Below are 44,896 nucleotides of genomic sequence, written 5' to 3'. Positions count from 1 at the left end.
AATAGAAAATGAACCATAACTGCTGTTTACCGTCTTTTTCTTGTAACCATTGCGGCTGTCATCATTTGATGAGCGTTCGGATTTCTCATAGCCCAAATGTTCATCCATTTCAGCTTCCATCATCTCTTTGATGGTGCCGCCGAGAAGATCCTTCAGAGCTTCCTGAATGTCTTCAGCAGAATTGATGTCATATTCGGTCAATAATTGCTGAATAATTTGGCGCTTACCGTCTGTCATTTGTACATGGTGTACTGGTTTTGAAGATTTTCTTGCCATAACAAAAGGCCTCCTATGATTTTATTTTACCATAGAAGACCTTGCAGATTACTAATTATGTTATTTACAGAAAAACTTTCACACTCTCGGGAGATACTGGGTGCATCTTTTTGATAGGTGCATCCTTTAAAATGTCTGTTATTCATATTTTTTTTCATTATCTTCGATGACTTTGAGAATGGCCTCCTTGTGGCCTTTTACAGCTTCAAAGGGCTTGAACTGGGCGGCTCTCTGCCTCATGGTAAGTGGCGGATGCTTCCTTGATACATGGTGGGGTAGGTCGATAATATCAGCATACGGATGTTTTTCCTTGTCCATGGTTCTTTCTCTGCTCCTTCATCAGCTGTATTGCATCTTGGCGTTTCTTCCGGGCCTCCAGCTTTTTGATGGCCTGGCTGGCAATGAAATAATTGAGGGCATAAATAAAATCCTGCCGGGTTACCGGAACATTGTCCTTTCTGCAGAGGGGCTGTGCCATATCATTTCTTTTGAAGCCCACCATTTTGCTTTGGCCATACCACTGGTCATTCCCAAGGAAAAAGATATAGCCCTCGTCTATCAGGTCAAATTGACATTTCAGCCCGCTCTGGGGATCTGTTTCGATTTCCAGATGGGGCTTTTTTATTAGATCCAGCGTTTTGCTGTCATAAATACCCAGAGGGATATTCCCCAAACAGATATAGCGGGAGTGAAACCACCCGCTTTTGCTGTCCCTGAGTTCGTCACTGTGGGAGAAGGTTGTATATACTTGTTCTTGCCTTGTGATGATGTTGTGGAGGTTGTGGTAGTCGATAAGATAATCATCCATTTCGTTAAAGCTATCGAAAAGCTGTATCTGGCGCATGGCGGTCTGAAAATCAGCAGCCCGGGGGCGGAACAAAATCATGGGAAAGCTCCTTTCTGGTGTATTTAAATAGAATATTTGTTTGCTGTATGGGTATTATAACAGAATTTATGTTTGGGATTCAAGAGAGATTTTTGATTTAGATTTTTTTAAACAAAAAATAAACGCCATCTAAAAAGAATATAAAAATGGGTACGAAGGAGGCCGCCACCACGGCATACGATCCACCCATAAAAAGACCGTCCTTTATGCAGGATTATAACGAGCTTTAAGATGTCCCCCACCTCTTTAGGTGGGGGAAAATAAACTACAACAGCTGGTGAGCATATCTCCCAGCTCGTTGCGACGCGAAGCTAGTCCTGAAAGGGAAACGCTAATTGGAAGATTTTTCTTCTAAAGAAGAAAAATTTGAACAATGGCGTTATAATAGTATATTGTCGAAGAAATGGGCAATGTAATAGACAATATAATAATCACGGGGCTGTTCTCAACTCAGAGAATAGCCCTTTAGTTTTGGGCAAAAGAAAAGCCCTGCTAATTTCCCCATAAATTGAAACAAGCGGAGGCTTCCGTTCCCTCCGCTGTTAGTAATGACACTGGAAGAAATTATACAATCCCTGATGAAAAGCATAACCGCTTCTACGTGCCTTTATTTACTTAATATATACGTTTTATTTGGGTGTGTATTTCTTTTTCTGTTATTTATATCCATGAGCAGGGGAAAGTGTTATCATCTTATATACTTTTCAAATATGAACATACCATCTATCGTCGATAAACATAATATCTCGTAAAACTGCTTGACTTAAAGTAGGCTCTAAATGGTATAGTCAGTATAAAGTGTGAAATATGTTTTTTTTAGGAGGTTAACATGAAGGTATTAATTATTAATGGCAGTCCTCGGGTGGGAGGTAATACAACTGTAGCGGTAAATGAGCTGGTAAAAACATTTGATACCGAAGGCGTGGAGACTGAGGTGGTACAGATAGGCAATAAGGCTATTCGAGGCTGTATTGGCTGTTATTCATGTGCTGAAAAAAAGAAATGTGTATTTGATGATGAAGTAAATGAATTGGCACCTAAATTTGAAGCGGCAGATGGCCTTATTGTAGCTTCACCGGTTTATTATGCCTCACCAAATGGTACGGTGCTGTCATTTCTGGACCGTTTGTTTATGAGCTGCAAGTTTGACAAGTCCATGAAGGTAGGAGCAGGTGTTGCTGTGGCACGTCGGGGCGGTTTATCAGCTACCTATGATGCTCTTAACAAGTATTTTGGCATTTCTGGTATGCCAATAGCCTCCAGCCAATATTGGAACAGCGTTCACGGAACCGCTCTAGGGGAGGCACAGCAGGATGGCGAGGGACTTCAGACCATGCGTACTCTGGCCAGAAATATGACCTTCCTCATGAAGAGTATTGCCTTGGGTAAGGAAAAATTTGGCCTACCAGAAAAGGAACCATGGCAGCCAACTAACTTTATACGTTGATAACCAGGTTACTTCTTGTCCATGGTTCTTATTTTTCTGTATAGTAGGCATATTGGGCGTGGATATCCTGCAACAGTCTTTTAAAGTCACTGTAACGGTACAACCCATCTTCATTCGCCTCAATACCAGTCAGTTTTATAGGATAGCGCAGCGGAGGATTATTCAAATCAAGTACCTCACAATTGCGTATTTGGCGGTCACTTTGGTAAATAATATATGGATTGATATACAGCTCCCCATCCTTGTCCCGCCGTTTCTCAAGGACAATCTTGCAACCAATAGGGGCCTTGTCTGTAATAGCACCCGGAACATGGTAATCTCCGGCTCCCAGCACTGTCATGAGCATAATAATATTGGTATCATGACCGCAAAAAAATGAAAACCGTTTATGTTCGTTACTGAGATCAGAATCCATTTTCCCCAGTAATGAATGAATATATCTCAATGATAGGGCGGGATTTTCGCAAATCATGGATATACCCCTTGTAGAGATATCTCCTATATTTTTCCAGTCCTGTTCCGTAAGGCCCGTACCCCAATCGGCCTTGTCGTTATCCGGTTCTTCATAATATTGCATTATTAATGCGTCTGTGGCCTTGTAGGCATCCCGCCAGGAGCCCTTAAATCCAGGAACGTTTTTATTTTTGCCACCTAACACAAAATGAACATCCCTTGGGTCTAAATGTTCAATACCCTTTTCCCGGGCGTATTCAGAATGGGAGAAATCCATTACCTTTTCAAAGCTGGCCAACATGGCTTCTCCATTGGTCAAATAACGGGGCATATTCTGTTCCGTATAGGATACCCCCAACTCGTACAGACGTGGAGTATCAAGCTCTAGGGGAAAGTAAAATACAGGGTCCGGCTCATCAATCCCCTTGGTGTGTACCACCTGAATATTGGCTACTGGCAACATCCCGCTGGAAAAATACTTGGCCGTGGCAATGGTCCGCTGAAATGAATTGGCATAAAAGGACACTTCCCCCTCCTGTGGCACCCAGTCCACAGGCATAAAGCCCTCATCCTCCAGGTAACAGCGATAATACTGTCCAAAGGCAGTTTCATTTATGGCCCCTTTTAGGGTCAGATGCCCCGGCTGAATGGACCACTGCTGCCACTGATGGCTAGTCATCTTGTCCGCAATAGAGCCCTTTCCCGCCAACGGAGTTCTCAGATTGTGGCGACTCATCATCACCACCTGTTCCAGCTGATACCCCTTGTCAGTAAGAACCGAGCTGGCACTGGCTGGAATAAAGCCCACCAAAACCAGCACCCACGAAAACGTCAATGCTACAACTGATTTTATATAGTTTTTCATACGGCTTTCCAATGATAACATACTACCCCCTCCTTCTAAATCACAATGTCGGTACAGCCTAATAATAATATTTATCCAAATAAAAATCAAAAAGCTCTCACACTGATATATACCCTTCTTCCTGGTTGTTCAGGATTGATTGAAGAGAGTAGCTGGCGCATGGGGAAGATTTAAAGCATGGTGCTGGTGCTACTACAGATTGATTGGCCCAGCCCATCATGCAGAATAAAATATTAAAATACATGGGGTTCACACTAAGAAGCTAGTGTGAACCTTTTTGCAGAAAAATAAAAAAAGAGAAACATTTTTATTGATATGCCTTTTATTCATATTGTTATAATTAAATTGAGGGTATAAAATGTGATGTAGTAGTGAATATATTCGTAACTGGAGGAGCAGTTATGCATGGTAGGGTTTTTACAATAGAAAAGAAATGTACAGCCTGTAACAAGTGTATTGAAGTCTGCCCTGTAGATATGGCCAATCGGGTGTACAGATCCCTGGACAGAAAACGGCGTATTGCTGTCAACAGTAAATATTGCATTTCCTGTGGTGCATGTATTAAGGTTTGTGATCATGGAGCCCGTGATTATACCGATGACACAGAGCGCTTTTTTATGGATTTGGCAATGGGTGATCCCATTCATCTCCTTGTAGCTCCGGCGGCTAAGGTTAATTTTTCAGATTTGCCCCGCCTGCTGGGGTGGCTGAAATCCATGGGAGTCGCTAATATATATGATGTCTCCTTTGGTGCTGATATCTCTACCTGGGCATATTTAAAGGCGAGACAGGAGCTATCCCTTTCTTCCGTTATTGCTCAGCCATGTTCGTCTGTGGTAAATTTCTGTGAACGTTATATGCCAGAGTTGTTACCTTCATTGGCACCTATTCAAAGCCCTCTTATCTGTATGGCTATTTATTTACGTCTGGAAAAGCAGCTGGAGGGAAAAATTGCCTTTTTATCACCTTGCATCGCTAAAACAGATGAAATAGGCGATCAAAATACAGGGAAATTGGTATCATACAACATAACCTTTGACAAGCTGAAGCGTAAATTAGCTGAAATGCACGTCCAGCTTGACCAATATCCGGAGACTGGCTTCGATGGAATGCAGCCTGGAATAGGTCATGTATACAGTCGTCCAGGGGGATTGGGTGAAACTATCCGTGTTACAAATAAAGACCTTTGGATACGTCAGATAGATTCAGTCCGACGCGTATACCCATACCTTAAGGAATATTACCAACGGCAAACTAAACAGCTTCCGGTTCCCGATATAGTAGATATCCTGAATTGCACAGGTGGCTGTAATTGCGGTACAGGAACTGAGCAAAAAATTTCCATGGACGATATTGATTATAAGACCAATATTTATAAAAAGGAACAGCTCGCCAATCAGGTTACAGAAAAGGACCATGGTACTATTTACAAAATAGAGCAATATTTTGACAGCTGCCTGGATTGGCATGACTATATCAGGGAATACTCAAGCAAAAAAATAGAAAATGGCCGATTTACCGATGAGGATTTGGATGATGTGTTCTACCAACTTCGAAAGAATACTGTTGAATCCCGGAACCGCAATTGTCACGCCTGTGGCTATGGAAGCTGTAAACGCTTAGCCCAAGCGGTCAAGCTGGGGATTAATATGGCGGAGAGCTGTATAGAATATGAACGAAGTGGCCTTTTACATGACACCCTTACCCCACTTCTTAACCATGCAGGCCTGGAATCTGCACTAGAGCAGGCTATGTGGATGTACCACACAAACCAACTTACCAATTTGGCAATTCTTATGCTTGACGTAGATGACTTTAAGCTGGTAAATGACTCCTTTGGACATGATGTGGGCGATGAAGCACTAAAGGCTGTTGCAGGGAGTATAAGTAAAAACATCAGCAGCAACGATTCGGCTGGCCGGTGGGGCGGTGACGAATTTATGGTTATTCTGCCAAACACTGCCCTAGAGGGTGCCCAGAAAATAGCCGAGGCTATAAAGCATAGTGTAAAAACCTCCAATGTTTTGCCGCGGGGCGAGCATTTTACCACCAGCATAGGTATAGCTATAGCCCAACATGTGGATAATGCCCTTACAATATTTCAGCGGGTGGACAGTGCCTTGTATGAAGCCAAGAAACATAAGAAAAGTAAGTCCAGGTCCAATAAATAAAAAGCATGTCATCTTCCTTCACTTGAAATAATAATGCAAGTTTATCTGGGCAAATGATACTGTCCTTCTGGTAGTGTGAACGTACCCTTGCCGGTGCATATACCACCTTGGTAGGTGCGGCCCACCTTCGTACCCATTATTTTTAAAAAAATTCTATAACACTTTTATCCTCTCATGGATATAAAGGACAAGAAGAATTTAAATCACAAAAACTAACATAGGGGGGATAAAAATGGATGATGAGAAGTTGACAAAAAGGCTGGAAGATTTTGATTTTTCTCTCCTGCATCCAGTGAGGGAGACTTTAAGGAATCAGTTATTGTTCATGCACCGTCGGGATAATGCCATGCGAGGTATTATGACGGGGAGGATGACAGATGATGAGCTGGATATGGTGGTTGCAGCTGGTAATCCTGCACTGGAAAAAAATAAAAATATAGAAAACAAGAACAAATAAAAAAGACCGTAAATAGAAATTGCCCTGGCTTTTTAGCGAGGGCACATATTTTAATCTCCTGCCTGTTTTTGGAGGATAACACTTTTGCTATCTCATGTATATAAAGAATGAGAATAAACAACAAAATTCAAATACGAGGAGGACGACATCATGGCAAAGGATAACGTAGGAAAGTTTTATGAAAAACTAACCATGGATATATCTATAGCAGAAAAACTCAATGCACTTGATAAAACTTTCGCTGAAGATAATGAATTACCAGCAGATGATGATGAAAAGATTATTTGTGCATTTTTGGAAAAAGCGGCAGCAAGTATTGTTCTGCCTATAGCTAGTGAAGTGGGGCTCCCATTCACTATTGAAGAATTAAAGGCCTTTGAAATCGACCAGCTGACGGATATGACTATTTCTGAAGATGAATTGGACCAGGTTTGTGGCGGAACGGCAGTACAGCGTTGGGGAACGCGTCATAATAATATCACCAATAACAACTCGGGTTGTAGCGTTATTGGTGTAAGCATTAATAATTTAAATGCCAATAAACAAACTGTTTTTTGTGCGATAATGGGTGGCCAGATAAGGGGCATAGCTAAATAGTAGATTTAAAATTTGGGGTAATTCACCATGGATAAGGAAAACAGTATGGTGCAATGTGGGCTTTGCCCGCATAAATGCAATTTAAATCAAAATAAGACAGGGCTTTGTGGTACCAGAAAAAATATTGATGGTAACATAAAATCGATTTCCTATGGGCAGGTCACATCTTTGGCCGTTGATCCCATCGAAAAGAAGCCTTTGTATCATTTCTATCCCGGAACGGCAATATTATCTGTGGGGGGCTTTGGATGCAATATGAAATGTCCCTTCTGTCAAAATTATTCCATATCACAGCAGGGAATAGAGGTATCTCAGGGCTATGTTTCCCCGGAAGAAATGGTGGAATTTGCCCGTAAAGCCACTTTGAAAGCTGGAAGCATAGGGGTGGCCTTTACCTATAACGAGCCATTCCTCAGCTATGAGTATTTATTGGATGTGGCACCATTGTTGAAAGCGGAGGGGCAGAAGGTGGTGCTGGTGACCAATGGGCAAGTATGTCAGGAGCCATTGAAGGCAATTCTTCCTTATATAGATGCTATGAATATTGATTTAAAGGCGTTCTCTGAAGATGGATACAAATGGATGGGGGGAGATTTTAAAACGACCAAGGATACCATACGGCTGTCGTTGGAGGCCGGTGTTCATGTGGAAGTGACAACCCTTGTTATTCCTGGCATCAATGATGATTCTGATATGATGCGTTCAGAGGCTACGTGGATTTCCAAGTTGCGGAAGGATATACCACTTCACTTGTCCCGCTATTTTCCGCGTTACAAGCTACAAACAGAGGCCACCCCGGTGGCAACATTATATAGGCTGCAGGAAATAAGCCAGGAATGTCTGGATTATGTTTACTTGGGAAATGTGTAAAAAAAAAGAGCCCTGCCTGTTTTTTGGAGGGTAACAAGCAGGGGAGAATGAGATGAATTGTGTAATTTTATATGACATCCTTACATACGACCCACAGAAGAATGTATTACATTTTTTTCAATATTTTTTTATTATTAGAAATGCTGTTGAACCAAAGTATACAACAGCATATTTTTATGCAAAAAAAGAAGCCGTGTGTAGTCGGCTTCTTTGAGAGGGACGGGTTGGAGAGGACCCGTCAAAAAGGAAAAAAGTAAGCACGGACTAAATCTATCATCCACGATAAAAGGTAGTCCGAATCGTTTTACATCTATACATACGGATGAAAATCAAATCCATTACAAAAACTTTTTATTTTTTTCAAAAATTTTTTTGTAATACTTATCTATACGGTTCGTATGTATGGGCAGAAGACAAAAACATGGGTACAGCCCATACAAGGAAGGGAGTAGATCTTATGAGCAAGAAACTTGAACTTAAAGAAATGGAATTGGAGCAAGTAGCAGGCGGTCGTCCAAGAATTCGTCTTCATGGCCCACGCCGTAAGCCATTCCAGTTTATCAGAGATATTATTGATTTGATTAGGGACATCTCTCAGCCTAAGAAGGATAACCCACAGCAGCCACCGCAGCAGCAACCACATAATGCTGCATAAAAAATAAAATCGCACATTCATCTCTATCGTTATTATTGACTACCCGTAACAAAAGGGGGATTTTACATGATGGCAAATTTGGAGCTCGGCTTAATCTCATTGTTGTTTATCGGCCTGACTGGTGCGTTGGGGATTATGGCAGGAAAAATGTTATTCCGCCTTTTGGTAGGGTTATATGAGGAAATTCATCAATATTAAAATATCAGAATCGGATGGTTTGGAGCTGCTTCGGCAGCTCCTTTTGTTTTATTTAATAAATTGCCTCATGCCTTGTGCCCGCCAATTTGCTGGTTTCTTTCAATAGTCATGGCTCCCTCCTGAAGGTTAGCTCCTTTCAAAATGGCGTTTTTGCCAAATTTGTTTTTGATATTCAAAAGGACGTGTTGGAGGTCTTTTTCTTTGGTATCGGCCTTTTTTTCCAGCTCCAGCTTCTTGGCTTCAGCCTCGTAGTCAGTAAAGAGGTCAAGCTGCTGGGGCTTATCTTTTTCCCGTTTTAGTACACTTTCGCTGAGTACGTGGTTGGCGGTAACATTTACCCGTCGGATAAAAAGGTTGGGGTCTGTAATTTTATCAAACAGTTCCAGTGCTGCATCCAGTATCAGGCGGGTTGATGATGTGTGCTTTTCAAGGCTCATGGAACCATGGGCCGGAGTGGGAACCCTGCGACCATAGTGGTCAATATGGGTGCTACCCTTGTAATTATGTTCTGTAACATTGGAAATGTCATAACCAATATCCAGCACTATTTGGTCAGTAAGCAGTCCCTTTTCCACCAGCTCCAGCACAAGAAGATCAGTCATTTCCCACACTATGAGCCGTCCCTTTTCATGAGAGTAGGCACTTTGAAGCACCTGACCGCTGCTTATGCTGTTGAATGCCGGCTGGTATTCCCTTATGGCCTCTATTGTACAGGGCTCATAGCCCCAGGCATGGTCAATAAGGAGCTGGGCACTTATGCCAAAAAGGCGGTATAACAAATCCTCGTTGTAATATTCGTTTTCCTTTCCCAGGGAGCAGCGGGCAATATCCCCCATGGTGTAAAGACCATGTTCTTTGAGTTTTTTTGCATAGCCGTGGCCAACACGCCAAAAATCAGTTATAGGGGTGTGGGTCCATAGCTGGTGGCGGTAACTCATTTCATCCAGCTCTGCAATTCTGACTCCATCCTCGTCCTCTGGAATTTTCTTGGCCACAATGTCCATGGCCACCTTGGCCAGATAGAGATTTGTGCCGATACCGGCCGTGGCGGTTATACCAGTGATGTCCTTGATATCCTTGATAATGCGCAGTGCCAGCTCATGGCCTGTCATTTTGTAGGTGGCAAGGTAAGGCGTTGCATCAATAAATACCTCGTCTACGCTGTAGCTGTGAATATCATCTGCTGATACGTATTTAATATAAATGCCAAAAATAATTGCACTGTATTCCACATAACGGGCCATGCGAGGCATGGCTACAATGTAATCAAGAGCAAGGGAGGGATCCTTTTCCAGCTCTTGTGAATCAACGGAGCTGCCGGTGAATTTATGTCCCGGGGCGGCTGCCTTGCGAAGGTAATTTATCTCCTTAACCTTCTGCTGAACCTCAAAAAGCCGGGGCCTCCCCGATATTCCGTGGGCTTTAAGGGAAGGGGTTACGGCCAGACAGATGGTTTTGCCGCTGCGGCTTTCATCTGCCACAACCAGGTTGGTGGTGAGAGGATCAAGCTCCCGATCCTTACACTCTACAGAGGCGTAGAAGGATTTCAGATCTATGGCTATATAGCATTTGTCAGTCATGGCTCTCACATCCTGACGTGGAATAAAATTAGAACATGAAGGGATTTATTTTTTTGCATAAAAATGGTCGGGATGACAGGATTCGAACCTGCGACACCTTCGTCCCGAACGAAGTGCGCTACCAAACTGCGCTACATCCCGACAATGATATGCTAACTGCTTATTATGATACTCCTTATTGGCAGTTTTTTTCAATAAAAAAGAAAAATTCACTATTTCCATGCTAAATTGATAAAAATATTCTATAACGAGGTGAAACTATCTACCACCTCGTTGAAACGCTAAGTGGAAGATTTTTCTTCTGGGGAAGAAAAATTTGAACAACTGCGTTATAATATTTATATATTGTAAATATTTATTTAATTATATTGTATGCCGATGACGTGCTTTTAGCAAGTTAAGGGGCCTAGAATACAGGGGATTGATTTTTTACATTATAGGGGGCGCGGAGTATATGAAAACAATAGGCATCATGGGTGGCATGGGGCCAATGGCCACTGTGGACTTAATGAAGAAAATTATTTTGGCTACGCCGGCTAAGGTGGATCAGGAGCATATTCCTATGCTGGTGGATAATAATTGCAGGATTCCGGATCGTACCAGGGCCATTAAGGGCTTGGGAGCATCCCCGGTCCCGGAAATGCTGAAAAGTGCCAAGCGGCTTATGATGGGCGGAGCGGATTTTATCATTATGGCCTGCAACACAGCCCATTATTTTTTGCCGGAGCTGTTACCTCATATTACAATTCCTGTGTTGTCTATTATTGATGTAGCAGTTGCAGCAATTACGGAAAAGGGGTATAAAAGTGTGGGGTTGCTGGCCACCAGTGGTACCATCAGTACCGGATTATACCAGAAGGCATTGGAGGTCAATGGCCTTAAGTGTATTGCCCCTTCAGCAGAAAGACAGCATATTGTGGATGATATTATTTATGATGGCGTAAAAGCCAATAATCAAAACTATGATACAGGTGATATTAAGAGCTTGCTGGCGGAAATGAAGGAGCAGGGAGCAGAGGCCTTTATCCTCGGCTGCACCGAGGTGCCGGTGGCTGTGACCATGTACAATCTGGAAGGCGTATTCGTTGATTCCACCGACGAACTGGCCAAGGCAGCAGTGAAGTTTGCCCGGGAAGATTGAAGTCACGATAGCATTATTGCTCAAGAGTTCACCATTTTAGGATAATTAAAAGCAGAGTCGGTTCGGCTCTGCTTTTTAGTACCAGCTATTAAAAGCTACTTGCAATAATATGCATAATGGGTGTATTATTAAGAGGTCTTAGGTTACATTTCTTTAAAATTTTTCAGTTATTGTACATAAGAAATAATTCATTATACAAATTAATTCAAAACAATAGAAATTCCCTATGTACAAATTATTGATTATATGATAAAGTTAGGGTAATTTAAGAAATCGTCAAACAAATATTTTCGGTTAGAGGAGGTAATGTTGTGGATACAACAACCATTGCAGTGGTGATATTTGTAGCTGCATACGCACTGATTATTTCAGAAAAAGTCCATCGTACCATCGTTGGTATCGTTGGCGCTATGTTGATGATCCTCTGTGGAATTTTGTCCCAGGAGGTGGCAATTCATCACATAGATTTTAATACCTTGGGTTTACTCATTGGTATGATGACTATCGTAAATATTACGGCGGAAACGGGCTTGTTTAACTTCCTGGCCATTTGGGCGGCCCAGAGGGTTAAGGCTAACCCTATGAAGCTGCTTCTGGCACTAGCCCTTTTGACAGCTGTATGCTCCGCACTTTTGGATAATGTAACGACAGTTTTGTTGACAGTTCCGGTAACCTTCAGCATTACTTCCCAGCTGAAGGTTGATGTAAAGCCTTTCCTGATTGCCCAGATTTTGGCATCCAACATTGGTGGTACTGCGACTTTGGTAGGTGACCCGCCAAATATTATGATTGGTTCTGCTGTTGGCTTGAGCTTCATGGATTTCATTATTCATCTGACTCTTCCGGCTATTATTATTTTCCTTGTAACTGTATTCCTGCTGGAGATGATTTATGGCAAGTCCCTCCATACTACGCCTGAGCTTCAGGAGCAGGTAATGAAGCTGAATGCTTCCAAGCAGATCAGCAACAAGCCTCTCATGAAGAAGTGTCTGGTGGTATTGGCACTGACCATGAGCTTGTTTGTGGCACATAGTGCCCTCGGTCTTGAGTCTGCAACCGCAGCTCTTTCTGGTGCCGGTCTTCTCTTACTGATTACCTTTACAAGAGATGAGGAAATGATTGCAAAGGTTCTCAGCAAGGTTGAGTGGACTGCAATTTTCTTCTTCGCAGGCCTGTTCATTTTGGTTGGTGGCTTGGTTGAAACTGGCGTTATCAAGTGGTTGGCTGAGGAAGGTATTAAGATTACCCACGGTTCTGTAGAGGGAACTGCCATCCTGATTCTCTGGATGTCTGCTATTGCCTCTGCCTTCGTTGATAATATCCCATTTGTAGCAACCATGATTCCGCTTATTAAGGACATGGGTGCCATGGGCCTCAGCAATCTGGAGCCTATGTGGTGGTCCTTGGCTTTGGGTGCATGCCTTGGTGGTAACGGTACCCTCATCGGTGCCAGCGCCAACGTAGTAGTTGCTTCCATGGCAGCTCAGCACGGCAGACAGATTTCCTTTATCGGCTTCATGAAGATAGCCTTCCCGTTGATGATTCTTTCCATCATCATCAGTACAGCTTATGTATATCTCCGTTACCTCATGTAATGGAACACAATTAAATTAGGTAAATGCGCTTAATATAAAAAGAGGACTGCGGCTAGAGTGGTTTCGAGACACCATGCCGCAGTCTTCTTTTTTTATGAAATCTTAGTGAATCAAATTAATTATTTCTTTTCGTAGATTTGGAAGCCGTCACGGCCGGCATCCTTTACTTTATAGAGGGCACGATCTGCCTCGCGGAAAAGGTAATCGTAGCTGGTGCCCCTTTCCTTGGTAATGGCGATGCCGATGCTGCCGGTTACATTAGCAGCGTGTCCGCCAACCATCATGTCCTTTATTCTGGTTAGAAGCCATTGGGTCTGTTTTCTGATGTCCATAACCGTTGCCTCTGGAGGGAGAGTTACCATAATCATGAATTCGTCACCACCAAAACGGCCTACTGCCGTAAGATCAGTACAGGTGGTTTTCAAAATTTTGGCGAAGTCTATAAGCAACTCGTCTCCCATTTGATGCCCGTAGGTATCGTTAAATCTCTTAAAGTGGTCCAAATCAATAATGAGAAGGGCAATGGACTCACCCTCTTGCTGCCTGTCCAGCAGCTCTTGGCAACGCAGGGCAATGCCCCTTTTGTTGAGCAGTCCCGTCAGGGGATCCGTTTCTGCTTCCTGCTTGTAGGCATCCCTGTCCTTGGTCAGGACCTTTACTTCATGGAGGGCCCGCTCCAGCTCATCGTTCTTTTCGGAAAGGATAATATTACGCTTTCTGGTTTGACGGTTATTATGGAGAATAAAGCCAATTATCAGCAGAATCACCAACGTGAACAGTATAATTGCTGCCAGCTGTATTGGGTATTCCTGCAGTAAAAAACCAAGATTAATCACCGGCGTACTGTTTTTCTTGATGATTCGGTTCACTTCATCAGGGGACAGGCGCTGGATGGCTGTATTCAGCACATGAGTCAGCATTTCCGGGGTGGACTCTGCGGCCATCAGACTGATACCGATATGGCAGCTATATTTATCGTTGATTTTTAGATTAGGCCTGGTAATGAGATTGTTGTGCTGTTGGAGATAAAGAGTTGGTATCATGGCAATGGTGTATTGGTGATTTTCCACTGCCTCAAGACATTCCTCCACCGTTTCCAATATGACGATATCCCAATCCGGGAATTGCTTCTTCAAATAGTCCCTCAGACCGGGAGACTTGGCGGCGGCCACCATGGTCTTTGGACTGTCAACAAAGCTGGTATCCTTGTGAACTATGGCAGAATATTCCACTGTAAGAAAATTGTTGGTATAGTTTAGAGGATTTTCGTAATTGGCGCCTGAATATATGCATGGCATGATATCTGCCTTGCCATTTTGCAGCATTTCCCTGGCTTCGAGGGAGTTATTGGCGATTATTATATCGAATTTAAGACCACTGTCAGTGCCTATATTTTCAATAATATCTCCGAATATTCCTCCGCCACTGCTTACAAAAGGAGAATAGTTTCCCGGCAATACAATTTTGATTGGGGGAGCCGATTCTATAAATTTGCGTTCTATTTCGGCATAGGCAGCAATGCTGTGAATGGCCGGGTTAATATAAGCTTGCTCCAGCATGGTGCTAAAGGAAGGATTCTTTAGCTCTGTGTCGAGAATGGCCTCGTTCAGCTCCCATATCAGTTCCTGATTGGCAGGCAGGGCCATAAATTGGCACTCGGTTATGGCAATAATACCCAGCTCAATCTCATTTCCAAGCAGATCGGAGCCGTCATCCATGGCAGCCTGTATTTCCCCGCGCTGCAGGGCCTCCATCATATTTTGCCCGTTGGAGTAGGTGACATAATTTACGTTTTGCCAGCCTTGGGCGAGTACATAATGCCGGATGTAGCTGGTATTGTCTTCTGCGGCTACATAGCCAATAGTTGCACCGTTCATGGTGGAGCTGTCCAAGACATTAAGTCCACTGCCCGGGACGGTAAAAAGACTCAGCATACCATATACAGAATAGCCCTCACTATACAAGTTCATTGGCTGAAGGGAGTCGTTTCGCTGCACTGGGGCCAGTAAATCCAAAGACCCTTCCTCTAGCATTCTTTTTCCCTCCAGAGGCTGTACCGGGATATATTCATATCCCAAATGAGTGCGTTTGGAAAGCTCCCGTAGATATGCCTTTATATGATGCTCCAGTAGCTCTCTGCTTTGGGGATTGGTGTCCTGCTTTATATCCAGTACACCTACCCGCACTGGTCCCTTGCGCCCGGCGGAATCCTCTGCATTAAGTGGCTGGTTGGCTAAAAGAAGTATAAAAGACAGACAGAGAGACAGAATTAATTTTAATTGAAATCGTCTAAGCATATTTCTATCCTCAATAAAAAAGATTTGAAATGAGTATTAATTAGTAAATATTGTCTGAATATTTATCTACATGATATATTAATAAAACGGATAATGTCTATTGTTTTTACAACATTTTTATCCTCGAAAATAAATCTTTAAAATAGGACTTTTAGGATAGATAATGTTAATAATCATTAAAAAGTATACACAATTTATCAACAAACTGTTGATAAGTGTACAGATGTTATTGTATAATATGTACTCAGTGGACAATGTTATTATATTTGTCCGTGGGACATGAATTGTGATTTACATTTTTGAAATTGTGATTTACAGTGTACATTATATATGAGGGGGAGTTTTCCTTGCAGATGAATGGGGCCCAGGCTATTTTGGAGAGTCTGAAAAGAGAAAATGTGGATTTGGTATTTGGTTATCCAGGCGGTGCAGTGCTGGATTTATATGATGCGGTTTATCAGGCGAAATTTCCTCATATTTTAACCCGCCACGAGCAGGGGGCCGTACATGCTGCGGATGGTTATGCACGGGCCACTGGCAAGGTGGGAGTGGTCTTTGCCACCTCGGGACCTGGTGCCACCAATCTTATTACTGGTATTGCCACAGCCAATATGGATTCTGTGCCTTTGGTGTGCTTCACGGGACAGGTGACTAATCCTCTTATTGGCAAGGACTCCTTTCAGGAGGCAGATATTGTAGGTATCACTACCCCTATTACCAAACACAATTATTTGGTGAAGAAGGCCTCGGAGCTGCCACGGGTTATTAAGGAAGCATTTTTCATTGCCAGAACCGGCCGTCCCGGTCCTGTGGTTATTGATATTGCCAAGGATGTATTTACCACTATGTTGGATTATGAATATCCACAAAAGGTGAAGCTCCGGGGCTACAAGGGGGATTTCACCGGGGATGAGGGCCAGATCCGTGATGTGGTAGAGGCCCTTGGCGAAGCAAAGCGTCCTGTATTTTTCATCGGTGGTGGCGTAACCCTTTCCAATCAGACAGAGGTAATGCGGGAAATTGTTAAAAATACCGGTATTCCGGTGGTAAGCTCCCTTATGGGACTGGGCTGTATTCCAGCAAAGCAGGATGGCTTCCTTGGTATGGTGGGTATGCACGGCTCCTATGCTGCCAACATGGCTGTACAAAAGAGTGATTTGCTCATTGGTATTGGTGTGCGCTTTGATGACCGTGTTACGGGCAAAATCGACGCCTTTGCCCCTAATGCCAAGATTGTTCATTTTGAGGTGGACAAGGCAGAAATTAATAAAAATGTGTTCTCCCATTATCCTGTAATCGGTGATTTGCGTTGGTCCTTGCCAATTTTCAATGAGCAGCTTCAAGGCTCAGGTGAGGATTATCTCAATCGCTTTGCCAAATGGCACAAGCAGGTGGTGGATATGGACAGGGAATGTCCATTCAGCTACAAGACAAATGATAAGGTTATTATGCCTCAGCAGCTTATTGATACAGTAAGCAGTATGGTGGATGAAAATACCATTGTGGTTACCGATGTGGGGCAGCATCAGATGTGGGCGGCCCAGTTCTTCAACAGCCGTAACCCTCGCCAGTTTATTACCTCCGGCGGTCTTGGTACCATGGGGTACGGATTGCCTGCGGCTCTGGGGGCCAAGCTGGGATGCCCAGATAAAAGGGTGGTGCTTTTCACCGGCGATGGTTCTGTAATGATGAACTGTCAGGAGATGTCCACGGCTGCGGATAATAATATTGATATAAAGGTTGTGCTTCTTCATAATAGAGTGCTGGGCATGGTTACCCAGTGGCAGCGCATGTTCTACGGCAAGAGATATTCCCAGACCTTGCTGGGTGGCAAGACGGACTATGTTAAATTGGCCCAGGCCATGGGCATGGAGGCCTGCCGTATTGAAAAGCCGCAGGAATTAGAGGCTTCTCTGGAGAAGGCCCTTAATGTGAAGGGACCAATGCTGATTGACGTGATGCTGCCGGCCAATGAGGATGTATTGCCAATGGTAGCTCCCGGGGCTCAGCTGGACAATATGGTTTTGGGAGGTGCCGAAGCATGAAAAAGTATATTTTAGCCGTTCTGGTAGACAACAAGCCTGGCGTACTAACCCATGTATCGGGGCTTATCAGCCGTCGTGCATTTAATATTGAAAGTATTTCTGCGGGCTACACTGAGGATGAGGACGTTACCCGCATTAATATAGAGGTTTCCGTGGAGGATGACCGGGAGCTGGAGCAGGTGGTGAACCAGCTGGGTAAGCTCATTGATGTTATCAAAATTGTTAATTTGGGCTTGGTGGATTCCATTGTCCGGGAGCTGGTGCTGCTGAAGGTTCGTGCCACCAAGGGTTCTCTGGCGGATATCCGCAACATAGTGGATATTTTCCGTGGCAATATTGTGGATGTTAGTCCTGAGAATGTGGTTATTGAGCTAACGGGCTCCCAAAGTAAAATAAATGCCATCTGTGAAATGCTGGAGGATTTTGAGATAATTGAAATCGCCAGAACAGGTGCCATAGCCCTCAGTCGTGGTCCAATTCCAATAAAAAATATGTAGGTGTTGACATTGCCCACAAAAATGGTATACTAGTCCTAACGGATAATTATTATCCGTTAGGTAAACCGGTTTATTCGTGTGTGTTTTATATATTGTAAGGAGGTTTTTTCATGGAATTAAAAGGTAGCAAGACAGAGCAGAATTTGTGGGCAGCATTTGCCGGAGAGTCCCAGGCCCATACCAAGTATCAGTATTTTGCATCCCAGGCCAAGAAGGATGGTTTCGTTCAGATTCAGAACATCTTTACTGAGACCTCTAAGAACGAGAAGGAGCATGCAAAAATCTGGTTCAAGCTGGTAAATGGCGGTAAGATCGGTTCAACCGCTGAAAATCTCAAGGCAGCAGCTGCTGGTGAGAATGAGGAGTGGACTTCCATGTATCCAGAGTTTGCCAAGGTTGCCCGTGAGGAAGGCTTTGACAAGATTGCTGCTCTCTTTGAGGCTGTGGCTGCCATTGAAAAGGAGCATGAGGAACGCTATAAGATTCTCCTTTTGAATGTGGAGCAGGATAAGGTATTCAAGAAGAACGAAAAGGTTATCTGGCAGTGCTCCAACTGCGGTTATGTATGCACTGGTGAGGCTGCTCCTGAGGAGTGTCCTGTTTGCGCTCATCCAAAGGCTCACTTCCAGGTTCTGCCAACCAACTATAAATAATTAATTCAGACATTAAAAATACTCCCGACCATGTAGGTTAGGAGTATTTTTTATGGGAATGAAAAACTCCCGACCTGAGCCGGGAGTTTTGTTTTGCTGAAAAGTATGAAATTATTTCTTTTCTTCCTTTTTCTTTTTGGCTTCTTCGCGGGCCTTTGCCTTCTCGGCGGCGTTCTTTGCCTTGGCCTCAGCCTTTTCGCGCTCATTCTTTTCCTGCTTGCTCTTGGAATAATCAACGCTCATGCTGGCCATCTTGTGCTTGAAGGCCATAATTGGATGCTTAAACATCATGCCGGTGCTGGAAGCACTCATAATCTCGTTGAACATCTTGTTGTTCTTGTCACCGAAGCACTGAATCTCACAGCGGTCACAAATAGGCTTGGTGATGCCGTAAGGACAACGGTTCATTTTGGTCATAACGGTGGCCAGAAGGGCTGTACACTTTGGACACAGCTTCTCGCCCTTGGTACCATGATTTTTGTTGCAATAAACTCCAAAGGACTTCTTGATGCTTTCCTTTTCCTTTGGGATGTTGTTTTTTATTTCAACTGGTTTTTTCTTTGGTAAAAATCTGTCAAACATACCCATAAAATGCGAACTCCCCTTGTGTGAAAAATAGACATAACCATATACGATTTTAATAGTATTCTTCATTAAATGCAAGTCGTAATAAAAATACTTTGCATTGAAATACTGTTTAAGTTACAATTACACTAAGGATTAGTGGGAGGTTTTGTAAACGTGAACATCGATTTATCTATGGATATGGATGATGGTCAGGGAGAACGCCTGCTTCGTGATGCCTTTAAGCAGAGTATCGAATCAATGGAAGGCAGTAAAGGCCAGATATTTGAGATATACGAAAACACCAAGGAGGACGTAGAGTCCACCAGAAAAATGCTGTTGGAGCTGAAGGAGCAGACCCGTAAGCTCCAGGACGAAGTGGATGAGCTGGTGCGTCAGGAGCAGAAGGAAAAGCAGAAGCTGGTTCAGGTCAGCGGTAACTTTTCCAATTATTCCGAGGACCGTATTCGTGCCAGCTACGAGGCTGTTAAAACTGTACAGGTAAAGCTGGCCATTGCCAAGGAAAAGGAATATCAGACCCGCCGTCAGCGTGATCGTCTGGAGCTGCGTCTTTACAGTATGGAGAAGACTCTGCACATGGCGGAGACACTGGCCACCAAGCTGGGTTCTGTTATTGGTTATCTCACTTCACAGCTCAGTGATGTGGTAACCCAGATGGAAATCGTATCCAAAAATAAGTTTCTGGGAATGCAGATTATCAAGGCACAGGAAAATGAGCGCCTTAGGGTTTCCCGTGAGATACATGATGGTCCTGCCCAGGAAATGGTTAATCTCATATATCAGGCTTCTGTGGCTGAGCGTCTGGTGGATACCCGTCCAAATGAAGCTAAGGCAAATTTGCAGGAGCTGCGACGTCAAATTCGTACCTGTCTGGCGGATGTCCGTCAGATTATCTTTGACATGCGTCCAATGACCCTTGATGATTTGGGACTGATTCCGGCCCTTAGACAGCTTACCAAAAAGCTGGGCGAGCGGGAGGTACTGAACGCAGATTTGCAGATTGACGGCAAGGAGTACAAGTTTGATAACCATGTGGAGGTAACCATTTTCCGCATTGTGCAGGAGGCCCTGAACAATGTTCATCGCCATGCTGGTACGGACCATGCCTCTGTGCGGATGCTGTATACAGCGGATCATCTGGCCATTATGGTTTCTGATCAGGGCAAGGGCTTTGATGTGGACGAGCTGGCAGAAGAGCGCCGTAATCCATCTGGGGATGGTCACTTTGGCGTTATTGGCATGGAGGAGCGGGCTCGTATTATCGGTGCAACCATTTCCATTGCCTCTGAGCTAGGAAAGGGCACCAGAGTGAATATCAAGATGCCATATCCACAGCCAAGATGATTTAGGATTTTTATTTTATGTTTGAAGATACTAAGTTGGATAATAACTGGAAACTTAATCAAAATGAGGCGCCGATTTCTGAAGCAATGGACAAATATGCCAGGGACGGCGCCCTTGCTTTTCATACCCCGGGGCATAAACAGGGGCTGGGAGCCCATTCCCTTCTGAAGCGTCTTATTACCGAGGAGGGGCTGAAGCAGGAGGTTTCCCTTATGGAGGAGCTGGATGATCTCCATGAGCCCTCCGGGTGCATAAAACAGGCGGAGGCTCTGGCGGCAGAGCTTTGGGGAGCAAGGGATACCATGTTTATGATAAACGGCACCACTGGGGCTATCCATGCCATGATTTTGGGTACCTTACAGCCCGGTGATAAGGTGTTGGTTCCCCGTAATGCCCATCGCTCCATTATTGGGGGGATAATTCTGGTAGGGGCGCAGCCCGTGTATATTGTTCCGGAGATTATGGAAGCCTTGGGAATAGCCGGGGCCTTGTCAGTTGATGCAGTTCGTAAGGCAGTGGCGGAAAATCCGGATGCCAGGGCCTTAATTGCGGTATATCCTACCTACTACGGCATGGCGGGGGATTTGCAGGCAATAGCAGATATTCTCCATGACCATAATATGCTGCTTTTGGTGGATGAGGCCCATGGTGCCCATCTTAAATTTGCCAGCCATATAGAGGGAATCCCGCGGCAGGCCTTGGATTTGGGGGCGGATGTGGTGGCCCAGAGCACTCACAAGGTATTGGGCAGCATGACCCAGACCTCCATGCTTCATATTGGAAGCAATAGGGTATCCCGTGAGAGAATCCGGGAGGCAGCGGCATTGCTGCAGTCCACATCTCCTAACCAGCTTTTGCTGGCTTCTTTGGATATTGCCAGACTTCAAATGGCCACAGAGGGAAGAAAAAGGCTGGAAAGGGCAGTGGAGCTTGGTAACTGGCTGCGGCAGGAGATTAACAAAATCCATGGTCTTTACTGTGTAGGGGATGAAATACTGGATTCATCAGAAGCCATGAGGCTTGATAAAACCAGAGTAACAGTTAATTTAACGGGAATAGGGCTGGCAGGGCCGGAGGCGGAGCTTATTTTGCGCCACCAATACAAGGTTCAGTGCGAGCTTTCAGATAACAACAATCTGCTGTTTATTATTTCCATGGCAGATACAGAGGAAACGGCCCACCGTCTTTTGGAGGTGCTGAAGCTCATTGTGGCAGAGCATGGCAGGGAAAAGGCAGAAAAACCGGTGGTGCCAGTGGATTTATTTACCGCCAATGAGGTGGCAGTTACCCCACGGGAGGCCTTTTACAGAGCTCGTGAAAGGGTAAAATTTGCAGAAGCAGCTGGCTGTATCGCTGCAGAGACAGTAACCTTCTATCCCCCGGGAGTTCCAGTATTGTGCCCAGGGGAAAGGATTACAGCGGAGCTTATTGAGGCTGTTCAGAAACAGCAAAGGGCAGGCATGAGAGTGGTTGGTCCTGCGGACTGCAGCCTTGAATATATACAGATTATTGGAGGTTAACCCAAGTGGCAAAGGGAAAGCTTATTACAATAGAGGCCGGGGATGGCTCCGGCAAGGCAACCCAGACCAGGGCTCTGATGGAGCACCTTGTAAAGGATGGCTATCGGGTAGTAAAGGTGGAATATCCTGATTATAAATCAGATTCCTCCGCCTTGGTGAAAATGTATTTGGGGGGCGAATTCGGTGAACACGCCGAGGATGTGGATGCCTATGGTGCCTCCACCTTCTTTGCTGTGGACCGCTACGCTTCCTTCCATTTAAATTGGAAGCAGGCCTATGAGGAGGGGGCCATTATTTTGGCAGACCGCTACACCACCTCCAACATGGTACATCAGGCGGTGAAGCTGACTGACCCCATAGAGCGGGAGGAATTTCTCACCTGGCTGTGGGATTTTGAATTTGGTAAGCTGAAGCTGCCGGTGCCAGATGTGGTGGTATATCTGGATATGGATCCGGAGGTTAGCGATCGTTTAATTAATGAACGGGCAGCCCATAATGCGGATCGTAAAAAGGATATTCACGAAAAGGACACGAATTATCTCCATAGATGCCATGATGCCTATAACTGGGTGGCTGCCAAATATGGCTGGAAAAAAGTCGTTTGCAGTGTCAATGGTAAGCCAAGACCTATTGAAAAGATCCATGAGGATGTTTATCGGGCCGTAAAACCACATTTAAAGTGAATATATTATGAGCAGTGGAATGGTGGCTTTCACGCCGTCACGGCACTAAAACTTTTTCTTGCTTTTATATAGTGAAAAAAATCATAACTCGCTTCGCCCTTGGAGGGCTTGCTCAAACAGATGATTTTTTCCACTATAATTAAGGTAGAGCAACAAAAAGTTTCTTAACGCACCGTGACTAAATGTTCAATCCACCATACCACTGCCCATAATAAAAAATAAATTATTTTAGCATAACGAAGGGAAAATATGATAAAAGAAGTTTTAGTAGTAGAAGGCAAGATGGACGTGGTGGCCATCAACAAAGCCGTTGAGGCTGACTGCATCATCACCGAGGGCTTTAACTTAAAGCCAGCTTGTCTTGATTCCATAGAAAAAGCATACAAAAAGCGGGGCATTATCATTCTCACTGACCCGGACAGTGCCGGGGAGCGTATTCGTACCTATGTTACCCGACGTTGCCCCAATGCCAAGCATGCCTTTGTGCCGGTGGAGGATGCCACTGCCAACAACGATATAGGTATTGAACAGGCCTCCCCGGAGGCTATACGCAAGGCCTTGGAAAAGGTGCGCACGCTAAATTGGGAGCCCAGCAATGAATTTACTGGGGCAGACCTCATAAAAGCCGGTATCAGCGGCGGTGATGGTGCCAGCGAGCGACGGGCCAGAATGGGGGCTCGCCTTGGTATTGGCTATGCCAACGCCAAGACTTTTTTAAAAAGACTGAACCACTATGGCGTCACCAGAGAAGAATTTGAAGCGGCTCTGGCTGAGGAGGGAGATAATTAATGAGTTTAAATTTGGATAAGGACTTGGATACAGAGATTCATGGAGGCAAAAAGCTGAATTTAAATGGCCTTAAGACCACCATTGCTACCCCAAGTGTTACCCGTCATATCATGAAAGCCTTTAATCTCCGTGCCAGCAAACGCTTGGGCCAGAACTTTTTGGTGGATGCCAATATTGTTCGCGGTATTGTGGATGCCGCCGGGGCAAAGCCAGGGGATAAGATTTTGGAAATCGGTCCTGGTATTGGCACCTTGACCCAGGGGCTGGCAGAATCTGGGGCAGATGTTACTGCCGTGGAGCTGGATAAAAAGCTGCCCGCTGTTTTGGCGGAAACACTGGCTGGCTATGACAATGTTCGCATCGTGCCGGGAGATATTTTGAAGGTAAATATCCCTGAGATTATGGGGGAGGGTCCCTTTAAGGTGGCGGCAAATCTGCCATATTATATCACCACACCAATTTTGATGGAGCTTCTGGAAAAGCATCTGCCTATCAGCATCTTGGTTACCATGGTGCAGAAGGAAGTGGCTCTGCGCATGATTGCCAAGCCTGGCAGCAAGGCTTATGGGGCCCTGTCGGTGGCAGTGCAGTATTACACCAAGCCACATATTGCCTTTGATGTGCCACCACGGTCCTTTATACCGGCTCCGGAGGTGGATTCCGTGGTTATCGTCTGCGATGTGCGGGAAAAGCCAGCGGTGGAGGTCAAGGATGAAAGGATGTTCTTTAAGGTAGTAAAGGCAGCCTTTGGCCAGCGCCGCAAGACCATTGCCAATGCCATGAAGGGGGCGGGCTTCACCAAAGATGCCATTGAGGCGGCCTTCACTAAGAGCGGTATCGACAGCGGCCGTCGTGGTGAGACCTTCACATTGAAAGAATTCACAGCCTTGGCTGATGCATTGGTAGTTAGTAATCTTGTATAAAACTTATTGTGGGCTAGTGCTGGTAGCTTTCACGTCGTCCCGGCACTAAAACTTTTTCTTGCTTTTATATAGTGTAAAAAATCATAACTCGCTTCGCCCTTGGAGGGCTCGCTCAAACAGATGATTTTTTCCACTATAATCAAGGTAGAGCAAGAAAAAGCTTCTTAACGTACCGTGACTAAATGTTCAATCTACCAGCACCAGCCCACACTCAGGATAAAATGTAATATACTAAATATTTGTTGTGTAAATATATGTAGGAGGGATTTTTATGAGCGCTTTTGAATACGCACCACAGGGAGTATGCTCCCGCCTTATGAAATTCGACATCGAGGACAACAAAATCCATAACCTCAAGGTAGTAGGCGGCTGCAACGGCAACCTTCAGGGTATCGGCAAGCTGGTTGAGGGGATGGACATTGATGAAGTTATCAGCAGGGTGGAAGGTATCCGCTGCGGTGCCCGTCCAACCTCCTGCCCAGATCAGCTGTCCAAGGCCCTGAAGCAGGCAAAGGAGCAGCTATAATATGATTTATGACTGTCATTCCCATACGGAATTTTCCTCCGACTCGGAAATGAAGGCGGAGGATGCCATTGAGGCTGCCCGCAAATTGGGCATAGGCCTCATATTTACGGAGCATTACGATTTTGATTACAAAGAGTCCAAGCACTACAAGGAGATGGACTTCCTTTTTGATGCCAAGAAATACTGGGAAACTTACGAAGCCCTGAGATGCGACTCCCTTATGCTGGGGGTTGAGGTGGGATTAACCCCGGGAAGTATTGAGGCCAACAGAAAATTTATCAATGAGGTGCCCTTCGACCAGGTAATTGGCTCCATTCACGCCATCGACAAGCTGGACATTTACTATCCTGAGTATTATGAAGGCAAGAAGAAGGAGCAGGCCTACGGCCACTATCTGGAAACCATGGCGGATATGGTGAAGGCCAATCCGTATATTGATGTGCTGGGACACATTGATTACATCAGCCGGTATTCACCTTATGATGACAAGGAAATCGGCTATAAGGAATATCATGACCTGGTGGATCTGGTGCTGATGAATGTGCTGGATACGGGAACGGTTATGGAGCTGAATACCCGTCGTCTTGACAGCAAGGCAGTGGCGGAGTCACTATTGATGATTTATGCCAGATACAAGGAGCTGGGGGGGCAGTATGTGACCATCGGTTCCGATGCCCATAAGGCGGAAAATGTGGGCATGAATTTCAAGATGGCCCAGGATTTGGTGGAGTTTATCGGCTTAAAGCCAGTGCATTTTACAGAGAGAAAAATAGAGTATAGTAACGTATAATAGTGTGTGCAGGTACTACCATCTGATAGTTCCTGCACACTTTTGTATATAAACGGCCGTAGGTGGCTGTTGGGGTTCACATTGAGTGACGAGCGTTAAGAAACTTTTTGTTGCTATACCTTGATTATAGTGGGAAAAATCATCTGTTTGAGCGACGCGAAGCTAGTCCAGTAAAGGCGGAGCGAGTTATGATTTTTGCCGCTATATAAGAGCAAGAAAAAGTTTTAGCGATGGAACGGCGTGAACCACAATAGTTACCTGCGCCAGTTATTTATTTAGAGAATGAGTGTTTTACTTGTTCTCTTTTTTTTTGCTTGGTATAATAAAACGATGTGGTAAAATCCACACTATATGATTTTGAAAAGAGGACTATTTAAATGCGCATTAAACGCAAACGGCGTAGGGATTATACCCGTGTATATATATTGGCGGCTGTGGTCTGCACCTTTTTGGTGGCGGCTCTGGCCCACTATTTTCTTGACGGTAAGGATGCTCCAGTTCAGCCCGCAGTTTCCGAGGCAGGCATTGAGACCAATGACGATGTACTTCATATTATGATTATGGGCGTAGACAGGCGCAGTGACGATACGGGACGCAGCGATACCCTGATGGTGCTGACGGTGAACAAGAAAACCGGCAAGGCTGAGCTCATGTCGGTGCCTCGAGATACCAGAGTGAAAATTGAGGGCCATGGCTACGATAAGATAAATCATGCCTATGCCTACGGGGGTCACAAGCTCACCCGCAAAACCGTGGAAAATCTGTTGGGCATTCCTATGAATTATTATGTGCTTATAGATTTAAGCTCCTTTGAAAATATAATCGATGCCCTTGATGGCATTGATATTGATGTGGAAAAGCGAATGTACTACGAGGACCCTTGGGATGACAACGGTGGCCTTGTAATTGACCTATATCCGGGAATGCAGCACATGACAGGGGAGAAGGCTATCCAATATGTACGCTTCCGCGATGGCGAGGGCGATATTGGCCGCATCAATCGTCAGCAGCATTTTATGAAGGCGGTTATGACCAAGATGCTGCATCCTTCCACCTTGCCGAAGTTGCCAAAGATTATTGAGGTTATCAGCAAGACTCTGGAAACGGATATGCCCCTTTCAGAAATGCTTTCCCTTTCACAGCTCCTACCACAGGTTCGTGAGCAGGGCATGGAGTCGGAGATGATTCCGGGTACACCAGCCTTCCTTGATGATGTAAGCTACTGGCTGCCGGATATCATGGGACTTCGTGAAATGGTGGCTGAGGAGATGGGCAAGGAGCTGGATGATAATGCCCGTCAGACTGCCGAGGCAGAGAAGAAAAAATACGAAGAGTCCCTGCCAAAGGGTATTGTAAGTCTTACAGAGGGTACTGTGACCAAGAAGGGTAAGGATGACAAGGGCAAGGATAACAAGGAAAGCAAGTCGGAAATTCCAGAATCCGAAAAAACAGATAAAAAGCCTGCCAAAAAGGCAGAGGGCCCAGGACAGATTGCGGTGCTGGTCATAAATGACAGCGGTGTCAACGGCGCCGGTGCCAGAATGGTAAATAAGCTCATGGCTCAGGGCTTTAATGTCACTGGTGTAGATACGGGGCATAAGAGCGATCGTGAGCATACCATTATCGTTACTGATGAATCCAATGTAACCTGGTTCTACGGCATGCCATTCCCTTGTACCATTATGAATGGTGCTGACCCTATGGAGGCCGTTGTCTACGTGGGCAAGGATTTTGAGTGATTTTTGATTTATTTTTGAGTGTAACAAAGAAAGGAACGCAGGATAAGCGTGGGAACAATAAAGGTTGCAGGCCTGTCCAAGGCCTTTGGTATAGACGAATTATTTAATGATGTAAGCTTCGAAATAAAGCGGGGCGAGCGTGTGGGCTTTGTGGGAGCCAATGGTGCCGGCAAGTCCACCCTTATGAAGTGCCTTCTGGGCAAGGATGAATACGACAAGGGAACCATTTCCATGGACCCAGTGGACACCATAGGATATGTGGAGCAGCAGGCGGATATGGAGGTTAAGGGTACCCTCTATGAGGAGCTGAAAAGTGCCTTTTCTGATGTCATGGCCCTGGCTGCCACCAAGGAAGCTCTGGAGGCGGAGCTGGCCAATACCCATGATGAGGAAAAGCTGGAGCAGTACGGACGTATTGTGGAACGGTTTGAGCACATGGGGGGCTATGATTTTGAAAGCAGCATCCGTCGAACTGCCTTCGGACTTGGCTTCACCGAGGAGGATTTTGACCGCAGGGTGGAGCATTTTTCTGGTGGACAACGTACCCGTGTGTGTCTTGCCAAGGCGTTATTGAGAGAGCCGGATTTTCTCTTTTTGGACGAGCCTACCAACCATCTTGACATTGAGATGATAGAGTGGCTGGAGGGATTTTTGCAGAGCTACACCGGCGGCGTGCTGATTATTTCCCATGACCGTTTCTTTTTGGATAAGGTAACTAACCGAATCTTTGAAATCGAAAACAAGGGCCTGACTGCTTATGAAGGTAATTACTCCTACTACATGAAGGTGAAGGAGCAGCGTCGGGCGGCCCAGCTGACAGCCTATGAAAAGCAGCAGGAATACATAAAAAAGACGGAGGACTATATCCGCAAGTATAAGGCGGGTATTAAATCCAAGCAGGCCCGGGGACGTCAGAGCCAGCTTAATCGTCTGGAACGCATCGTTAAACCAGCGGAAACGGCGGCCTTTAATTATTTCGCTTTTAATGCTCCGGCAGAGTGTGCCCAGCGGGTGGCTGAGCTGGAGGACATTTCCTATAAATTCCCGGATAAAACCCTTTTTGAACACGTTGATGTGCTTATCAGAAAGGGGGATGGCGTAGCCATTGTGGGGCCTAACGGAGCGGGCAAGACTACCCTCCTTCGCCTTTTGGTGGGAGAGCTGGAATCTCCAACGGGACGACTGAAAATTGGCTCCAGAGTAAAGATTGGCTATTTTTCCCAGCAGCATGAGGGGCTTCACATGGAGCGCACAGTGCTGGATGAAATGCTTTACGAATATGGCCTTGATGAGGAACAGGCCAGAAGATATTTGGGGGCATTTTTGTTCCGGGGGGATGATGTATTTCGTATTATCGGGGACCTTTCCGGTGGTGAGCAGTCCCGTCTTGCCTTCTTGAAGCTGATGCTGACGGGGGCAAACTTTTTGGTACTGGACGAGCCTACCAACCATCTTGATATTCCTGCCAAGGAGGCTGTGGAGGAGGCCTTGTCCACCTTCCCGGGGACCTATATCACCGTATCCCATGACCGTTATTTCCTTGATAAGGTGGCCAACTGCGTACTGGAGCTTTCTGACGGGAAGCTAAGAGAGTATGATGGTAACTACAGCTATTATCGGGAAAAGAAGGAAGAAGAGGCTAAGGAAGCAGCTGAGCTGGCCGAGGAACAGGCGGCCAAGGATCGTATAGCCCGTGAAAAGGCTAAGGCAGAAGCCAAAGCCCAGGCAGAGGCAGAAAGGGCAAAGGCCCAAGAACAGGCCAAGGCTGATGCCAAAAAGGGCGCTATCCAGAGCATGAGTGACGATAAGCGGGCCCAGATGATACATCGGGCAGAGGCCCAGATTGCTACTATTGAGATGGATTTGAAGAATTTGGAGCTTACCATGAACAGTCCGCAGATTCAGGCGGATCCGGAGCAGAGTGTGGAAATCGCCCAGGAGTATGAGGCCAAGACCAAGGAACTGGATGAGTGGTACGAGAAGTGGGAACAGCTCACAGAAGCGTAATACAATTAAGCCTTCCCCTTGAGGGGAAGGTGGTCACGCAGTGACCGGATGAGGTGTCAAAATGGAAGAACTTCAAGGGTCTGTTGAAAATATAATATTTGCCAGTTCTGACGGGCGCTTCAGTGTATTCCGCCTGCGTCCTGATGGCCAGCGGGGCGTGGTCACTGTTACGGTGCAGATGGAACCGCCGTTGCAGGGGCAGCAGCTGGAGCTGAAGGGCTACTGGGTGGAGCATCCTCGATTTGGACAGCAGTTTAAGGCTGAGCACATGATGGTAGCGGCTCCCACCTCCTTAGAGGGCATAGAGCGATTTTTGGCCAGTGGTGCTATTGATGGGGTGGGCCCTGTTAATGCCAAGCGGATAGTGGCCCATTTTGGCGGTGATGCCCTGGAAATCATTGAAAAGGCTCCTAATCGCCTTAAGGAGATCAGCGGCATTGGTGCCAAGACTGCCAAGAAAATTCATGATTCCTATATGGAAAAGGCTGAGCTTCGCCAGATAATGATTTGGCTGGAGCAGCATAATGTATCGGGGATTTACGCGGGCAAGATATATGCCCAATATGGCTCCTTTTCTGTGGAAGTAATGGAATCCAATCCTTATCGTCTGGCACGGGAAATTGATGGTGTGGGATTTGCCACATCTGATGCTATTGCAGCGGGGATTGGGATGCAGCCGGATGATCCGATTCGTGTTTCAGCGGCTCTGGAATTTCAGCTTCAGCGCATTTCACTGTCCGGCCATTGCTGTGTGCCGGAAAATTTGTTGGTGGACGAGGTGGAAAAGGCCCTTGGCATTAATCGTGATACCATCTGGGAAGTGCTTAAGCAGGACTTGGCCACGGGAGTTTTAAACCAGGAGGTAGTGGGTGATAATATTCTGGTTTATCCGGAATACCTCTATCAGGCGGAAGTGGAAACGGCGGAGCATCTGCTGTTTTTACAGAAGAAGGCCAAACCTATAAACGTGGGCAATTCTTTGAAGCTGGTGGAAAAATGGGAACTAAATACGGGTATTACTCTTGCCGATAGACAAAAAGAGGCTATACAAGGGGTACTGGAACATGGTATCTTTGTATTGACAGGTGGCCCGGGTACAGGAAAGACTACTGTTATCCGGGGCATGATAGATATGCTGGAGGCCCAGGGAATGGAGATTATTCTGGGGGCTCCCACAGGCCGGGCAGCAAAGCGGCTAAGCGAGGCCACTGGACGAAAGGCGTCCACTATTCATCGCATGCTGGAGGCCCAGGGGGGAGATTCCTCTGAGGGCTCAATGTTCGGTAGGGATATTGATGATCAGCTGGAGGCAGATGCCATTATTTTGGATGAGGTTTCCATGATGGATATTGTGCTGATGCGCCATTTTTTAGAGGCGGTGCCTGCGGGATGCCATGTTATCCTTGTGGGTGATGTGGACCAGCTTCCTGCTGTGGGGCCTGGCTCCGTATTGAAGGATATTCTTCGAAGCGGTGTGGTATCCAGCGTTTGTCTTACGGAGGTATTCCGCCAGAGTGAAGCATCCAGCATAGTTATGAATGCCCACGCTATTAATGCGGGGCGGGTGCCAAGATTTTCCGATGCTTCTGATAATCCCGGTGCGGATTTTGAATTTATTGAGCTTAATAATCCCGAGGCGGTGGAGTACCAGATAGTTAATCTGTGCCGTGATATATTGCCTAAGCAGGGTTATTCACCCTTTGAGGATATACAGGTGCTGTCACCAATGCATCGTCAGGCCTGTGGGGTGGAGAATCTAAATAAGAGACTTCAGGCGGCTCTCAATCCTCCTGCATCCTACAAGCCAGAATTTGTCAGCAGTATCCGCAGCTTCCGTTTGGGAGATAAGGTGATGCAGACCAAAAATAATTACGATAAGGGCGTTTTCAATGGTGATATCGGTTTCATTGAGGAAATGAATGAGAGCAGTGTTACTGCCCGCTTTGGGGATGATTTGAAAGCGGTTTATGAGAAGGCGGAGCTCAGTGAGCTGCAGCTGGCCTATTGCATGAGTGTGCATAAGAGCCAGGGCAGTGAGTATCCTGTGGTAATTTTGCCACTGGTGCCGGGACATAGAATTATGCTCCAGAGAAATTTACTGTATACGGCTATTACCAGGGCCAAGAAGAAGGTTATTCTCATCGGTACCAAGGCGGCATTAAATACTGCCGTGGCCAATGACAGGACCAGACGGCGGTATACCCTGTTGGCCGAGCGCCTGGCCAGGTCACTATAAGCCTTCCCCTCTGGGGAAGGTGTCTGCGAAGCAGACGGATGAGGTAAAAATGGGGAATATAAAATATCGTGGAGATTTAAAAGCAAAAGCTCAAAAATTGCGTGTTAATATGACAAAAGAGGAACGTCATTTGTGGTATGATTTTCTAAAAGGATATGGTGTCAATTTTTACAGACAAAAGCCAATAGGTAACTATATTGCAGATTTTTATTGTGCCAGAGCCAGATTGGTGATAGAGATTGATGGTGGTAGGCATTATGAGCCAGACGAAATGGAGTACGATAAAAGACGTACAGATTATTTCAATGCAATAGGAATAAGTGTGTTACGTTTTAGTAATATGGATATATGGCATAATTTTAATGGTGTGTGTATTAAAATTGATGATTTCGTGAAGAATAGGGGGGTATAACCTCATCCGTCACGCTAAGCGTGCCACCTTCCCCAGAGGGGAAGGCAAAGTGAGATAGCTATGATTGAAGCCATATTGAATTTTCTTTTTCCACCGAAATGCCCGGCTTGCAGGGGTCCTGTTAAGCATAACGGGCAGTGGTGTGAGGAGTGTCTCAACAAAATACTTCAGGTCCGTCAGCTGCCACTGGATGATGCTTTGGGGAAGATTTTTGATGGCGGTGTAATGAGCTTTAGCGAATATGAGGATCCGGTGAAAAAGCTCATTGCTGATGCCAAATTCGAGAAAAAGAAGCATGCGGTGAAGGCTCTGCAATTTTTCGTGGACAGGGGCCTTGAAAAGCTGGATTTGCATAACATTGACATTGTGGTGCCGGTGCCACTTCACAAGAATAAAATTAAACAGCGCGGCTTTAATCAAAGTGTATTGTTTTTTGAGGAGGCCATGAAAAACTCAGATTTGGAAATCTGGGAGGTGCTGCGACGGGTACATGAAACCAGGCCCCAGTTTGGGCTGAAATTCGCCGAGCGAAAGAAAAATATCAAGGGTGCCTTTGCGGTAGCGGATAAAAAGCATCGTCATCTGGTGAAGGGAAAGAGGGTCCTGTTGGTGGATGATATTTTCACTACTGGCGCAACTTTTGCTGAATGCGGAAAGGTTTTGCGGGAGGCAGGAGCAAGCCGGATTTTCGGACTGGTGATTTCATCTGGGCATAGATAATAAATGGGCGGGGGTAACGGCATCTTGAACGCCGTTCCGGTTCTAAAACTTTTTCTTGCTATTATGTAGCAGAAAAAATCATAACTCACTTCGTCCTTTCAGGACTCGTTCAGACAGATGATTTTTCCTACTACAATCAAGGTGAAGCAATAAAAAGTTTCTTAACGAACCGTCACTTAATGTTCAATCTGCCTGCACCCCCGCCATTTTCATTATATAAAAATACGAAGAATATTTTACCTATGGTAAAATATGAACAATTACGTTATAATTAAAATGTTCACTAAAAATGACGATATGAATATTGTAAGGTAATATAGAAAAGCTAATCAGGAGTGAGTTACTATGAATAAGTTAAAGAATTGTCCAGAGTGTGGAAAGCTCTATTTAGAGGTTGGTCAGAAGATGTGCCCTGCTTGCTATGATTTGGAGCTGGAACAGGAGCAGATTGTACATACCTATGTACGTGACCATGATAAATGCAGTATTACCCAGATTGTTGAGGAGACCGGCGTAAAGGAGAAGGTTGTTCTACGTATGCTGAAAAATGGTCGCTTCATTAATTCCGGCGGTGCAGTTATTACTTATCCATGCGAAAAGTGCGGTGAGGAAATTTACACTGGCCGTTTCTGCGAAAAGTGTTCCCAGGATTTACTGGATCAGGCAGCGAAGCTGGAAGCAAAGAAGTCTGCAGCTGCAGCTCAGAAGGTTGACCGCAGCCACACCATGTACAATGCTGGCAAGGATTTCCGTTCCTAAGTGGATTTATTCTTTTAAATAGGAAGAAAATGATATTTTTAAAAACAGGATTTAAGGATCCTGTTTTTTTTTTCGATAAAAGATTAGAAGCTAAGTAGAGGCTAGAAGTGTCTGCATTTTTAGATAGAGTCAGAGACTTAGATTTAGAAAAAAGGACGGTGAAATACCATGATTATAAACAATAACCTTCAAGGAATTGCAAGCGTTTATGCAAACCATCGCAGCACCAACAAGGTTGCTCACACTGAGCGGGAAGAGGTCAGAAGTGATGAAATTCACATTTCCACCAAGGCTCAGAATGCCAGCGAGATGCTGAAGAAGCTGAACGCAATGGATGATGTTCGTCCTGACCGTGTGGCAGAGCTGGAGAACATGATTGCAGCCGGCAATTATCATGTGAGCTCTTATGACTTGGCATCAAGCATGTTGAATTGTCGTTTCTAATAGAACGGCTTTGCCAGAGAGGTGGGATGCATCGAAATGTGGCAGAATTTAGCACAGATTATAGCCACACTGATAACTGAGTATCAGAAGCTCCAGAAGCTGGGCGAGGAAAAACGCGCAGTGCTGGCGGCAGTGGATCTGAAGTCCTTGGAGAAAATAGTTCTTCAGGAGCAGACTATCATTGAACAAATCAATAAAGCAGAAACAAAGCGTCAAGATGTGATAAACCAGCTGGCGAAGCAATACGTTAACATACAGCCTAATATGGCAATGAGGGATGTTTGGAGACAGTGCAGCGACGACAAGATGCGTGACGTACTGGAGCGTACCCATAAAACACTGGAAGACGTTGTAAAAAAGGTTCAGGCGCTTCAGGAGAATAACGAGATTATGATATCAGCAGCTTTGAACGTCATCAACTTCAAGCTAAATCAGCTTGGGGGTGCCGCTGTGGAGCCATCCTATGGCCAGTCGGGACAGGAAAAGGTTTCCCATGAAAAGAATTTGGACCTTGAGGTGTAAGTATGAAGGATATAATCGATATTCTTCGCCAGCAGCTTATTTTGTTGGGCAGATTATTGGAGCTGGCAAAAATACAGAAAGAGAAACTGGTTCACACTGACGCAGAAGCAGCACGGAAGCTGTCTGCCGACATGGAACCGATAATGATAGAGATAAGCAGCCTGGATAAGCGCAAGGATGGGATTATGGCTGAGCTTCATACCCATAACTTGTTGGAATGGTTGGAAAAACAGCCTGAATCACCTGATAGGGTGATGCTCCAGACGCTGTTGGATAAACAGGAAGAAATATTGCAGGAGTTAAAGGGAATCAACTCCAGAAATATGCAGTTTTTAGATAGACACTCAAAATTTATCGACTATAGCATCAATGTAATGACCCAGACCAGTGCGGGGGTGACCTACGGAACACCGGGCGATAACGGTGGGATGCCTGTTCAGGGGAGAAAGATGTTTGATACTGGAGTCTGAGGGCTCAAGGCAAAGAACATTTAAGAGGAGAGAGAATTATGTTAAGCACATTTCACGGCCTCAATACCATGGTAAGTGGTATTCAGAACAATAGAGTAGGCTTGAACACAGTAGGTCACAATATCAGTAATTCCAGCTCTGAGGGATATTCCCGTCAGCAGGTGAATTCCGTAGCCACCAGATCCCAGACTATCTGGTCCTATTCCCGTGCCAACCAGATTGGTAGCGGTGTAGGGGTTTACGGTATTTCCCGTGCCAGAGATATTTACGCAGACCGCCAGTATTGGAAGGAAAATACCACCGATGGCTATTACAATGCCAAGGCCAAGAATTATTCCAAGCTGGAGACTATATTCAACGATTCTGATGACAATTCATTGCAGGCGTCCATGGAAAAATTTTATCAGGCATGGGTGGATTGCTCCACTACAGCAAGTACCGCTTCCAGTCGTCAGAACGTAATTAATGCAGGCTATAATTTTGCTGAGACTCTCAATGCTACGGCAACCCAGGTTCAGGCCCAGATTGAATCCGTATATGACGAGATTATCCTCAGCGTTGACAATATTAACAGCATGACTGATAGGGTAACTGTACTGAACGGTCAGATTATGGAAATGGAAGCCAACGGCTCCAGTGCCAATGACCTTCGTGACCAGCGTGATTTGCTGGTGGATCAGTTATCTAAGATAATGCACATAAGTGTAAACGAAACTCCAAATGGTATGTACAATCTGGTATGTAACGGTACCACCCTGGTAAATGGTACCAGCAAGGTTACCATTGCAGTTTCCAAGCCTATTAATAATGAGGTTTATGGTATTAGCGATTATACCCTTAATATAAAGGAATCCGATATTCCATTTAACCCGGGAAATGGTGAGCTGTATGGCCAGCTCCAGTCCGTATTGGAGGACAAGCAGTATATTGATAGACTGGCTAATATGGCTGGTTTCCTTCTTACTACTCTTAATGCACAGCATAAGGATGGATATACCCTTGCAAAGACGGGAAATCAAGTGTCCTTTACTAATCAGGCTGGTCAAGAAGTGACATACGATGAAGTTAAAAAAGGCAATAACTTTTACGGAGAAACTGATGCAGTGTATCTTTGGGATACTACTAATCCTGATGATTTGCACATGACAAAGAATGGCGATGTCAAACGTGGTATACAGATTATTAAGGAGCTTACCATTAATCAGGATTTGACTGCTACTGATGGTCATAATCTCTTGGCAACCCGTGGCTATGAGACAGTTAAGGATAATACTGGTACAGAGCATGAAGTTCCTAATGGCGTGGCTGATGGCTCTAATGCAGTATGGGTTAGTACCTTGTTTAATTGTGTTAAGGGAAATACCAGTCCAACTGTAAACACCACTACTCGTGCCATCGGTGATGAATCCTTCTACAGCTACTATAATACCAGCATGACCACATTGGGTTCTGCCACTGAGAATATGAATAACAAGGTGGAATTCCAGAGTGATCTTATGACTCAGATTACAAATTTGCGTGAAGCCACATCCGGTGTAAACTGGGATGAGGAGCTTACCAATATGATTACTTTCCAGCAGGGCTATGCAGCCTGCTCCCGTTGCCTTACCACCATGGATGAAATGCTTGATAAGCTTATTAACAGCACTGGTGTAGTAGGCAGATAATAATTGACAGATGACCTCACCCGCCCTGCGGGCACCCTCCCCAGAGGGGATGGCAAAAAAGAAAGGTAAGGTATAGATTATGCGTATAAGCAGCACAATGATGACCCACAATTATCTGAAGCAGCTGAATGGCTCCTACGAAACCTACACCAAGCTCTTTGAGCAAAGTGATGGCAAGAAGCTCCATCGTGCTTCCGATGATGCTGTTGGTTATTCCAAATATTTAAGATATCAGAATTCCCTTACAAATGTGAAGCAGTTCCAGGATGATATTACCACTGCGGTTTCTTGGATGAAGAATAGTGATGCGGCTTTGGTTAATGTTACTGAGCGTATGAAGGAATTTAAGGGAAAGGTTGTTCAGGCAGGTAACTCCACCAATAACGAGGATGATATGCATGATATCGCCAAGGAGCTGTTGGCCAGTGTACAGGAAGTAGTGGCTGATATGAATGCTCAGATTGGTGACAGATATTTATTCTCTGGTCAGTCTGATACCACCATGCCATTTCAAATTTCGGACGGAAAGAAAGCACGAGGGGAAACTAAAACCCTTAGTGAAGCTCAGGCAAGTTATTTTAATAACACAAATCTTGTAGATGGTAAACCTGTATCCACTACTATCAATCAGATGCTAAAGCTGAATGGCAGTGATGGTAATACTTATTTTATGAATGTAACTAATGGTAAGGTTTATACTCAGGATTTTGTAGAAAATGGCTATAAGGATAAAATTTATGAGGGGCAGACTACTGTTCAGGATGGTGACGAAGCCGGAGATATTTCAGGATGGGGTGGAAGCACCGATGTGAGCAAGTATTTTGATAAATATGGTGTTATAAGTGATGGTGGCAAATCATTTAGCTCTGATATTACGGTAGACGGTAAGAATGTCACTTTAACATTTGATACTAGCGATCAGTATATAGTTGAATACAAAGGGGATGCTAAATACATTTCCATGGTTAAAAAAACTGGAGGGGTGGATAAGGCCACCGATACAGTAAATCAGACCGGTCAGGATGTGTTTGGCAGTGACATATTTGATACTCCTGGTCTAAGTTATACAAACAAGTATGAAGATCCAGTCGGTTCCGGGCAGTATAGGGATGTTCCAACTTATTCCTCTGGAACGGCAATGCTTAATGAGCTGTTATATGCTGTATCCAAGATTGATTCCGGCAACAATGATTGGGCAGCCAACGATGGACTTACCATTAGTGATGCTGCTCATGCCCAAGTCCTGGGAGCTCAGACTACCATGGCAGCCCGTCAGCAGGCTTATACCGCTGCATCAGATATGCTCACCACCCAGGATGAGTCCATTACCAGTGATATTACCGATGTTTCCAGCACAGATGTGGCATATTTGGCCACCAAGCTGATGGAGTATCAGACGATTTATAGCTTGTCCCTGTCAGTAGGGTCAAAGATTCTCCCTGGTACTTTGGCAGATTACTTACATTAATAGTATAGCTTAATTTTTTGATTATATACTAAAGAGGTGAATACGATGCTGGCAGAAATGAAATACTTGAATATCAGTACGGAGTTGGCTCAGATTAGTATTCATCAGGAGCAGCCCAGGGCCATAAAGAATACCTTTCGTCCGGCGGAGCTGCATCGGGATTATGACCCACCACTGGCCAATGTGGCAGCCACTCAGGTTGATATTGACATTGATACTTATAACGCCAGAAAGACTTATGGCTTTTTGAATCATACGGATTTTGCCAAGAAATATGGCGGGGAAGGCTTTAGCGATGTGCAGGCCAACACCTCCCGTCTGGCTCGGTCCGGGTGGAATTTTGCCAAGAATGGTGCCCATCCAGGTGCCAATCTTATTGGTAATGAAGCCAAGTCGCGGCTTAGAAGTGAAATAGTGCAGTGGCCTAAGTGGGAAGCAGTAAAAATCCCAGATCCGGAATTTACAGTTCATCCATCGGAGATAAAGGGAAAAATGGATCCGGGCAGCGATACCACCAGTATTAATGCCACGGCCACTCCGGAGATAGAAAATCGCCCAGGTTCGGCCCAGACCACCTTGGCCCGGAAGGGTTATGTAAGACAGTGGATTTCAGTGGGGCACTACGATATGAGGGTTTAGCTATCCCCTTGAGGGGAAGCACCCAAGGGTGCTAGGAGCAGAGCTCCGTCGGTGCCTGATGGTCGGATGCGGTGTACCTAGTGTAAATATTGGAGGCTATTAATGAGAAAGATTAACACTACCAGATTTGGTGAAATTGAAGTTGAAGAAAAATCTATTGTTACCTTTGAACATGGAATACCAGCCTTTGAGGATGAGCGGGAGTTCGCCATTATTCCTTATGACGAGGAAAGCCCGTATATGTATATGCAGTCTGTATCAACACCAGAGCTGGCCTTTCTCATGACGGACCCATTTGTATTTTTCCCGGATTATACCTTTGAATTGGACGATGCCAATATGGAGGCTCTGGGAGTTACCAATGATGGGGATGTGTTGGTTTGTTCCCTTATTACCATACCACCAACAGGCGTGAAAAATATGACCACAAATTTGCTGGCACCGATAGTTATAAATCAGTCCAATATGAAGGCAAGACAGGTTGTGCTGGAAAAAACCAATTATACTACAAAGCATAGGCTGTTCCCGGAAAAGGAGGAATAGAATATGCTGGTTCTTACGAGACACCCGAAGCAACAGATTATGATTGGGGATGACATAGTTATCAATATTGTCGAGGTTAATGGCGACAATGTGCGAATAGCCATTGATGCCCCTCGCAGTGTAAAGGTTTATAGAGGAGAAATCTATAAGGTCATCAAGGATGAAAATCGCAAGGCAGCGGCTCCTGCAGACAACATAGATTTGTCCCAGGCGTTACCAAAATAAAGGATTATAATATTATTCTACGGAGGGATTCAAAGTGGTAGGAAGCATTTCAGACATGACGGCTGCAGCAGTTGTTGTCTCAGCAATGGATAGCGGGACTAGCCAGAAGAAAACAGTGGAGCCAGTGGAAAATAAGGTGGCACCTGTTGATATAAAAATTGATGAGGCTAATACCGTTGATAAGGTTGCTGCTGGTGATGATGCAGGCAAAGCCGACAACGAGCAAAAGGAAGAGGATCCAAAGCGTCAAGCCTTGGACAACATCAATGAGGAATTTGTCAGCGAAATGACAAAGGAACTCAATGAGCTTATGAGCAAGCTCAATTGTGATTTGGAATTCCAATATCACAAGGAAGTAAATGTAATGTCGGTTAAGATGATTGACAAGAAGACAAATGAGGTTATTAAGGAATACCCACCTGAAGAAATGGTAGAGGGTATGATAAAGGCCCAGGAATGGCTGGGTGCTTTCCTCGATCGTAATGCGTAAAAGGGGGGCCTTTAAATGGGCGTAAATGGAATTTATGGCTTGTCAGGCTCTGGTTTGGACATTGAATCATTGGTAAAAATGGGCATGTCCAACCAAAACAAGCAATATGACAAGATGGAACAAAAGGAAATAGCCAATACATGGTTAAAGGAAGCCTATAACGATGTATATAATGATTTGACTACATATAAGTATGGGACTTTGTCTGACTATAAAATGCAGTCAAATTTGAATGCTATGCAGGCTACCAGCAACAATAGCAGTGTTGTTACGGCTACGGCCAATGGTGCGGCAGCCTCGATGAATCATACGGTAACTGTTGATTCGGTGGCCAGTAATGCTTATTTGATGACAACCCAAAAGAAGGATGCACAGGGGCAGGTCATAGAGAATTATGGTGTTACCAGAGCTAATCAGGATGCGCAGTCCAGTAATAAGCTAGCTGATGTAATCTTCGGTAACTATAGCGTGGCCAGCTATACTCAGGATGGCAACAATTTTAATTTTACTTATAAAGTAAATGGCCAAGAGGTTAATGGCAGTGATGTGGCCATTTCGTTGCGTCTGAAGGATACGGCTGGCAGTGACAAGGAATATACTCTTACGTATACCTATGATGAGCTGTTCACTGGATTTAAATCAGGTGAATATACTGGGTATACTGGGGATCAGTCCAGTTTGTTCAGTGGTGGCAAGTCCCTGAATGATTTCGCCAGTGCTATTGCGAAGACAGGTGCTAATATTCAAGGCGGATATGATACAGCCAATGATTCCTTTAGCTTGTATAATAAGACAAGCGGCAAGGAAAATATTATTGGTATTACGGCCGATAATGGCAATACAGCTACCTTGCTGAATAACTTAAATCTTGGCAGCTATGATGTGGCTAATAATAAATTAGGTGACCGCATTGATTTTACCGCGGATAATACTATGAAGACAGTAATGGAATCTAGTGGTATTACCAATAGTGCTTTGTCTGTAAGTTTGAAAGATGTATTGGGATTAAAGGCTACTTCAACTAAGAATGGTGACAACTACGATATTGCTGTTACACAGTATGATAAAAATGGTAAAGTAGTTGGTGAATTGGGAAATTTCACTGTTGATGGAAACGGTAATTCAGTTCCAGAGAGTGCAGATACAACAATTTTTTCCATGAATCTTAGCAATGGTACATCCAATGCTACTATTAGCTTTACGTTGGGAGAACTGTTCAATCTCAGCGATATTGGCAAGAAGAATAATTTGGGAGCAACTGCTGGACTTAGTGATTTTGCTGACAAGATTAATAAGACTGGTCTTGGTATTACATCAAATTATGACTCTGTTACGGATAGCTTCGCTCTGACAAATCCAAATGGGAGTGCAAATTTAACTGCTACTGGTGCAAATCAGACTGTGGCTACTCAGTTAATTGATAGTCTGAATCTGACCCCAAGTACGAGCCTCCATGTTGTAGGTACTACTACCAATACCGATAATTTGGCTGATGTTTTTGGTGTGAGTGGTTTAATAAAGTATATGAGCTCGAATAAATACACCATGAATTTGTCAAATGGAACAAGTAATATTGGCAGTCAAACTGGAAACAGGGACTATTTCGCTAAAGGTACTGGGAAAGACAATCAGCTTTTTAGCTTTGAAATCAGTGATGGTACTGACAAAACGGCCACTGTGGACGTATCTTATGGTGATGTCGTAGATTATTCGGCCTTTACAAATAATGGCTGGGATTTGCGTATTAATGACTATGAGATCAGTTCCGGTGCCGGTTGGGTAGCAACTCAAAAAACATCAAATGATTTAAGTGCATTAGCTGAAAAAATTAACAAGGCGTGTAAAGATAAAGGCTTAAACATCAAGGCCAACTATGTGGATGGAAAGCTTACTATTGCTAATCCAGATGGAAATGTAGTGATTAATGGTGTGTCTGACGATCCTGAACATCCTGATAATAATTTGAATGTTTATGGTGGATTAAATGTAAAGGTCGTTTCTGACACAAGTTCTATGACATATATGTCCACCAGCACTAAGGGTATTACCCGTGTAAATGAGCACAGCACGGAGGATAGTCTGGCTGATGCTTTAGGTATCAGTGCTGTAAAAGATGGTGACACTCTGACCATAAAAAAGAGTGATGGTACAAAGGTAAATGCCTCTGACACGGCATTTACCTTACAGGTTGGTGACAGCGATAGGCAAGCTGAATTTACCTTTACTTACGGTGATCTTTTTGATACTGATGGTAATAGTGCGGCAGATTTAAGTGCATTGGCTGAAAAAATCAATGCTGCTACCAAGGATGAAAATGGTAATAAAATTATAAATGTGACTGCTGCAGTGGATGCAGATGGTAAGCTTACCCTAACCAATGACAAGGGCTATGCTACATTAACAGGTGTTGATACTTCGGGTAAAGAGCTTGTTTCCAGAATGGGACTTAAGGAAAGTGAAGAAACAGCAGCTGCTAAGGATCATTCGTGGGCTGGCACTAATGCTTCAGTAACTATTGATGGTAAGACCTATGACAATGCCACCAATAAGCTGACGGTAGCAGGTGTAACCTATACCTTCTTAGATCAGACTCAAGCTGGTCAAAAGGCTACCATCAGTGTTAGTCAGGATACGGATAAAATTGTAGACTACATGAAGAGCTTCGTGGATGATTACAATAAACTGTTGGATTCTCTCAATGAAAAGTTGTCTGAGAAAAAATATTCTGACTATAAACCTCTTAGCAAACGCCAAGAGGATGAAATGACGGAAAAGCAGATAGAAAAATGGAACGAAAAGGCTAAGTCAGGTCTTCTATATCACAACAGTGAAATCCAAAATTTGGTAAGTGCTATGCGGGAGGCTATTTATACCAAGGTAGATGCGGTAGATAGCCAATACAATACCTTGGCTTCCGTTGGTATTACTTCGACTAATACCAAGGGCCATTTGACTTTGGATACGGATAAGCTGAAGAAAGCCCTGGCTGATGATCCAGATTGCATATATCAGCTCTTTGCATCTGATCAGGACAGCACATACATTGCCGGGTCCACCAATAAGAATAAGATTACTTCGGCTCAGCAAAAGCAGGACTATGCCAATACTGGTGTGGCCAATCGGTTGTATAATGTGATGACCAACCATATGTCCAAGATTTCTGATATAGCTGGTACTTCTAAGTCTACGGATGATCAGAGTTATTTGGGCAAGCTGATTACCGACATGCAGACTAAGATGAAGACCTTTAAGACTCAGATGTCGGCTTATGAAAACAAGCTGTTTAAGCGTTACGATGCCATGGAGGTGGCCTTGTCTAAGCTTAATATGCAGCTTGGTTATATTAGTGGTTCGTTTTCCTGATAGTTAGGAGATTTGTATTATGATGAATAATGCTGCAGAAGCATATAAACGCCAGCAGGTAATGACTGCTACGCCAGAGGCTCTGACACTCATGTTATATGATGGTTGCCTTCGCTTTATGAAGGAAGGCTTGGAGGCTATGGAGCAAAAGAAATGGGAGCAATGTAATACTTCTCTCCAAAAGGCGCAAAATATTATTAATGAGTTCCGTGTTACTTTGGACATGAAATATGATATAGCTCATCAGCTGATGCCACTTTATGATTATGTATATAATTCCTTGGTGGAAGCCAATATGAGGAGTAAGCCGGAGAAGGTAACAGAGTGCATGGACATTATTAAGGAGTTGCGTTCGGCATGGGCTCAGGCCATGATAAAGGCCCGTAAGGAAAAAGGAGCATCTTAATATGGATGAAAAGCCTAGATTTTCAGAGCAGGAGCTGTGGGAGAAGTATCTTGATTTGACCAGGGATTTATTGAAATTTATTGATCAGGAGGAGATTGATACATTTCTTGAACTGGTTGATCAGCGACAACAGCTTATGGAAATGCTACAGACATTGCCAAGCCATGAGTTTGCCCGTAGCCCGGAGGGCGTGACATTACGCAAACAAATTCAGCCTATGGATATGCAGATAATGCATAAGGCCCGTTCCTGGCTGAATAAATCCCGCCGCAATAATGTGACGGTTAAATCATACGATATGACGGGATTTGTGGCTGCGGGGAATATGTTTAATCGGGAATATTAACGGTTCTAGGAAAATGATCGGTCTTGTGACCGGTCATTTTTTTTAATTTTTTTAAAAAGTATTTAAGTAAAATGATAATCGACCCGATACTATAGTCAGATAGATGAAAATGAGCTAAGCAAATAACAGATGCTCATAGATCATTAAGTAAAAAAACAGGCAAGGATGCCTGGAATTGTTTAAAATCAAGGAGGAATTTATCATGGCTATGGTTGTAAAGAACAACATGTCCGCAATTAACACCCTGAACACTCTGAACAAGAACACCAACGCTCTGAAGAAGAGTCTGGAAAAGGTTTCTTCCGGTATGAAAATCAACAGCGCAGCTGATGATGCATCCGGCTACGCTATTTCCGAGAGAATGCGTGTACAGATTCGTTCCTTGGATCAGGCAAATCAGAATGCTCAGAACGGCGGCTCTATGATGAAGGTTGCTGAGGGTGCTGTAAGCTCTACTGTAGAAATCCTGAAGACCTTGAAGGAAAAGGCAGTAAATGCAGCAAACGATACCAACACTGATTCTGACCGCGCTACTATCCAGAAGGAGCTTGACCAGTCCATTGACCAGATCAATGATAACGCCAACGTTACCTTCAA

General features: G+C 44.6%; 45 protein-coding genes and 1 tRNA gene. 38 read left to right on the top strand and 8 right to left on the bottom strand.

Annotation, left to right across the window (positions count from 1 at the left end):
- From T355_RS0111400 to T355_RS0111390, 3 genes are all read right to left on the bottom strand, one after another.
- The coding region (locus tag T355_RS0111400; RefSeq protein ID WP_027397868.1) for a transposase at positions 1-276 on the bottom strand (276 nt) is incomplete at its 3' end.
- A 138-nt stretch (positions 277-414) separates the two neighbouring features.
- On the bottom strand, positions 415-594 hold the full coding sequence (locus tag T355_RS14320; protein WP_037330148.1) for a hypothetical protein: 180 nt from the start codon (positions 592-594) through the stop codon (positions 415-417).
- A complete protein-coding gene (locus tag T355_RS0111390; RefSeq protein ID WP_027397867.1) occupies positions 566-1,162 on the bottom strand; it encodes a hypothetical protein in 597 nt (198 codons plus the stop codon). Before T355_RS0111390 ends, T355_RS14320 begins: the two co-directional genes overlap by 29 nt.
- An 829-nt stretch (positions 1,163-1,991) precedes the next feature.
- Here T355_RS0111390 and T355_RS0111385 point away from each other — a divergent pair.
- Positions 1,992-2,609 carry a flavodoxin family protein gene (locus T355_RS0111385; protein ID WP_027397866.1) on the top strand — a complete coding sequence of 206 codons (618 nt, stop codon included), beginning with the start codon at positions 1,992-1,994 and terminating at the stop codon, positions 2,607-2,609.
- A 28-nt stretch (positions 2,610-2,637) separates the two neighbouring features.
- Here the strand turns inward: T355_RS0111385 and T355_RS0111380 are convergent, their stop codons facing one another.
- Complete coding sequence (locus tag T355_RS0111380; protein WP_027397865.1) at positions 2,638-3,948, bottom strand: histidine-type phosphatase; 1,311 nt, start codon at positions 3,946-3,948, stop codon at positions 2,638-2,640.
- A 380-nt stretch (positions 3,949-4,328) separates the two neighbouring features.
- Here T355_RS0111380 and T355_RS14315 point away from each other — a divergent pair, with 380 nt between their 5' ends.
- The 6 genes from T355_RS14315 to T355_RS15555 all read left to right on the top strand — a co-directional run bounded on the left by T355_RS14315 (position 4,329) and on the right by T355_RS15555 (position 8,875).
- Positions 4,329-6,098 carry a diguanylate cyclase domain-containing protein gene (locus tag T355_RS14315; protein WP_051555555.1) on the top strand — a complete coding sequence of 590 codons (1,770 nt, stop codon included), beginning with the start codon at positions 4,329-4,331 and terminating at the stop codon, positions 6,096-6,098.
- A gap of 232 nt (positions 6,099-6,330) precedes the next feature.
- Positions 6,331-6,555, top strand: coding sequence for a hypothetical protein (locus T355_RS0111370; protein WP_027397864.1), 225 nt, complete (start codon positions 6,331-6,333; stop codon positions 6,553-6,555).
- Positions 6,556-6,705: 150 nt separating this feature from the next.
- Entirely contained in the window at positions 6,706-7,152 is a 447-nt protein-coding gene (locus T355_RS0111365) for a hypothetical protein (RefSeq protein ID WP_027397863.1), read from the top strand.
- Positions 7,153-7,179: 27 nt separating this feature from the next.
- Entirely contained in the window at positions 7,180-8,022 is an 843-nt protein-coding gene (gene amrS, locus T355_RS0111360; protein ID WP_027397862.1) for an AmmeMemoRadiSam system radical SAM enzyme, read from the top strand.
- A gap of 457 nt (positions 8,023-8,479) precedes the next feature.
- Positions 8,480-8,677 (top strand): hypothetical protein, encoded by a 198-nt coding sequence (locus T355_RS0111350; protein WP_155851724.1) that lies wholly within the window; start codon positions 8,480-8,482, stop codon positions 8,675-8,677.
- A 66-nt stretch (positions 8,678-8,743) separates the two neighbouring features.
- Complete coding sequence (locus T355_RS15555) at positions 8,744-8,875, top strand: hypothetical protein (RefSeq protein WP_268761945.1); 132 nt, start codon at positions 8,744-8,746, stop codon at positions 8,873-8,875.
- A gap of 65 nt (positions 8,876-8,940) precedes the next feature.
- Here T355_RS15555 and T355_RS0111340 read toward each other — a convergent pair whose 3' ends face one another.
- Together T355_RS0111340 and T355_RS0111335 are read right to left on the bottom strand one after the other, a co-directional pair.
- Positions 8,941-10,455, bottom strand: coding sequence for a DNA methylase (locus tag T355_RS0111340; protein WP_027397860.1), 1,515 nt, complete (start codon positions 10,453-10,455; stop codon positions 8,941-8,943).
- 64 nt (positions 10,456-10,519) lie between these two features.
- Positions 10,520-10,596: transfer RNA gene (locus T355_RS0111335), tRNA-Pro, on the bottom strand.
- Positions 10,597-10,909: 313 nt separating this feature from the next.
- On the opposite strand from T355_RS0111335, the gene T355_RS0111330 reads away from it, so the two are divergent.
- Together T355_RS0111330 and T355_RS0111325 are read left to right on the top strand one after the other, a co-directional pair.
- Complete coding sequence (locus T355_RS0111330; RefSeq protein ID WP_027397859.1) at positions 10,910-11,596, top strand: aspartate/glutamate racemase family protein; 687 nt, start codon at positions 10,910-10,912, stop codon at positions 11,594-11,596.
- A 311-nt stretch (positions 11,597-11,907) separates the two neighbouring features.
- On the top strand, positions 11,908-13,191 hold the full coding sequence (locus tag T355_RS0111325) for an SLC13 family permease (RefSeq protein ID WP_027397858.1): 1,284 nt from the start codon (positions 11,908-11,910) through the stop codon (positions 13,189-13,191).
- A gap of 119 nt (positions 13,192-13,310) precedes the next feature.
- On the opposite strand, the gene T355_RS0111320 is transcribed toward T355_RS0111325, so the two are convergent.
- Positions 13,311-15,488 (bottom strand): diguanylate cyclase domain-containing protein, encoded by a 2,178-nt coding sequence (locus T355_RS0111320; RefSeq protein ID WP_027397857.1) that lies wholly within the window; start codon positions 15,486-15,488, stop codon positions 13,311-13,313.
- A 353-nt stretch (positions 15,489-15,841) separates the two neighbouring features.
- On the opposite strand from T355_RS0111320, the gene ilvB reads away from it, so the two are divergent.
- From ilvB to rbr, 3 genes are all read left to right on the top strand, one after another.
- On the top strand, positions 15,842-17,533 hold the full coding sequence (ilvB, locus tag T355_RS0111315) for a biosynthetic-type acetolactate synthase large subunit (RefSeq protein ID WP_197019584.1): 1,692 nt from the start codon (positions 15,842-15,844) through the stop codon (positions 17,531-17,533).
- Positions 17,530-18,030: an acetolactate synthase small subunit gene (gene ilvN, locus T355_RS0111310; protein ID WP_027397855.1), complete on the top strand. Its 501-nt coding sequence runs from the start codon at positions 17,530-17,532 to the stop codon at positions 18,028-18,030. The genes ilvB and ilvN overlap by 4 nt, the downstream gene beginning before the upstream one ends.
- 110 nt (positions 18,031-18,140) lie before the next feature.
- Positions 18,141-18,683 (top strand): rubrerythrin, encoded by a 543-nt coding sequence (rbr, locus tag T355_RS0111305; protein ID WP_027397854.1) that lies wholly within the window; start codon positions 18,141-18,143, stop codon positions 18,681-18,683.
- 111 nt (positions 18,684-18,794) lie between these two features.
- Here rbr and T355_RS0111300 read toward each other — a convergent pair whose 3' ends face one another.
- Positions 18,795-19,271, bottom strand: a complete 477-nt coding sequence (locus T355_RS0111300) for a nitrous oxide-stimulated promoter family protein (protein ID WP_027397853.1) — start codon at positions 19,269-19,271, stop codon at positions 18,795-18,797.
- 153 nt (positions 19,272-19,424) lie between these two features.
- Here T355_RS0111300 and T355_RS0111295 point away from each other — a divergent pair, with 153 nt between their 5' ends.
- From T355_RS0111295 to T355_RS14310, 26 genes are all read left to right on the top strand, one after another.
- Complete coding sequence (locus T355_RS0111295; protein WP_155851723.1) at positions 19,425-20,612, top strand: sensor histidine kinase; 1,188 nt, start codon at positions 19,425-19,427, stop codon at positions 20,610-20,612.
- Positions 20,613-20,629: 17 nt separating this feature from the next.
- Complete coding sequence (locus T355_RS0111290; RefSeq protein WP_037330147.1) at positions 20,630-22,132, top strand: aminotransferase class I/II-fold pyridoxal phosphate-dependent enzyme; 1,503 nt, start codon at positions 20,630-20,632, stop codon at positions 22,130-22,132.
- 5 nt (positions 22,133-22,137) lie between these two features.
- A complete protein-coding gene (locus T355_RS0111285) occupies positions 22,138-22,815 on the top strand; it encodes a dTMP kinase (protein ID WP_027397850.1) in 678 nt (225 codons plus the stop codon).
- 249 nt (positions 22,816-23,064) lie between these two features.
- Positions 23,065-23,604, top strand: coding sequence for a ribonuclease M5 (gene rnmV / locus T355_RS0111280; RefSeq protein ID WP_027397849.1), 540 nt, complete (start codon positions 23,065-23,067; stop codon positions 23,602-23,604).
- Positions 23,605-23,714: 110 nt separating this feature from the next.
- Positions 23,715-24,527, top strand: a complete 813-nt coding sequence (rsmA, locus tag T355_RS0111275) for a 16S rRNA (adenine(1518)-N(6)/adenine(1519)-N(6))-dimethyltransferase RsmA (RefSeq protein WP_051555557.1) — start codon at positions 23,715-23,717, stop codon at positions 24,525-24,527.
- Positions 24,528-24,798: 271 nt separating this feature from the next.
- Positions 24,799-25,053: a TIGR03905 family TSCPD domain-containing protein gene (locus T355_RS0111270; protein WP_037330146.1), complete on the top strand. Its 255-nt coding sequence runs from the start codon at positions 24,799-24,801 to the stop codon at positions 25,051-25,053.
- A gap of 1 nt (position 25,054) precedes the next feature.
- Positions 25,055-25,843: a histidinol-phosphatase HisJ family protein gene (locus T355_RS0111265; RefSeq protein WP_027397846.1), complete on the top strand. Its 789-nt coding sequence runs from the start codon at positions 25,055-25,057 to the stop codon at positions 25,841-25,843.
- A gap of 377 nt (positions 25,844-26,220) precedes the next feature.
- On the top strand, positions 26,221-27,582 hold the full coding sequence (locus T355_RS0111260; RefSeq protein WP_027397845.1) for an LCP family protein: 1,362 nt from the start codon (positions 26,221-26,223) through the stop codon (positions 27,580-27,582).
- Between the two features lie 48 nt (positions 27,583-27,630).
- Positions 27,631-29,589 (top strand): ABC-F family ATP-binding cassette domain-containing protein, encoded by a 1,959-nt coding sequence (locus T355_RS0111255; protein ID WP_027397844.1) that lies wholly within the window; start codon positions 27,631-27,633, stop codon positions 29,587-29,589.
- A 61-nt stretch (positions 29,590-29,650) separates the two neighbouring features.
- Positions 29,651-31,825 carry an ATP-dependent RecD-like DNA helicase gene (locus T355_RS0111250; RefSeq protein ID WP_027397843.1) on the top strand — a complete coding sequence of 725 codons (2,175 nt, stop codon included), beginning with the start codon at positions 29,651-29,653 and terminating at the stop codon, positions 31,823-31,825.
- Positions 31,826-31,874: 49 nt separating this feature from the next.
- Positions 31,875-32,237, top strand: a complete 363-nt coding sequence (locus T355_RS0111245) for an endonuclease domain-containing protein (RefSeq protein ID WP_037330145.1) — start codon at positions 31,875-31,877, stop codon at positions 32,235-32,237.
- A gap of 60 nt (positions 32,238-32,297) precedes the next feature.
- On the top strand, positions 32,298-32,957 hold the full coding sequence (locus T355_RS0111240) for a ComF family protein (protein WP_037330144.1): 660 nt from the start codon (positions 32,298-32,300) through the stop codon (positions 32,955-32,957).
- A gap of 345 nt (positions 32,958-33,302) precedes the next feature.
- A complete protein-coding gene (locus tag T355_RS0111235; RefSeq protein ID WP_027397840.1) occupies positions 33,303-33,716 on the top strand; it encodes a hypothetical protein in 414 nt (137 codons plus the stop codon).
- Between the two features lie 168 nt (positions 33,717-33,884).
- Entirely contained in the window at positions 33,885-34,160 is a 276-nt protein-coding gene (flgM, locus tag T355_RS0111230) for a flagellar biosynthesis anti-sigma factor FlgM (RefSeq protein ID WP_027397839.1), read from the top strand.
- Between the two features lie 36 nt (positions 34,161-34,196).
- Positions 34,197-34,682, top strand: a complete 486-nt coding sequence (locus tag T355_RS0111225; protein ID WP_027397838.1) for a flagellar protein FlgN — start codon at positions 34,197-34,199, stop codon at positions 34,680-34,682.
- A gap of 2 nt (positions 34,683-34,684) precedes the next feature.
- On the top strand, positions 34,685-35,152 hold the full coding sequence (locus T355_RS0111220; protein ID WP_027397837.1) for a flagellar protein FlgN: 468 nt from the start codon (positions 34,685-34,687) through the stop codon (positions 35,150-35,152).
- Positions 35,153-35,190: 38 nt separating this feature from the next.
- Entirely contained in the window at positions 35,191-36,819 is a 1,629-nt protein-coding gene (gene flgK / locus T355_RS0111215) for a flagellar hook-associated protein FlgK (protein WP_027397836.1), read from the top strand.
- A 79-nt stretch (positions 36,820-36,898) separates the two neighbouring features.
- Positions 36,899-38,287, top strand: a complete 1,389-nt coding sequence (gene flgL / locus T355_RS0111210) for a flagellar hook-associated protein FlgL (RefSeq protein WP_037330143.1) — start codon at positions 36,899-36,901, stop codon at positions 38,285-38,287.
- Positions 38,288-38,332: 45 nt separating this feature from the next.
- Positions 38,333-38,926, top strand: a complete 594-nt coding sequence (locus T355_RS0111205) for a DUF6470 family protein (RefSeq protein WP_027397834.1) — start codon at positions 38,333-38,335, stop codon at positions 38,924-38,926.
- 102 nt (positions 38,927-39,028) lie between these two features.
- Positions 39,029-39,469 (top strand): flagellar assembly protein FliW, encoded by a 441-nt coding sequence (gene fliW, locus T355_RS0111200; RefSeq protein ID WP_027397833.1) that lies wholly within the window; start codon positions 39,029-39,031, stop codon positions 39,467-39,469.
- Between the two features lie 3 nt (positions 39,470-39,472).
- A complete protein-coding gene (csrA, locus tag T355_RS0111195; RefSeq protein ID WP_027397832.1) occupies positions 39,473-39,694 on the top strand; it encodes a carbon storage regulator CsrA in 222 nt (73 codons plus the stop codon).
- Between the two features lie 34 nt (positions 39,695-39,728).
- The gene (locus tag T355_RS0111190) at positions 39,729-40,184 is read left to right on the top strand and encodes a flagellar protein FlaG (protein WP_027397831.1); all 456 of its coding nucleotides are present in this window, start codon (positions 39,729-39,731) and stop codon (positions 40,182-40,184) included.
- 15 nt (positions 40,185-40,199) lie between these two features.
- Positions 40,200-43,547 (top strand): flagellar filament capping protein FliD, encoded by a 3,348-nt coding sequence (gene fliD / locus T355_RS0111185; RefSeq protein ID WP_027397830.1) that lies wholly within the window; start codon positions 40,200-40,202, stop codon positions 43,545-43,547.
- 19 nt (positions 43,548-43,566) lie between these two features.
- Positions 43,567-43,953 (top strand): flagellar export chaperone FliS, encoded by a 387-nt coding sequence (fliS, locus tag T355_RS0111180; RefSeq protein ID WP_027397829.1) that lies wholly within the window; start codon positions 43,567-43,569, stop codon positions 43,951-43,953.
- Position 43,954: 1 nt separating this feature from the next.
- The gene (locus T355_RS0111175) at positions 43,955-44,299 is read left to right on the top strand and encodes a hypothetical protein (protein WP_027397828.1); all 345 of its coding nucleotides are present in this window, start codon (positions 43,955-43,957) and stop codon (positions 44,297-44,299) included.
- Between the two features lie 202 nt (positions 44,300-44,501).
- Positions 44,502-44,896: flagellin (locus T355_RS14310; protein ID WP_037330141.1), on the top strand; the 395-nt coding region annotated here is incomplete at its 3' end.

It is taken from the genome of Anaerovibrio lipolyticus LB2005 (assembly GCF_000621545.1).
Taxonomy (GTDB): domain Bacteria; phylum Bacillota; class Negativicutes; order Selenomonadales; family Selenomonadaceae; genus Anaerovibrio; species Anaerovibrio lipolyticus_A.
The sequence above is the reverse complement of the archived record's forward strand: the minus strand, read 5'-3'. Positions and strand labels throughout refer to the sequence as shown.

Coding starts and splice junctions, on each gene's coding strand:
- T355_RS14320 (WP_037330148.1), bottom strand. CDS start 594: ATGGACAAGGAAAAACATCCGTATGCTGATATTATCGACCTACCCCAC.
- T355_RS0111390 (WP_027397867.1), bottom strand. CDS start 1,162: ATGATTTTGTTCCGCCCCCGGGCTGCTGATTTTCAGACCGCCATGCGC.
- T355_RS0111385 (WP_027397866.1), top strand. CDS start 1,992: ATGAAGGTATTAATTATTAATGGCAGTCCTCGGGTGGGAGGTAATACA.
- T355_RS0111380 (WP_027397865.1), bottom strand. CDS start 3,948: ATGTTATCATTGGAAAGCCGTATGAAAAACTATATAAAATCAGTTGTA.
- T355_RS14315 (WP_051555555.1), top strand. CDS start 4,329: ATGCATGGTAGGGTTTTTACAATAGAAAAGAAATGTACAGCCTGTAAC.
- T355_RS0111370 (WP_027397864.1), top strand. CDS start 6,331: ATGGATGATGAGAAGTTGACAAAAAGGCTGGAAGATTTTGATTTTTCT.
- T355_RS0111365 (WP_027397863.1), top strand. CDS start 6,706: ATGGCAAAGGATAACGTAGGAAAGTTTTATGAAAAACTAACCATGGAT.
- amrS (WP_027397862.1), top strand. CDS start 7,180: ATGGATAAGGAAAACAGTATGGTGCAATGTGGGCTTTGCCCGCATAAA.
- T355_RS0111350 (WP_155851724.1), top strand. CDS start 8,480: ATGAGCAAGAAACTTGAACTTAAAGAAATGGAATTGGAGCAAGTAGCA.
- T355_RS15555 (WP_268761945.1), top strand. CDS start 8,744: ATGATGGCAAATTTGGAGCTCGGCTTAATCTCATTGTTGTTTATCGGC.
- T355_RS0111340 (WP_027397860.1), bottom strand. CDS start 10,455: ATGACTGACAAATGCTATATAGCCATAGATCTGAAATCCTTCTACGCC.
- T355_RS0111330 (WP_027397859.1), top strand. CDS start 10,910: ATGAAAACAATAGGCATCATGGGTGGCATGGGGCCAATGGCCACTGTG.
- T355_RS0111320 (WP_027397857.1), bottom strand. CDS start 15,488: ATGCTTAGACGATTTCAATTAAAATTAATTCTGTCTCTCTGTCTGTCT.
- ilvB (WP_197019584.1), top strand. CDS start 15,842: ATGAATGGGGCCCAGGCTATTTTGGAGAGTCTGAAAAGAGAAAATGTG.
- ilvN (WP_027397855.1), top strand. CDS start 17,530: ATGAAAAAGTATATTTTAGCCGTTCTGGTAGACAACAAGCCTGGCGTA.
- rbr (WP_027397854.1), top strand. CDS start 18,141: ATGGAATTAAAAGGTAGCAAGACAGAGCAGAATTTGTGGGCAGCATTT.
- T355_RS0111300 (WP_027397853.1), bottom strand. CDS start 19,271: ATGGGTATGTTTGACAGATTTTTACCAAAGAAAAAACCAGTTGAAATA.
- T355_RS0111290 (WP_037330147.1), top strand. CDS start 20,630: ATGTTTGAAGATACTAAGTTGGATAATAACTGGAAACTTAATCAAAAT.
- rnmV (WP_027397849.1), top strand. CDS start 23,065: ATGATAAAAGAAGTTTTAGTAGTAGAAGGCAAGATGGACGTGGTGGCC.
- rsmA (WP_051555557.1), top strand. CDS start 23,715: ATGAAAGCCTTTAATCTCCGTGCCAGCAAACGCTTGGGCCAGAACTTT.
- T355_RS0111270 (WP_037330146.1), top strand. CDS start 24,799: ATGAGCGCTTTTGAATACGCACCACAGGGAGTATGCTCCCGCCTTATG.
- T355_RS0111265 (WP_027397846.1), top strand. CDS start 25,055: ATGATTTATGACTGTCATTCCCATACGGAATTTTCCTCCGACTCGGAA.
- T355_RS0111260 (WP_027397845.1), top strand. CDS start 26,221: ATGCGCATTAAACGCAAACGGCGTAGGGATTATACCCGTGTATATATA.
- T355_RS0111250 (WP_027397843.1), top strand. CDS start 29,651: ATGGAAGAACTTCAAGGGTCTGTTGAAAATATAATATTTGCCAGTTCT.
- T355_RS0111245 (WP_037330145.1), top strand. CDS start 31,875: ATGGGGAATATAAAATATCGTGGAGATTTAAAAGCAAAAGCTCAAAAA.
- T355_RS0111240 (WP_037330144.1), top strand. CDS start 32,298: ATGATTGAAGCCATATTGAATTTTCTTTTTCCACCGAAATGCCCGGCT.
- T355_RS0111235 (WP_027397840.1), top strand. CDS start 33,303: ATGAATAAGTTAAAGAATTGTCCAGAGTGTGGAAAGCTCTATTTAGAG.
- flgM (WP_027397839.1), top strand. CDS start 33,885: ATGATTATAAACAATAACCTTCAAGGAATTGCAAGCGTTTATGCAAAC.
- T355_RS0111225 (WP_027397838.1), top strand. CDS start 34,197: ATGTGGCAGAATTTAGCACAGATTATAGCCACACTGATAACTGAGTAT.
- T355_RS0111220 (WP_027397837.1), top strand. CDS start 34,685: ATGAAGGATATAATCGATATTCTTCGCCAGCAGCTTATTTTGTTGGGC.
- flgK (WP_027397836.1), top strand. CDS start 35,191: ATGTTAAGCACATTTCACGGCCTCAATACCATGGTAAGTGGTATTCAG.
- flgL (WP_037330143.1), top strand. CDS start 36,899: ATGCGTATAAGCAGCACAATGATGACCCACAATTATCTGAAGCAGCTG.
- T355_RS0111205 (WP_027397834.1), top strand. CDS start 38,333: ATGCTGGCAGAAATGAAATACTTGAATATCAGTACGGAGTTGGCTCAG.
- fliW (WP_027397833.1), top strand. CDS start 39,029: ATGAGAAAGATTAACACTACCAGATTTGGTGAAATTGAAGTTGAAGAA.
- csrA (WP_027397832.1), top strand. CDS start 39,473: ATGCTGGTTCTTACGAGACACCCGAAGCAACAGATTATGATTGGGGAT.
- fliD (WP_027397830.1), top strand. CDS start 40,200: ATGGGCGTAAATGGAATTTATGGCTTGTCAGGCTCTGGTTTGGACATT.
- fliS (WP_027397829.1), top strand. CDS start 43,567: ATGATGAATAATGCTGCAGAAGCATATAAACGCCAGCAGGTAATGACT.
- T355_RS0111175 (WP_027397828.1), top strand. CDS start 43,955: ATGGATGAAAAGCCTAGATTTTCAGAGCAGGAGCTGTGGGAGAAGTAT.